General features: G+C 52.1%; 32 protein-coding genes, 1 pseudogene and 2 riboswitches (1 of these 35 running past the window's edge). Of the genes and pseudogenes, 31 read left to right on the top strand and 2 right to left on the bottom strand.

Annotated elements, in window-relative coordinates; genetic code table 11:
* Positions 1 to 614: 614 nt before the first annotated feature.
* The 7 genes and pseudogenes from E1757_RS28710 to E1757_RS28740 form a co-directional block, all read left to right on the top strand.
* Positions 615 to 2915: a helix-turn-helix domain-containing protein gene (locus tag E1757_RS28710; protein WP_133234718.1), complete on the top strand. Its 2301-nt coding sequence runs from the start codon at positions 615 to 617 to the stop codon at positions 2913 to 2915.
* Between the two features lie 361 nt (positions 2916 to 3276).
* Positions 3277 to 3972, top strand: a complete 696-nt coding sequence (locus tag E1757_RS28715) for an ABC transporter permease (protein ID WP_342774608.1) — start codon at positions 3277 to 3279, stop codon at positions 3970 to 3972.
* A 15-nt stretch (positions 3973 to 3987) separates the two neighbouring features.
* On the top strand, positions 3988 to 4884 hold the full coding sequence (locus E1757_RS28720) for a carbohydrate ABC transporter permease (RefSeq protein WP_133234722.1): 897 nt from the start codon (positions 3988 to 3990) through the stop codon (positions 4882 to 4884).
* A 17-nt stretch (positions 4885 to 4901) separates the two neighbouring features.
* Positions 4902 to 6563, top strand: a complete 1662-nt coding sequence (locus tag E1757_RS28725) for an ABC transporter substrate-binding protein (RefSeq protein ID WP_133234724.1) — start codon at positions 4902 to 4904, stop codon at positions 6561 to 6563.
* Between the two features lie 65 nt (positions 6564 to 6628).
* Positions 6629 to 8074: a sulfatase family protein gene (locus E1757_RS28730; RefSeq protein ID WP_246079617.1), complete on the top strand. Its 1446-nt coding sequence runs from the start codon at positions 6629 to 6631 to the stop codon at positions 8072 to 8074.
* A gap of 180 nt (positions 8075 to 8254) precedes the next feature.
* On the top strand, positions 8255 to 8632 hold the full coding sequence (locus E1757_RS28735) for a MerR family transcriptional regulator (RefSeq protein ID WP_133234726.1): 378 nt from the start codon (positions 8255 to 8257) through the stop codon (positions 8630 to 8632).
* Positions 8590 to 8946: pseudogene (locus E1757_RS28740) on the top strand (thioredoxin family protein); the annotation flags it as partial. The gene E1757_RS28735 and the pseudogene E1757_RS28740, both read left to right, overlap by 43 nt.
* 130 nt (positions 8947 to 9076) lie before the next feature.
* On the opposite strand, the gene E1757_RS28745 reads toward E1757_RS28740, so the two are convergent.
* Positions 9077 to 10267, bottom strand: coding sequence for an MFS transporter (locus E1757_RS28745; protein ID WP_133234730.1), 1191 nt, complete (start codon positions 10265 to 10267; stop codon positions 9077 to 9079).
* Positions 10268 to 10376: 109 nt separating this feature from the next.
* Here E1757_RS28745 and E1757_RS28750 point away from each other — a divergent pair, with 109 nt between their 5' ends.
* From E1757_RS28750 to E1757_RS28855, 22 genes are all read left to right on the top strand, one after another.
* On the top strand, positions 10377 to 11321 hold the full coding sequence (locus E1757_RS28750) for a helix-turn-helix transcriptional regulator (protein WP_133234732.1): 945 nt from the start codon (positions 10377 to 10379) through the stop codon (positions 11319 to 11321).
* An 81-nt stretch (positions 11322 to 11402) separates the two neighbouring features.
* Positions 11403 to 11720, top strand: coding sequence for a cupin domain-containing protein (locus E1757_RS28755; RefSeq protein ID WP_133234734.1), 318 nt, complete (start codon positions 11403 to 11405; stop codon positions 11718 to 11720).
* A gap of 115 nt (positions 11721 to 11835) precedes the next feature.
* Complete coding sequence (locus E1757_RS28760; RefSeq protein ID WP_246079618.1) at positions 11836 to 12363, top strand: RNA polymerase subunit sigma; 528 nt, start codon at positions 11836 to 11838, stop codon at positions 12361 to 12363.
* A 39-nt stretch (positions 12364 to 12402) separates the two neighbouring features.
* Positions 12403 to 12933: an SET domain-containing protein gene (locus tag E1757_RS28765; protein ID WP_133234736.1), complete on the top strand. Its 531-nt coding sequence runs from the start codon at positions 12403 to 12405 to the stop codon at positions 12931 to 12933.
* A 599-nt stretch (positions 12934 to 13532) separates the two neighbouring features.
* A riboswitch (cyclic di-GMP riboswitch) is annotated at positions 13533 to 13620 on the top strand.
* A 72-nt stretch (positions 13621 to 13692) separates the two neighbouring features.
* Positions 13693 to 24612: a non-ribosomal peptide synthetase gene (locus E1757_RS28770; protein ID WP_133234738.1), complete on the top strand. Its 10920-nt coding sequence runs from the start codon at positions 13693 to 13695 to the stop codon at positions 24610 to 24612.
* 31 nt (positions 24613 to 24643) lie between these two features.
* On the top strand, positions 24644 to 35500 hold the full coding sequence (locus E1757_RS28775) for a non-ribosomal peptide synthetase (RefSeq protein WP_133234740.1): 10857 nt from the start codon (positions 24644 to 24646) through the stop codon (positions 35498 to 35500).
* Between the two features lie 63 nt (positions 35501 to 35563).
* On the top strand, positions 35564 to 39427 hold the full coding sequence (locus E1757_RS28780; protein ID WP_133234742.1) for a non-ribosomal peptide synthetase: 3864 nt from the start codon (positions 35564 to 35566) through the stop codon (positions 39425 to 39427).
* Positions 39424 to 40167: a thioesterase II family protein gene (locus E1757_RS28785; protein WP_133234744.1), complete on the top strand. Its 744-nt coding sequence runs from the start codon at positions 39424 to 39426 to the stop codon at positions 40165 to 40167. The genes E1757_RS28780 and E1757_RS28785 overlap by 4 nt, the downstream gene beginning before the upstream one ends.
* Positions 40164 to 40862 (top strand): 4'-phosphopantetheinyl transferase family protein, encoded by a 699-nt coding sequence (locus E1757_RS28790; RefSeq protein ID WP_425464868.1) that lies wholly within the window; start codon positions 40164 to 40166, stop codon positions 40860 to 40862. Before E1757_RS28785 ends, E1757_RS28790 begins: the two co-directional genes overlap by 4 nt.
* Positions 40863 to 40989: 127 nt before the next feature.
* Positions 40990 to 41826, top strand: coding sequence for a helix-turn-helix domain-containing protein (locus E1757_RS28795; RefSeq protein ID WP_133234746.1), 837 nt, complete (start codon positions 40990 to 40992; stop codon positions 41824 to 41826).
* A 94-nt stretch (positions 41827 to 41920) separates the two neighbouring features.
* On the top strand, positions 41921 to 42496 hold the full coding sequence (locus E1757_RS28800) for a dihydrofolate reductase family protein (protein ID WP_133234748.1): 576 nt from the start codon (positions 41921 to 41923) through the stop codon (positions 42494 to 42496).
* Between the two features lie 172 nt (positions 42497 to 42668).
* On the top strand, positions 42669 to 43559 hold the full coding sequence (locus E1757_RS28805; protein WP_133234750.1) for a MurR/RpiR family transcriptional regulator: 891 nt from the start codon (positions 42669 to 42671) through the stop codon (positions 43557 to 43559).
* A gap of 23 nt (positions 43560 to 43582) precedes the next feature.
* Entirely contained in the window at positions 43583 to 45211 is a 1629-nt protein-coding gene (locus tag E1757_RS28810) for an ABC transporter substrate-binding protein (RefSeq protein ID WP_133234752.1), read from the top strand.
* Between the two features lie 98 nt (positions 45212 to 45309).
* A complete protein-coding gene (locus E1757_RS28815) occupies positions 45310 to 46230 on the top strand; it encodes an ABC transporter permease (protein WP_133234755.1) in 921 nt (306 codons plus the stop codon).
* A 14-nt stretch (positions 46231 to 46244) separates the two neighbouring features.
* Positions 46245 to 47111 carry an ABC transporter permease gene (locus tag E1757_RS28820; protein WP_133234757.1) on the top strand — a complete coding sequence of 289 codons (867 nt, stop codon included), beginning with the start codon at positions 46245 to 46247 and terminating at the stop codon, positions 47109 to 47111.
* Between the two features lie 31 nt (positions 47112 to 47142).
* A complete protein-coding gene (locus E1757_RS28825; protein ID WP_133234759.1) occupies positions 47143 to 48183 on the top strand; it encodes a glutamate cyclase domain-containing protein in 1041 nt (346 codons plus the stop codon).
* Positions 48184 to 48200: 17 nt separating this feature from the next.
* Positions 48201 to 49307: an aminotransferase class V-fold PLP-dependent enzyme gene (locus E1757_RS28830; protein WP_165972331.1), complete on the top strand. Its 1107-nt coding sequence runs from the start codon at positions 48201 to 48203 to the stop codon at positions 49305 to 49307.
* Between the two features lie 30 nt (positions 49308 to 49337).
* The gene (locus E1757_RS28835) at positions 49338 to 50087 is read left to right on the top strand and encodes a KDGP aldolase (protein WP_133234765.1); all 750 of its coding nucleotides are present in this window, start codon (positions 49338 to 49340) and stop codon (positions 50085 to 50087) included.
* Positions 50088 to 50091: 4 nt separating this feature from the next.
* The gene (locus E1757_RS28840) at positions 50092 to 51435 is read left to right on the top strand and encodes a xylulokinase (RefSeq protein ID WP_133234767.1); all 1344 of its coding nucleotides are present in this window, start codon (positions 50092 to 50094) and stop codon (positions 51433 to 51435) included.
* Positions 51436 to 51463: 28 nt separating this feature from the next.
* Positions 51464 to 52486, top strand: coding sequence for an ABC transporter ATP-binding protein (locus E1757_RS28845; RefSeq protein ID WP_133234769.1), 1023 nt, complete (start codon positions 51464 to 51466; stop codon positions 52484 to 52486).
* A gap of 29 nt (positions 52487 to 52515) precedes the next feature.
* Positions 52516 to 53490 carry an ABC transporter ATP-binding protein gene (locus tag E1757_RS28850; protein ID WP_133234772.1) on the top strand — a complete coding sequence of 325 codons (975 nt, stop codon included), beginning with the start codon at positions 52516 to 52518 and terminating at the stop codon, positions 53488 to 53490.
* Positions 53491 to 53831: 341 nt separating this feature from the next.
* Positions 53832 to 53972: riboswitch (cyclic di-AMP (ydaO/yuaA leader) on the top strand.
* Positions 53973 to 53977: 5 nt separating this feature from the next.
* Positions 53978 to 54853 carry a CAP domain-containing protein gene (locus tag E1757_RS28855; protein ID WP_246079620.1) on the top strand — a complete coding sequence of 292 codons (876 nt, stop codon included), beginning with the start codon at positions 53978 to 53980 and terminating at the stop codon, positions 54851 to 54853.
* A 190-nt stretch (positions 54854 to 55043) separates the two neighbouring features.
* Here the strand turns inward: E1757_RS28855 and E1757_RS28860 are convergent, their stop codons facing one another.
* A complete protein-coding gene (locus tag E1757_RS28860) occupies positions 55044 to 55682 on the bottom strand; it encodes a TetR/AcrR family transcriptional regulator (RefSeq protein WP_220446549.1) in 639 nt (212 codons plus the stop codon).
* A 151-nt stretch (positions 55683 to 55833) separates the two neighbouring features.
* Here E1757_RS28860 and E1757_RS28865 point away from each other — a divergent pair, with 151 nt between their 5' ends.
* A complete protein-coding gene (locus E1757_RS28865) occupies positions 55834 to 56853 on the top strand; it encodes a medium chain dehydrogenase/reductase family protein (protein ID WP_165972332.1) in 1020 nt (339 codons plus the stop codon).
* Positions 56854 to 57156: 303 nt separating this feature from the next.
* On the top strand, positions 57157 to 57671 hold the beginning of the coding sequence (locus E1757_RS28870) for an Lsa family ABC-F type ribosomal protection protein (RefSeq protein WP_133234776.1). 964 nt of this gene lie beyond the right edge of the window; only the first 515 of its 1479 coding nucleotides appear in the window; it begins with the start codon at positions 57157 to 57159; its stop codon lies beyond the right edge, outside the window.

A 57671-nucleotide genomic window follows, 5' to 3' on the forward strand; every position in this document is an offset into this window, starting at 1 on the left:
GTCTTTTCTTTGCGCTAAAGTGCGAGCACGGAACGCGCGCTACCAAGTTCGTTGGAGACTCCTCAGACGGAGAGATAAAATGTGTGTAACCAACCCACGTATATCAGAATGCTCAACGTCGAAAAGATTTTTGCCTTCACGCTCAGCCTTTAAGCGGAACTTTGTAATGCTTGACATGGAGCCTCTGCGGGTATGACATCCTGGCGAGAGAGCGATTACGTTGTTCACTTCATCGCCATAGGCCAATGAGCCTATCATACCCGCCCCTCCATGTAAAGCATCACAAAGAGTTACTTTTTGCTCAAAATTCAAAAAAACGGGGAGCTTCAAGAGACGCTCTTGACAGACCTCGTTCATATCAGAAAACCTACCTTTAAATCGCGGTCGCTCATCTTGGATAGGCCTCGATAGAGGTTTTCTTATTTCATTCTTATTTTGATTGCATCCCGACAAGTGGTGCTGCTCTGACAGTATGCAGGAAGCAATAGCATTTCCATTTATTCAAGTTTTAAATATAATATATGAATAGAATATTGCAAAATCACAATGTGATTGACCGATTTATATAAAAAGACCAATGTGAAAGCGTTTTTAAAAAAGGGGCGAAACTTTCAATGAACCGTGGGACGAACACCACAACGAATCGTTACATACTGGCCACATATGCTCTGCCATTTTTTGTCATCTTAATCATGTCACTTGTGGTCGGAATTGTGATCTACGATCGGACGTCCTCCGTATTGGAAGAGGAGGTTAAATACTCGAACCAGGTTTTGCTGAAGCAGGGTATGAGCGTGCTCGATAAACGATGGGAGTCGGTTGATGCATTCATACGGCGGATCACTAACGATTCTAAAGTGACCCTGCTGCAGCTTATCTCCAACCCCTACAACAGTGCCGATTTATACAGACTCATCGAAGCCCAGAATCGACTGAAGGAGTACTATACCGATAATGGATTGATGATGGATTATTACATCTTTTTCAAGAACAGCGGACTCGTACTCAACAATGAATTTAATTCGCCAATCGAAGATTTTTCCGATTATGTTCGCTATATATATGAGAAGGGAGATTATATTCAATCGTTGCTCGGATCGTATTATTATCGACAAGTGCTTCCTGCCAATCATATTTTGTTAAAAGGAAACAGTCATCCGGTCATCACTTATTTGCATTCCTTTGGTTACTCCAACTATTCGAATGCGACAGTTATGGTGTTAATCGACAATCGGGAAATTATAAAACTGTTTGACGGCTTAAATATTTCCGGCGGTTGGGCTTATATCGCGGATAGGCAGGGCAACATCATTACGAGCGTTACTGGACAAGATGCGAAGCTGGCGCTGCACCATGTCGATCTGCCGGATAAAAACGGGGTGGTCAAACAAAAGATTGGCGAAGAGGAACTAATCATTACCTATGTAACTTCGGAATATAACGGATGGACGTATGTTGCCGCGCAGCCGTCCAATTTCGTGCTGAACAAGATTCATTATATTAAGAAGACGACCTTTTTTATTTTCTTTGTCTTTTTATTCGTAGGTGCCGTTATAGCCAGTTATGCAGCATACCGCAACAGCAAGCCGGTACAAGCTATCGTACAGACGCTTTCCAAATTACCTGCCGAGCCGTTTCATACGGGCAGCAACATGTTCCGCACAATGAACAGCACAATTTTATCGATTATCGAAACGAACCAGGAGTTAAAAATGAAAATGGAGCATCAACTTCCCTTTTTGCGAGCCTCGTTTTTCGAACGGCTGCTTAGAGGGCAGTTCCGTTCCGGCAGCGAGATTGAGGCGGTTATGCAGCATGTCAGACTGGAATTAAAAGGCGGCTCCTACCTGGTTGCCGTTCTGACTTTTCCGGCGAGTATTCAGGAGTTCCTTCCAAGTGAAATCGAGCATGTAACCCAGAAAAAGTTCCTGATCCACGAAACCGTGTCCGCTCTTATGCCGAAGGATGTTTTTCTGCATGATGTGGAGGAAGATAAGATCGCCCTGTTATATGTCTTCAACTCTACCGGTGCAGCGGACATCTATGCGGAAAGCAGCATCAAACTGAATGATATTCAGCAGCATATTTATCGTCAACTCGGCATGGTGACTCTCATATCTGCCGGTAATCCATATACGCAATGGATGGATATCTCGAGATCGTTTATGGAAGCGCAGCAAGCGCTTATTAAAGGCCGCCATAACCGGATTATATGGTTCAAGGATATACAGAAAAGCAATAACAGCTATTATTATCCGGAAAACATGGAGCTTCGGCTCATTAATATGGTCCGGGCGGGCAATGAAGGAGATCTGGCCGGGCTGCTTGATGACCTGCATCAACAAAATTTTATCGACAGGGATTTGCCTGTGATGGTTTTAAAAGTGTTTTTGTTTGATTTTTTGGGTACTGTACTAAAAGTTTATGAGGATACCGGTAATCAAGGCGGTTTCGAAAATGCAGCGGAGCTATACGCTTTTACCGATACCATCGAAAACATAGAGAAACACTATGTCAGCTTGAAACATTCATTATTGACGATGTGCAAAAACGTATTCTCACAAAGAAGCGCCAAGCAGCAGCAATGGTTTCAGGACATTCTCGGCTTCATCGATTCCCGGTATTCCGATATGGGTCTCTGCCTGGCCATGCTCGCAGAACGGTTCAGCGTGTCCGAGACTTATTTGTCCAAATATTTCAAAGAAAGCACCGGAATTAATTTTTCCGATTACTTGGAGAGCCGGAGAATTGAGCAATCGAAAGCGCTTCTTCTCGAAACGCACATGCCGGTAGGGGAGATCGCCGCACGCGTCGGGTACGGCTCGGCGAATACATTCGGACGAGCCTTTAAACGGGTGATAGGGGTCAGTGCTATGGCTTTCCGCGAAGCTGAGAAGGGAAAACTCAAGAATTGAAGAGTCTGCAAAAATTGCACAGAGGCCGATCGTAAGAATTGCACCATCAGCAGGTTCTTCCTGTTTACGCGATCTTAAGACCTGCCGTATAATCCGAATTGACCGCGGCCGGGTACATTCCATTTAGGAGGAGGTTCACACGTACAATTCCAGCTTCTTAAGACGTGCGCTTCGAGGATGGCAGCTTTACGTCCTGCTTATTGTTCCGCTTGTATATCTGATCGTGTTCCGGTACACCCCTATGTATGGGGCTCAAATTGCATTTAAGGATTTTTCAGTCAGTAAAGGCATATGGGGGAGCTCTTGGGTAGGTTTCAAGCACTTTATTCGGTTTTTTCAATCGTATGATTTCTGGCGGATCATGCAAAACACGCTGCTGCTCAGCTTGTATCATCTCATTGCCACATTCCCGTTTCCTATTATTTTGGCACTTGGCTTGAATCACATGAAGCATATCCGGTTTAAAAAAGCAGTCCAAATGGTGACTTACGCGCCGCACTTTATTTCCGTCGTCGTTATGGTCGGTTTGATTCTGCAATTTTTATCGCCGCGCTCCGGCCCTTTATCCGCCCTGGCGCAAGGGCTCGGATTAGAGCCGGTCAATATTATGGGAAATCCCGCTTTGTTCAAAAGCGTGTACGTTTGGTCGGATGTGTGGCAGCATACCGGGTTTGCTTGTATTATTTATCTCGCTGCTCTGTCCGGCATTGATCCTGCGCTCCATGAAGCAGCCAAAATGGACGGCGCGTCCAAGCTGCGAAGAGTATGGCATATCGATTTGCCGGGCATTATGCCCATGGCGACGATTTTGCTCATTCTGAATTTTGGACGCATCTTTGATCTCGGTTTTGAAAAGGTGCTGCTGCTGCAAAACCCGTTGAATGTGCGGACGTCGGAAATCATCGATACGTATGTATACAATATCGGACTCAAATCCATGGTTCCTAATTTCTCTTATGCTTCCGCCATCGGGCTGTTTAAAAATGTTATCGCTTTCGCACTCGTGATGACAGTGAACCAAATCTCTAAAAAATTAGGCCAGTCCAGTCTTTGGTAACCGGGAGGAATAGCAATGGAATCGGCTGCTTTGAAGGAGTCAAGCGGAGACAGGCTCTTTAATTATATAAATTATGCAATGATGACCCTTGTTTTTATAGTCGTGCTGTATCCGATCGTTTTTATTGTCAGCTCTTCCTTCAGTTCCAAGGAAGCGGTTTCAGCGGGGCAAGTTCTGCTTTGGCCGGTAAATTTCAGCCTGGAAGGATATGAGGCAGTGTTTCGTGACCGCTCCGTGCTGCATTCGTTCGGAATGTCCGTATTTTACACTGTTGCAGGTACCACCATCAATGTTTTGGTGACGGTCCTGGCGGCGTATCCTCTTTCACGAAAAGATTTGGCGGGGCGTAACGGGGTCATGGCTTTGTTTGCGTTCACGATGTTTTTTGGCGGCGGGCTGATCCCGAATTATTTGCTTGTCAAAAGCCTGGGATTACTGAATACGCCATGGGCGCTCCTATTGCCCAGTGCGCTTAGCATCTGGAACATGATTATTACCCGGACTTATTTTAACGCGACGATACCGGATGAACTGCTGGAAGCGGCGCAAATGGACGGCTGCAACGACTTCAAATTTTTGTGGAAAGTGGTGCTCCCGCTCTCCGGACCGATTGTGGCTGTCATCTCGTTATTGTACGGGGTAGAGCATTGGAATCAATATTTTAATGCACTCCTTTATTTGAAAGATCCCGGGCTCTACCCGCTGCAGCTGGTGCTCCGGGAAATTTTGATCCGCAGTCAAGCCAGCATGGATATGATTGCAGACTCCAAGCAGGCGGCTGAGCTCGCCGGGCTTTCCGAATTGTTGAAATATTCGCTGATTGTCGTAGCAACGATTCCGCTTATGGCGGTCTATCCATTCGTCCAACGTTATTTTGTAAAAGGCGTTATGATCGGTGCATTGAAAGGATAATATCGAGGAGGGTCCATATGAAACAGATGAAAAAAGGGATGTCGGTCACATTTGCCGCCTTATTACTCGCGACCGGCTGTCAGAACGGTACTGACGGAGGCGCTCAAGCAGGTAAAAGCGGCCAGGCCGCCAGCGGAGATAACGGCAATGCAGCTGTTCAAGATGCAGGCACGTTCCCGATTACGAAGGAAAAGACGACATTGAAAGTACTTGCGGTGAAAAGCCCCTATGTGGAAGATTATACAACCAATGAGTTCACCAAATGGTACGAAGAAAAAACAAATATTAAAGTGGAATGGCAATTTGCGACACCGCAGGATAAGCAGGAGAAGCTGAATGTGATTTTGTCGAGCGGCGATCTGCCGGACGTCATTGTCGGCTTCGGCGTATCTCCCGCGCAGCAAATGGTTTACGGACAGCAGGGCGTTTTTCTGCCGCTTAACAAGCTGATTGACAGCTATGGAATAGAAACGAAGAAATTGTATGAAATGTACCCGGAAATCAAAAAAGCGACAACCGCTCCCGACGGCAATATTTATTCCCTAAGCGGCGTTGACCGCAACCCGCACGCCATGCTGCCGCAAAAAATGTGGATTTATACGCCTTGGCTGAAAAAGCTGAATTTAGAAATGCCCAAAACGACAGATGATTTGGAAAAGGTTTTAAAGGCGTTTAAGGAGATGGACCCGAACGGCAACGGAAAAGCGGATGAAATTCCGATGGCCGGGGGGATTCAGGACCCATTGACCGGCGTGGACAGTTTTATTATGAACTCATTTATTTTAAATGAGCTCCCCGACCAGCTAATTTTTGACGACAAGGGAAATATCGACGTTATTATCAATAAACCGGGATACAAGCAAGGCCTTCAATATTTGAACAAACTTTACGCTCAGGGATTGATTGCGTCCGAATCGTTCACACAAAATAACGAGCAGCTGAAAGCAATGGTTGAGAAGGGCGAACCGAAAGTCGGCGTTATTTCTTCGATTATTCCGCAAGTGTTCTCCAATATCGCGGGCACCAGATGGCTGGATTACAAGACGGTACCGCCTCTAAAAGGGCCGGATGGTCTTCAGCAATCGCCTTATCGTTACTATGCGTTTAACGGCGGCGGGTTCCTCATCACCAACAAAGCGAAAAATCCGGAAGCCGCGTTTCGTTGGGCGGATGCACTGTACAATCAGGAGATCGGAATGCGCGGAAATATAGGAAGCGAAGGAATCGGTTGGAAGAAACCGGAGAAAGGAGAGCTCGGGTTAAACGGCCAGCCGGCCAAATGGATCCGTTCCCTGCCTTTCGGGACCGTGCAAAATAATAACTGGATGCAAACGACGTTCTATCATTTCACCCGGGAAATGTTCGAAGGGCTGGCCGCGGGTCCGACCGAGGTGCCGCGGGTGCTGTACGAGGAAACTACGAAAAACTATGAGCCTTATAAAACAAAGCAAAACCAGTCCGTACCTCCGATTTTCTTCAATGAAGCGCAATCAACCGAATTAAGCGACTTGCAGAAAACGATTAAAGATTATGTGAAGGAAATGTCCACCCGCTTTATTATCGGAGACGCCTCCATCGACAAAGACTGGGAGAAATATATCAAAACGTTGGACAGTATGAACTTGAAACGGTATTTGGAAATATACAATGAGGCTTACAAAGCGCAGTACAAGAAATAAGAAATTCACCTCAAGCCCGTGCTAACTGGCATGGGCTTTAATATAAGAAGCGGAGGTTGGAAAAAATGATGGAAAAACCGAATATACTTTGGATTTGTACGGACCAACAGCGGTTCGATACGATGGGCTGCTACGGAAATTCATTCGTTAAAACCCCTAATATCGATAAACTGGCGAAAAACGGCGTCTTGTTCGAAAACGCTTTCTGTCAGGCGACCGTTTGTACACCCAGTCGCGCGAGCTTCTTGACCGGGCGTTACCCTCGTACAACCCGCTGCCGGCAAAACGGGCAGAATATACCCAAGGATGAATTATTGGTAACCCGTCTGCTGTCGGATGCCGGATACACAGGCGGATTATCAGGCAAGCTGCATCTTTCCGCTTGCAATCCGAAGGTGACTACCGCGACAGAAAGACGCATCGAGGATGGATATTCCCAGTTCCATTGGTCTCACCATCCGGAAGATGATTGGCCAACAAATGAATATATCCAGTGGCTGCGTGCGAAAGGAAAAGCCTATCGTCCGCTTCCGATCGAAGGCAGTCGTTATGTACAGATCGGACCGGATGCAGAGGACCATCAGACGACCTGGTGCGCAGAGAAAGCGATTGGGTTCATTGAAGCTAATGAGCGTTATACCAGCCCATGGTTTTTTTCGGTTAATATGTTCGACCCGCACCATCCATTCAATCCCCCGCAGACTCATTTGCAGCGTTACCTGGACCGTCTGGATGATATTCCGCTTCCGAATTTCACGCCGGGTGAGCTGGATTCCAAATCTTACTTTCAACGCTATGACCATAATGGAGCTTACGGAGATTCCAGGCTGTATCCTTTCTCTACAATGACAGATCAGGATAACCGGATGGTGCGCGCGGCTTATTGGGCCATGATTGATTTAATTGATGAGCAGGTGGGCCGAATGATAGACGCATTGGAACGCACAGCCCAACTGGACAACACGATCATTATCTTTATGTCCGATCATGGAGAACTCTTGGGGGATCACGGCGTGTATTTGAAAGGGGCTTTCTTCTATGAGCCTTCCGTCCATGTACCGTTGATTATTTCCAATCCGGCCCGATTTTCCCCGAACCGGAGGAATCGGGAGCTGGTAGAGCTGGTCGATCTTGCTCCCACACTGATGGAAGCAGCCGGCTTGAACATTCATCCGGGCATGCAAGGGAAATCGCTCTGGCCGCTGCTCACAGGAGCGGAGAGGAGTGAAAAGCATCGGGAGGACGTCTATTGCGAGCACTATAATGCGAGTTCCAAACAAAACGGAATCGGCGGTTTTGCAACGATGGTGAGAACGGAACGCTATAAGCTGGTATCCTATCATAAGCGCAATGAAGGGGAGCTGTACGATTTGCAGCAGGATCCGGATGAGATTCACAACTTGTGGAACGATCCAAACTTGTCGGCAGTAAAACTGGAAATGTACGAACGCTTATGTGACCGTATGGCGGAAACGGTAGATCCTTTACCGGAGCGTCTGGCCGTTTGGTAAAGATTGCTACGACTATGATACTTGGTACTAAATTGCACAGATCAGGGGGCTCGCTCGAGAACGCATCCCGACAAGTGGTGCATGGCGAGTTCAGGCGCAACTATTTTGTTTCACTTGACACTAACATTAATGTCAGGGTATAAAATGGAATCATCTCGGGCAGAAAGGAGGGGATGTCGGTTGAAAATCGGGGAATTGGCGGAGCGGACGGGGGTCAGCATTCGCTCGCTTCGTTATTATGAACAACAGGGTCTGCTTGCACCGCTGCGGCAGGATAACGGATACCGGGAATATTCTCCGTTTGCTGAAGATCAGGTGCGGACGATCCGATTGTATTTGAATCTCGGGCTGTCGACGGAAGAAATTGCGGGAATCCTGCAATGTGTCCTCAAGAACAAGGAAGCCTTCTGCGAGGAAGTGCTGCCAATATACCAGGAGAAGCTTAAGGAGATCGACGAGCAAATTCATTTGCTCACCGGTATCCGACGGAACTTGATAGACCGCATCGACTCCATACTGCTCGAGAGAGCCCATTCCGGTCAGGAGGAACAAAAATGAGCGTAACAGCGGTGAACGATGTGAATTTTGCGACGCAAATTCGTAAAGAAGGAGCGACGCTGGTGGAATTCGGAGCTTCGTGGTGCCCTCCCTGCAAAGTCTTGCTGCCTATTCTGGACGAGCTGTCCGAACAGCACGGGGAAAAGCTTCGCATTCTCAAGGTGGATTGCGATGAATCACCTGCTACGGCAAGCCAATTCGGCGTCATGTCGATGCCTACCGTAATCGTATTCCATAACGGGGAACCGGTCGAAAAGCTGATCGGTTTGCGTCCTAAAAGCGTGTATGAAAACGTACTGGCCAAGTATTCTTAACGACGAACTGAAAAAGCGGAATCCATATTAAAACTGGATTCCGCTTTTTCAGTTCAATTGAAGTATAAGATTTTATACTTTTGCTTCGTACAACTTTGATAAACACGCTTGTCCCCTAAGGACGGTTGGCTTAAGAAGCGGATGCCGATTCTTGGTCTGTGCGCATCCCTTTCCTCTCAAAGACGCCGCCGAACAGGAACGTCCCGAGCGAAAGCGCCAGGCAGACCGTTGAGAAAATACCGATCGACGAATATCCGCCGAACTGGACATAGAGCAGGCCGGCTATCCATGCGCCGAGCGTGTTAGCGCCGTTCATCGTTGAGTTGGCCAAGCTGGAGATCGTTCCCCGGATGGAGGCGTTCAGCGAGGTGAGCGCCCCCATGACAATCGGGAAAATAATTCCGAGCGTCGCGAAAATAATCAGATAGACGATCGTCACGGCAGAGAGGCTCGACAGATTAGGCATAATCGCGTATAACGCCATGAGCAGAGCCATTCCTGCCGCGACCGCTCTCACATGGCCTAGTTTTCGAGCTGAATAAGCGCTAACCGTGCTTCCTAGCAAACTGCCGAATCCGAGGAACATCATCACCATGCCGATTTGTCCGATTGGAATGCCGAAGCGATCGAACATCCACTTGCCGGCAAAGGCGAATGCGGTACCGCTTCCCAGGTGAAGGAGCAGGTAGGCGATGAAGCCGCTCATTGCTTTGCCGCTCGTCACCAGCGGCACATACCGGAGAAGGATCGTCGTCCGCCCTCCCTTGTTCGCGCCAGGCTTCATGTGGGGCAGCGAGTGGAAGGCGACGGCGGCGAGCAGCAACGAAGCGGCCCCAATCGTCCAGAACGGTACGGACCAATGGGCGGTCGCGAGCCAGCTTCCGATTGGCACGCCGAGAGCTTGAGAAGCGGCCAGCCCCGAAAAGGCGATCCCCATCGTCTTCGGTACGCTGGTAGCAGGCATGACAGCCGGGATGGAAGCCCACACCTGGGGGGCCGTGAACGCCGCGCTGATGCCGGCAAGGAGGCGGAACAGGCACATCGTCCAGAAGCTGTCCGCAAAGCCGCACAGAATCGTTGAGACGGAGAATCCGAGCAAGCCGCTCAGCAGAACGGTTCTGCGGTTCCAGCCGTCGGATAAAGGCCCGGCGATCAAGGCGAATACGGCCGAGCCCAGCGTGTAGGCGCCAATCATCCACCCGGCGATCCCCGTCGAAACGCCGAATTGCGTCTGAAGCGTTGGGAGCAAGGGCGAGATGAGGAACGTATCGGTTCCGATCATAAACATGATAAAGAAAAACAAGGCGGTATATTTACGCATGGTCAATCACTCCTAATGACTTAATATTGCTTGCGTTTTCTATCTTAAGGTATAATGGTGACAAATTTAGTCATAAACTCATTTTTGTATAAAAAGGGGGCTGCTCGGGATGCCCAAGTCCAAAAGATTGATGGAGCTGATGATGACCGTCAACCGGAAGCGGCGTTTCAAGGTCCAGGAGCTTGCCGACGAATTCGGCGTCTCAACGCGCACGATTCTAAGGGATTTGCAGGAGCTGAGCGAGCTGGGGGTGCCGCTCTACTCGGAAGTAGGTCCGCATGGGGGCTATCAGGTGTTAAGAGAGAGGGTGCTGCCTCCAATCGCATTCACGGAGGAAGAGGCCGTGGCGATGTTTTTTGCCGTGCATGCCCTGCGCCATTACTCCTCGCTGCCGTTTGAAGCGGAATCCGCCTCGGCGCTGAGCAAGTTCTACCTTCATATGCCTGGAGACGTCCGGGACCGGATCGACGGTATGAAGGACCGGGTTGACTTCATTACGCCGACAAGGCGTGGCGATGCTCCCTGTTTAGCCATACTTCTCGATGCGGCCGTCCGCCGGAAAGTGCTCGTCGTCGAATACGAGTCGAAGGAGGAGGGGATGGACAGCCGCCGGATTCAACCGGTCTGCATTTACGCGAACAACGGTTTCTGGTATTGTACGGCCTATTGTTTCCTGCGTCAGGGGTTCCGCGTGTTTCGGTGCGACCGGATTCGGGAGGCGGCGTATGACGAGTCCGGCACTGAGCCGCTTGATCTGGGCGACGTTCGTCTCAGCAGGAGGGAGGCTGCAGAGCCGAGGGAGCCGGTTCGCCTTCGCGCGGAGCTGAGCCGATCCGGCGTCCAGCGTTGCGAAGCCGAGCTGTGGCTTGCTCCAATGATGCATGTGCGTGAAGACGGAAGCGGCGCGATCGATGCGGACGTGTCCCGCGGCGACATTCCTTTTTATACGGAGTTTTTCATCGGACTGGGAGACGAGGCTGTTCTGAAGGAACCGGCGGAATTGAAGGATGCGATTCGGAGAAGACTCTCCGAATTGCTGGCCCGATACCAATAGGTCCAAGCCGACGAATTCGGCGTTTCAAAGCGCACGATTGTAAGGGATTTGCAAGACTTTGGATGAAATAGGGAGATCGAAATGGTAAATAAATCGAAACCCGTAAGTGAGGATAATAAAGTCGAAATCGACACGATGCTTGTCCACCCGGATGGCAGTTCTGTCACTTTTTTGGAGAACGGACTGGACGGGCAGGAGGAATTTATTACTATTGAGCACCGGATAACAAGGAAAGGAGCGATTAACGGACCCCATTGGCATCCGGAACTGAAAGAAACCTTTAAGATAAAAGAGGGGCGGATGCGTTTTCTTGTGGATGGTCAGGAAATTATTCTCGAGACAGGGGAGGAAATAACGATCCAGCCCAGGCAGGTGCATCAGTTTTGGAATATTGGCTAAGCTGGCCAAAAGGCTCGGTTACCGGATCTGATTGGAAACTATCGAGTGAATCAATACATCAATAACTTAGAAGAGACAAGCGGGAAACTAGCGTGGTTGAAGGAGCGGTTATGGAATGCAAATGAAAGTCGCTTTATTGTTGGTTGTAATGTTTATGGCACTAACAGGTTGTTTTAACAAGGAAAAAAGGTCAGTAGAACCTGTACCAAGTCAAATATCAACTCCCAAGTCATTACACGAATTTAAGCTATCCGCCAAAGAACAAGAAGTGTATAATAACTTTCAAAAAGACTTAAAGAAACATCACCTAAGCGGGTTGGAACCAATTAGTATTGCCAAGCTATATGTTCAAGCAAGCTTAGACAGTAAAAATGATGTTGTTTATGCACTATTCACGGATAAAAAAGGGCATGTACAATGGACAAAAGAAGAGGATGAGAAAGTTCCTAATTCCGACAGGGGCACTAGCGAACAAATCCTCAAAACATTTAATAATATTGAAAAAGGAAAATTCATACAAACAAGCGATTTTGAAGGATATATTGAGTATCAGACAAGCGAGGACGAAAAACATAAGTCTGGCTTTAAAATGATTAGAGATGATGATGGTATTTGGAAAGTTTCTTTTCTGCCTATTCAATAACTAAAATTAGAAAATGAGGTTGAAGGAAGGGAGCAAAAAATGAAAAAGCGTACATATGATGAAACCACTTGGTACGATCCACGTTTGGCTATTTTGCAATCAACCATTCAAGGAAAAGGTATGTTTGCTTCTGAACCTATCCGGAAAGGGGAAATCATTTGCATTATTGGTGGAACAGTTTTCAACGACGATGAATTTCAGGCATATATCAAAACGGTTTCGAGATGGAATGCGGTTCAGATTGGCGAGGATACCCATCTTGTCGACCTGTCTGTACCACCGGAAGAAATGGACGGATCGATGAATCACTGCTGTAATTCTAATACCTGGATGCTTGATGAAGTTACTGTGGAAGCTAGACGAGACATTGCCGAGGGGGAAGAAGTAACGATCGATTATGCCCTTCAAACAGGTGGCTCGGATTGGTATATGGAATGTCATTGTGGCTCGCCGCTCTGCAGGAATATTGTGAGCGGGGATGATTGGAAAAAATCAGATGTGCAGGAACAATATATGGGACACTTTGCACCTTTCATAAATGGACGTATACGCAAGCTCAAAGGGGATTAACCGCATTATGGCGGTATGCTACAAGAAAACCTTCGGGGTAACACCCTGAGATCACAGAACCAGTAAATCCGACCCGGATTTAACCCAACGTAGTTAAGTAAAATCTGTTGCAAAAGAATCCTTGTGTTTCAAGGATTTTTTTGTTTTTTCAGGTAAAAAACTTCCCGGAAACGACCGAACCGACTCTTAGGACTTATGCATTAATTGCCTATAAATCGCCTTATATCCGCTGCCGCGCAACAAAGCTCGGCATTGCTTTCAGACCGACGGACTATTTCTCAACTGTTTTTTTTGTATTATAATTAACAAAATCGAATGGAAAAATTTATCATATAAGGTATTATACAGAAAGGAGGGTGTTTCTGACGTCTTTTGACCGACGGTATATTTAATTAATAATTATTGCACTGTAAATGCGTGCCTGGTCCTAAATGTGCCCTTGATTTTGTTGAATCATTGGCCAGCGAGGCGAAAGTCACAGACTGGGACGAATTCCCTATCATACAAATATTTACAAAAAAATTACAGCACTTTTTATCCCATACTGTCATAATGGTGTCGTAAGAAGTAAAGTTGCGCCTGATGAAAATTGAATACTTGCTTGTTAAACGCAAACCTATGGAAACGTTGGGACGCAAAGCCATGGCCTAAGGCATCGAAGGATGCTACGGACGTCAGGTTACCGAGTAAATAAGAGAGTCCATCTCCTTATTCGGGTGGACTTTTTTGTTTCTACCGAACAGCTAGGGAGGGATCATCATGCAGGGCGTTTATTATCCGCTGACCCATGCGCAAAAACGAATCTGGTATACGGAACAATTTTATCCGGGGACAAGCATTTCGAATCTTGGCGGTTTTGCCAAATTAAAATCAAAGGAGGGAATTGATAGCTTATTGCTGATGGATGCCATACGGCATTTCATACGGTTGAACGATTCGGTACGGCTGAGGCTTATGCCGGATAGCGGGGAAGAGCCCCGTCAGTATGTAGCGGAATATCGGCACGTTGATATCGATTGGCTGGACTACAGCACGATCGGCGATACGGACGCCGCTATGGACTGGGGACAAGCGCAAGCGCGCACACCGATGCCGCTCTATGATCATGATTTGTTCTACTTTGCCGTAGTGAAGATCAGCAATACCGAAAGCTGGTTTTTCGCCAAGGTTCACCATGTCATATGCGACGGTATTTCTATGGTTTTGCTGACAAATCAAATTATCGATTTATACCTGGAGCTGCGGAGTGGGGACTGCGAACCGGACACCAAGCCCGCTTCATTCCTGGAGCATATTCAAAGCGAGCTGGCGTATGAGCAGTCTGAGCGTTTCAGCAAGGACAAGCGGTACTGGACGGCCCAGTTTGCCTCGATTCCGGAGCTGGCGTCGTTAAAACGAAGCGATTCCATGCGTATCCGTACAGGCGCCGAGCGTGTGTCCAAAGTAATTCCCGGGCCGCTGCAGAGTACTATCCAGCTATTTTGCAAAGAGCACAACACAAGTCCGCTCGCGTTGTTTCTTTCGATTTTGAATATTTATATGCACCGGGTGACGGGACAGGACGACGTGGTCGTGGGGACGTTCATGGCCAACCGTACGAACGCGAAGGAAAAGTCTATGATAGGCATGTTCGTGTCCACCCTTCCGGTACGTTCCTATGTGGACGAGAACATGGAATTTATATCCTTTGTCAGCCAAAGGATGAAGGATCAGTTAACCCTGATCCGGCACCAAAAGTACCCGTACAATGTGCTTGTCAACGATTTGCGCCGCCGGCAGAACGACTTGAACAAGCTGTTTGGCGTATCTTTGGAATTTCAGGTGATGCAGTGGAATCAAAAAGAGCATATTTCATATCTCACCGAACCGTTATTCAGCGGTCACGAAATTAACGACATCTCGTTCCATGTCAAAGAACGGTGGGACACCGGCGCTCTGGCGATAGATATGGATTACCGAACCGAATTATTCAGCGCCGATGAAATCGAAAATCTATTTGGCTGTTTGGTCGCTCTGCTTGAGGACGCACTGGCTCATCCGGCTAAAAAGCTGCACGAACTGGATATTTGTTCGCAGGAAGATCGGCAGCGGCTGTTGGGGCTGCAAAGCCCTTACGAGATCGCTTATCCCAAGGGAGCAACGCTTCACGCTTCGTTCGAGCGTCAAGCTGCAGCAGCGCCGGAGCAGACGGCGGTGCTCTATGACCGTGAACCGGGCATCACCTACAAGGAGTTAAACGAGCAGGCCAATCGTCTCGCCCATATTTTACAAGCAATGGGGGTGGGCCCGGATGTCCCGATAGCGATTTTGATGGAGCGTTCGGGTCGGATTCCTGCGGTCATTCTGGGAATATTGAAAGCCGGAGGGGCGTACGTTCCGATCGATCCCGATGTTCCCGAGGATCGCATCCGCTTTATACTTGACGATTCGGGTGCGAAGGTGCTTCTTACAGAATCTCATCTGCTTAAACGTTACCAATTGTTGCCCATAGTGGAAACGCTGGTGATTGACGATGCGCTGCTTCGAGTTGGAGTAAGCGCAAACGTGCGTTCAACCTCCGGGCCGCATCATTTGGCGTACATTATCTACACATCGGGTACGACGGGGAAGCCGAAAGGGGTCATGATCGAGCATCGGCAGGTTCAACACCTGGTCGAGGCATTGCGCTGTCAAGTGTACGCGTCCTACGATCAAGCGCTGAACGTAGCACTGGTTGCTCCGTTCCACTTCGACGCGTCGGTACAGCAAATTTTTGCATCGCTCCTCTTGGGCCATACGCTGTGCATCGTACCGAGATCGGCGGTCTCCGACGGGCGGGCATTAGCCGACTATTACCGTTCCGGACGAATCGACCTAACGGACGGTACGCCGGCCCATGTGCAGCTTTTGCTTACTGCAGGCAAGCTCGACGGCATGAGTTTGCGGCATATGCTGATCGGCGGGGAAGCATTGCCCCAACGACATGTAAAGCAGCTGCTGGATTCGTTCGCGCAGACCGGAAAAGCGCCGGTCATAACGAATGTATACGGCCCGACAGAATGCTGCGTCGACGCATCGGCATTTGAGATCGTGCCCGCGCATCTGGTCTCCGACGGTGGAGATGCTTATGTATCGATCGGCAAGCCGCTGGGCGGCAACCGCTTTTACATTCTCGATAAGCACGGCCGACTGCAGCCATGGGGTGTGCCGGGCGAGTTGTATATTGCCGGGGAAGGCGTCGGGCGCGGTTACTTGAATTTACCTCAGTTAACCGCCGAGAAGTTTCAGGCCGATCCGTTCGTGCCCGGGGAAAGGATGTACCGAACGGGAGATTTGGCCCGCCGGCAGCCTGACGGCAGCGTACAGTTTATCGGAAGGCTGGACGATCAGGTGAAAATTCGCGGGTACCGGATCGAGCCTGGCGAGATCGAAGCGGTTATGCAAAAGCATGCGCAGGTCCGTAAAGCAGTGGTGCTGGCCCGTCCGGATCAACGCACGGGACTGGAGCTGTGCGCGTATGTAGTGCCGCATAATGCGGATCATTCGTTCTCTGCCGCCGAATTCAGGGAGCATTTGTCCAGGGAACTCCCGCAATATATGGTGCCATCGTATTTCGTTGAACTGGAGGAGCTCCCGCTGACTTCCAGCGGGAAGATAGACCGCAAGGCTCTGCTGCGGTATGAGGTGACTGCGGCGACGGCGGGACAATATGAGCCTCCCGCCACCGAGCTGGAAGCCGGACTGGCGGTAATCTGGCAGGACGTACTCGGTATCGAGCGTGTCGGCATGCACGATCATTTCTTCGAGCTGGGCGGGCATTCACTGAAAGCCATGGTGCTGCTGGCGCGCGTACATAAAGAGTACGGCGCCGACGTTCCGCTGCAGTTGTTATTCGAGTCGCCTACCGTTCGTGCTGTCGCCCGTTATATAGCCGAGGCGGAACGAAATTCATTCGTATCCATCGAGCCCGCGCAGGAGGCACATGCTTATCCGCTGTCCTTTGCACAGCAGCGCGTGTACATCGTCAGCCAGCTGGGGGCGGGAGCAGTCGGCTATAATATGCCGGCTGCGGTCATGCTGGAGGGCCAGTTGGATATTCCCGGCCTTGAGCGGGCGTTCCGCATGCTCATTCAGCGGCACGAGGCGCTGCGCACATCGTTCGTCGCCATAGACGGCATACCGATGCAGCGAATTCAGGATGAAGCGGCGTTTGAAATTACAGTTACGGAATCGGAGCGGGCCAGCATGGAATCGGCAATGGCGTCCTTCGTTGTTCCGTTTGATCTTACCCGGGCGCCGCTGCTGAGAGCGGAGCTTGTGCGATTGGATGAAGACAAGCATATGATGCTGGTCGACATGCATCATTTGATTTCCGACGGTGTGTCCATCGGCATTATACTAAACGATTTAGCCCGCTTGTACGCCGGAGATCGATTGCCGGCGCTGCGGCTGCAGTATAAAGATTATGCGGTGTGGCAATCCGGACAGTTTGTCCAGGGCTGCGGCAAAGATGAGCAATATTGGCTCGGCGAGCTGGGAGGGGAACTGCCCGTGCTGCAGCTGTTGACCGATTATCCGAGGCCGACAGTGCAAAGTTTTAGCGGGGACAGGGTGACAATTACGCTTGACAACGGCTTAATGGAGCGGTTGAACCGGCTTGCCGAGGCGCAGGGAGCAACATTGTACATGGTGCTGCTTGCCGCGTACGGAATGCTGCTGTCCCGATATACGGGGCAGCAGGATATCCTTGTGGGGACGCCGACAGCGGGAAGAAATCATGCGGACCTGGAGGGCATTGTCGGGATGTTCGTCAATACGTTGCCCATTCGCACGAGGATCGATCGGGAGGCGGAATTTACCGAGCTGCTGCAGGACGTCCGCAGCAATGTGCTAGGCGCATTTCAGCATCAGAATTATCCGTTTGAGCGGCTTGTGGAGAAGCTGGCCTTGTCCCGGGATTTAAGCCGCAACCCGCTCTTCGATACGATGTTCATTTTGCAAAATGCAGCGGAACGCCTTCCGCAAATCGGCGACATGCGACTGACCATTCACGATACGAATTTCCATATAGCGAAATTCGATCTCACGCTGCAGGCAGCGGAGGAGCCGGACGGCATTACGCTGGATTTGGATTACAGCACCGTGTTGTTCCGCAGGGACACCGCCGGGCGGATGCTGAGTCATTACAGGAACCTGCTTGAATCGATCGCCGCAAACCCCGGATTGATGCTGGGAGAATACGATCTGTTGACGCAGAAGGAGAAACGGCAGCTGTTGATCGGGTTCAATCCTTTGGCAACGGAGTATCCGAAGCACCGGACCATAGTGCAATTGTTTGAGGAACAGGCGGAAGCAGGGCCAAACCGGGAGGCGCTGTCGTTCGAAGGGACGTCGTTCAGCTACGGGCAGCTGAATGAAAGGGCTAATCAGCTCGCAAGGAAGCTTCGCGCCGGGGGATTACAGAACGGCGCGGTTGTCGCACTGCTCATGAACCGGTCTGTGGAGATGGTCGTCGCCGTTCTGGCCGTATTGAAGGCGGGAGGCGCTTATGTGCCTGTCGATCCCGAGCATCCCGTACAGCGTATCCGATACTTTATCGACGACAGCTGGGCTGCGCTGCTGTTAACACAGCGGTCTTTGACGCATATCGCAGATGAAATTGAATATGCCGGACATCGCTTATTTGCGGACGATCCGGGCCTGTACTTCGGAGATGCCGCTAATTTGGGGCTTGCAATCGAGCCCGTACAGCTTGCCAACCTGACATACACATCCGGTACGTCGGGGAATCCGAAAGGCAACATGGTGACGCATGCGAATATTGTACGAACCGTAAAAAATACGAATTATATGGAAGTGACGGCGGATGATGTGCTGATATCGCTTTCCAACTATGTGTTCGATGCGTTTATGTTCGATGTGTTCGGCGCTCTGCTGAATGGAGCCAAACTTGTGGTAGCCTCGCAGGATACGATTTTGAACATTTCCAGGCTGCCGCAGATGATCGAACGGGAAAGGATCACCGTCATGATGATCACGACGGCTTTGTTCAACCTGCTCGTCGACATTCATCCGGGCTGCCTCTCCGGCATACGCAAAGTGCTGTTCGGCGGGGAGCGGGCCTCTGTCGATCATGTGCGCAAAGCGCTGCATGCGGCGGGCGAAGGCAAGCTGCTGCATATGTACGGGCCGTCGGAAAGCACGGTATTCGCCACGTACTATCCCGTAGATGAAATCGCGGAGGACATGACAGCCATCCCGATCGGCAAGCCTGTAAGCAACACGACGGTTTATATATTGGACCCTTCCGGACAACCGCAGCCGATAGGCGTGGCCGGCGAGCTGTGTGTAGGCGGAGATGGGCTGGTTGTTGGGTACGCGAACCGTCCCGAGCTTACCGGCGAGAAGTTCGTTGCTCATCCGTTTGCGGAGAACGGCTCCATTTACCGCACGGGCGATTTGGCCCGCTGGCTGCCGGACGGGAACGTCGAATTTATCGGACGAATCGATCATCAGGTTAAAATTCGCGGGCAGCGGATTGAACTGGGCGAAATCGAGCATCAGCTGCTGCGGCACGAAGCGATCCGCGAAGCCGTCGTCCTCGCCGTGGAAGCGGGAACGGGAGAAAAGCAGCTTTGCGCTTATATTGTGACGGAAGAAGCCCCGCTTTCAAACAGTCAGCTGCGCGAGCATGCAGCTCAAGAACTGCCCGCTTACATGATTCCTTCCGCTTTCATTCGGATGGAGAAGCTGCCGCTTACCGGCAACGGAAAAGTAGACCGCAGAGCTCTGCCGTTGCCGGATCTTGGCTCGGCTTCAGCTTCCGGTGCGGAGTACACAGCGCCTCGCACCGCAACGGAGGCTGAGCTTGCGGCGGTTTGGCAGGAAGTTCTCGGTGTCGGTCAGGTCGGCGTGCATGATAACTTCTTCGAGCTCGGCGGTCATTCGCTCAAGGCGATGACGCTGCTGGCGCGAATTCATCAGTCGATGCGGGCGGAGGTGCCGCTGAGACAATTTTTCCGGTCGCCGACTGTGGCCGGGCTGGCTGAGCTGATATCTGCAGCGGGAGCGGAAAGCAATCCTTATGCCGCTATCGCACCGGTAGAGCCCAGACATGCGTACCCGGTGTCATCGCAGCAGAAACGGCTCTATGCGCTGCATCAGATGGCAGGGGCCGAGCTGAGCTACAACATGCCGTCGGTACTGAGCATCGACGGCCCGTTACAGCGCGAACGGTTCGAAGCGGCGATGAAGCGGCTCGTTGGACGGCATGAAGCGCTGCGCACGTCGTTCGATACCGCAGGTGACGAACCGGTGCAGCGGATTCATGATGAAGCGGATTTTGCCGTATCGTATATGGAAGTGGCGGAGAAGCAGGCGCACGCGATCATTGCCGAATTCATCCGGCCATTTAACCTGCACGAAGCGCCGCTTCTGCGCACACAGCTTGTGCGGCTGAGCGAAGAGCGCCACCTGCTTTTGTTCGATATGCATCATATTATATCCGACGGAACGTCGGTCAGCGTGCTCTTTGACGAGCTTGCCAAGCTATATGCGGGCGAATCGCTGCAGTCGCCGCGGATTCAATACAAGGATTACGCCGTATGGCAGCAGTCGTTCCGGCAAACGGAGGTTTACCGGATGCAGGAGGCGTACTGGCTGGAGCAATTCGCCGGAGAGCTGCCTGTCCTTGACTTGCCTGGAGACTATACTCGTCCGGCGGTTCAAACGTTTGCAGGGGAGCGGATACCGTTTTCCATAGATGCCGGGCTGCCGCAAGCGCTGAACGAACTGGCTCTCGCCACGGGAACTACCTTGTACATGGTACTGCTGGCGGCGTTCAGCGCGTTTCTGGCGAAGCTGAGCGGGCAAAATGATGTTGTGGTAGGCTCTCCGGTCGCAGGCCGGCCGGTTGCGGAGCTGGAGCGCGCCGTCGGCATGTTTGTCAATACGCTGGCCATGCGCACCCATCCCGATGGCGAGAAGACATTTGCGTCATATTTGCTGGAAGTGAAGCGTACGGCGGTGGAAGCATACGAATGTCAGAGCTATCCGTTCGAAGAGCTTGTAGGGAAGGTCGGAAGCAGGCGCGACATGAGCCGCAATCCTTTGTTTGACGCATTGTTTGTTATGCAGAACATGGATATGCGCGCATTGACGATGGATGGTGCGCATCTGGAGCCGTACAGGTTCGAAGACAACATTGCGAAATTCGACCTGTCGCTCTCCGTAACGGAGCAGCACGGTGCGCTGGCGTGCAGCATGGAATACAATAAGTCGTTGTTCAAGCGCAGTACGATCGAGCGTTGGATTGGAATGTTCACTCATATGCTGCGTCACATCGCCGCACAACCGCAGGTCAAGCTTGCTGAAGCCAACTTGCTGACCAAAGAGGAAAAACAATGCATCCTGATTGAGTTTAACGATACAAAGCGGGAATACCCGCAGCACAAGACGATCCAGGAGCTGTTCGAGGAACAGGCGGAGCGCATTCCCGGCAAAGCGGCTGTCGTAATGGGCGATGAGGCCATCACGTACGGCGAGCTCAACGCCAGGGCGAATCGTCTGGCGCGAATGCTGCGAGCGCGAGGGCTGCAGCCGGATAGCGTGGCGGGCCTTGTGGCGGAGCAATCGATTGACATGGTTGTAGGCATCATCGCGATTTTGAAAGCGGGCGGCGCGTATTTGCCGATCGACCCGAATTATCCGGAAGACCGCCTGCATTATTTAATTGCCGACAGCGGCGCGCAGCTTGTGCTGACCCAGCGGCATTTTACCGGGCGTTTGCCCGGGGCGGAAGTGCAGTACATCGATATGGCGCCGGAGACGGCAGACTCAACTAATCTTGCGCCCGTGAATCGCCCTGAGCATTTGGCTTACGTGATCTACACTTCCGGTTCCACAGGGCAGCCCAAAGGAGTTATGGTAGAGCATCGCAATGTGGTACGGCTTGTGAAAAACGCAGGCTACATCCCGCTGGACGATAACTGTCGCATGGCGCAAACGGGAGCGATCAGCTTCGATGCCAGCACATTCGAGCTTTTTGGAGCGCTGCTGAACGGGGGGACGCTGTATCCTGTCCCGAAAAGGATGCTGCTGGATGTGCATGAATTCGCCGGCTTTTTACAGAAGCAGCGGATTACGACGATGTGGCTTACCGCGCCGCTGTTTAATCAGCTTGTCCAGGAAAACTCGGCAATGTTCGCCGGTGTGCGGGATTTGATCATTGGGGGCGACGCTCTGACCCCGAGGTATGTCAATCAGGTTCGAGCCGCTTGTCCGGAGCTTGCGCTGTGGAACGGATACGGGCCGACGGAAAATACGACGTTCTCCGCTTGCTTCCGGATCGATAAAGACTATAGCGGGGCTATTCCCATCGGCAAACCGATCGGAAACTCCACAGCTTATATCGTCAATACCGGAAATCAGCCTCAGCCGATCGGTATACCCGGAGAATTGTGCGTAGGCGGCGATGGCGTGGCGCGCGGTTATCTGAATCGCGCGGACTTGACGAGCGAAAAGTTCGTAGACAATCCATTCGTATCCGGTGAGCGGATGTACCGTACGGGGGATCTGGCGAGATGGCTGGCGGATGGCAATATCGAATTTCTGGGACGGATCGACAATCAGGTAAAGGTTCGGGGATTCCGGATCGAGCTCGGAGAAATCGAGTCCCAATTATTGCGGGTGGCCGGTGTCAATGAAGCGGTGGTCATCGCACGTCAGGACGAAACGGGGCAAAACAGTCTGTGCGCATACATTACAACTGAGCGCGGACTGTCAACGGAACAACTGCGCATGGCATTGTCCCGCTCGCTGCCCGGTTATATGGTCCCGTCGTATTTCGTCAATATGGACAGCATACCGCTCACAGCCAACGGCAAAGTGGATCGCAAGTCGCTGCCGGAGCCGGATATTGGGGCAGGGACTGAAGACTATCAGGAACCGGGAAATGAGAAAGAGCTGCTGCTCGCTGAAATTTGGCAGGAAGTGCTTGGTGCGGCCCGGGTAGGGATCAACGATAACTTTTTCTCGCTTGGCGGCGATTCGATCAAAGCGATTCAAATGGCTGCACGGCTGCGCAAGACCGGGTGGAAGCTGGACATGAAGGATTTGTTCCAAAACCCGACAATCGCGCAGGTTAGCGTGTATTTGCAATGGGTCAAAGGCGAACGGATAGACCAAGCGCATGTGGAAGGGGAGGTGCCGCTGACCCCGATTCAACATTGGTTCTTTGAGCAGCAGTTTACGGATTCGCATCATTGGAACCAATCCGTCATGCTGCACGCTCCGTCGGGTATTAAACCGGAGACGGCAGCGCGGGCGCTGCGCAAGCTGGCCGAGCACCACGATGCGCTGCGGATGGTTTACCGGATGGAAGACGGACGGGTTGTGCAGTACAACCGAAGTCCGGAGGAGGTCGTGCCGGAGCTGGAGGTGTTGCGGCTAGGTGCGCAGGCGCATCGGCAGGAAGTGCCGTCCGGTTCAGTGATACAAACTATGGCGGTCGGCGTTGAGAGGGATCAGGCAATACCGGCGGCGATTGTTCGGGAGCAAGCCAGCACTGTCGGCATAATGCTGGAACAAGCGATACTGGCTGAGGCCGAACGCATCCAGGCCGGAATCGACTTGTCCCATGGCCCCCTCCTGAAGGCAGCGTTGTTTCAAACCGGCCAGGGAGACCATCTGCTGCTTGTTATTCACCATCTGGCCGTAGACGGGGTATCGTGGCGAATTTTAATGGAGGACTTCGCCAATGCGTATAACCAGGCGGATAAGGGACAAGTGATCATACTGCCTGACAAAACCCATTCATACCGGGAGTGGGCGATGCAGCTCCGCCAGTATGCCGATTCCAAGACTTTGCTCAAAGAAATCGACTACTGGAGCAACCTGGACAATGTCGGTGCCGCTAAGCTGCCCAAGAACCATGAAACTGCCGACCGGCGGATGCGTCATGCCCGTACGGTGCAATTTTCGCTGTCCGCAAGCGAGACGCAGCAGTTGACCACCCTTGTCCATTTGGCGTATCGGACCGAGATGAACGATATTTTGCTGACCTCACTGGGATTCGCGATGAAGGAATGGACCGGGTACGACCGGGTTCTGGTCAACCTCGAAGGACATGGAAGGGAAGATATGCTCGGGAACGTCAATATATCCCGCACAGTCGGTTGGTTTACGACTCAATTCCCGGTGCTGCTCGATATGCGTTATTCCGACGATCCGGCCTATCAGATCAAGCGGGTCAAAGAGGATTTGCGGCATATTCCGAACAAGGGGATAGGCTTCGGTATACTCCGTTACTTGACGGATGACGAGCACAAACCAAATATTTCTTTTTCGTCCGTGCCGGAAATCAGCTTCAATTATCTCGGACAATTTGCCGAAACGGCTGGAGCAGGCTTCAAACGGTCGCCTTTGCCTACAGGCAGCCCGCTCAGTCCGGAAACGGAGAAAATGCACCCGATCGACATTGTCGGCGTGATTGAAGGCAGTATTCTGCAGATGACGATTTCGTACAATGCACTGCAATATGAGGAACGAACGATGCTTCATTTGAGCGCGAGGTTTAAAGCACATCTGCTTCGCATCATGGAGCATTGCCTGAATCAAGATGGAAGTGAATTAACGCCGAGCGATCTGGGAGACGATGAGCTCACTCTGGAAGAGTTCGATAAATTGCTGAAATTGCTTTGAGTGCACACTATAACTTTGAACGAGGTGAATTATGAGTCAAGCAACGATTCAAAAAGTGTATCCTTTGACGCCCATGCAGGAAGGTATGATGTATCATGCCATGCTCGATCCGGAATCTTCAGCTTATTTCACACAATTGGAGCTAGCCATTTCAGGGCAGTTGGATATCGACATCCTGCAAAAAAGCTTGGATCAATTAATCCGTTCTTACGATATTCTTCGTACAGTGTTCGTGCATCAGCAGCTGCAGCGTCCCCGGCAGGTCGTGTTTGCCGAACGTCAGGCCAACGTACATTTTGACAATATTACGAATATGCCGCCAGTACAGCAGCAGCTTCGCCTGGAAAATTATAAGCGGGAAAACAGGACGAAAGGGTTTCATTTGGGCAAAGAATTGTTGTTCCGGGTCGCCGTGTTCCAGCTTGCCGACGGTACGTTTCATCTGATTTGGAGTAACCACCATATTTTGATTGACGGTTGGAGCTTGGGTATTTTGATGAAAAAGCTGTTTCAATACTATGAGGCGCTGCGTGGCGGCGAGACGCTGACCGTCGAGCCGGCAAGACCGTACGGAGACTATATAAAGTGGCTGGAAAAACAGGATAAGGAAGAGGCGCTTGCTTATTGGGAGAAACGGTTGACGCAGTTCGAGCAGCCGACATCGCTGCCGCAGCGGAAGCGGCCATCTGCCGGGGAGGGGTATCGTAACGCCGAGTTCACTTTCGTGTGGGACGACCAGCTGGTTGCGTCGATCAGGCAGACCGCCAACCGCTACCAGGTGACGGCATCGAACTTGTTTCAGGCCGTATGGGGCGCACTGCTCGCAAGATATAACAATACGGAAGATGCAGTGTTCGGCACGGTCGTGTCGGGGCGTCCTTCGGCAATTGAAGGGATTGAAAACATGGTGGGATTGTTCATTAATACGATCCCGACCCGCCTGCAGATGGGGCAGGGGACGACTTTTGCCGAGCTTTTCGCCGTTATGCAGCAGAGAGCATTGGAAGCGGAACGGTATGATTATGTGCCGTTGTATGAGATACAGAATCGCTCTTCGTTAAACCAGCAGCTGATCGACCATCTGCTTGCATTTGAAAATTTTCCGTTGGACCGCGAGCTTGAGAACGGGCAGCTGGAGCAGCGGTTAGGCTTTTCCGTGCAGGTAGCGGGGGCATTGGAGCAGACGAATTACGATTTTAATCTGATCGCCTTTCCCGGGGACCGATGGACGGTCAAAATGATGTACAACGCATCGGTATACGAGCGCCAGTGGATCGAAAAAGTCGCGGGTCATTTGACCCGTATGATGCATGCTGCGGTTCGCAAGCCCGAGACCGAAATAAGCCGGGCAAACTTCATATCGGAAGAGGAGCAAGCACAGCTGCTGGACACGTTTAACGATACAGAGGCCGACTACCCGCAGGAAAAGACGATCCATCAGCTGTTCGAGGAACAAGCGGAACGTTTACCGGACCGTACGGCGGTTGTGTTCGATGACCGGCAAATTACGTACCGCGAGTTAAATGCGAAGGCCAACCGGTTGGCCGCCGTATTGCGCGCAAAAGGGGTCGGATCGGATGATATCGTGGGCATCATGGCCGAGCGCTCCATAGAGATGGTTATCGGTATGCTGGCAATTATTAAATCGGGAGGGGCGTACCTTCCGATCGACCCCGCTTACCCGACCGACCGCATTCGCTTTATGCTGGAGGACAGCGGTACCGATTTCCTGCTGACTCACAAACAGCTGATGGGACTTGTCGAGTTCTCTGGCGAGACGCTGGATCTTGATCTTGATCCGAGAGAAGCCGGAAATGCCGGACAGGAAGCAGCGAACCTGGAACCGGTCTGTTCGCCGGATAACCTGGCGTACATCATCTACACCTCAGGTACGACAGGCAAGCCCAAGGGCGTAATGATCTCCCATAGGAACGTGGTGCGGCTGTTGTACAACGACAAGCTGCAGTTTACATTCAGCGAAAATGACGTGTGGACGATGTTCCATTCCTTCTGCTTCGATTTTTCCGTGTGGGAAATGTACGGAGCGTTGTTGTACGGGGGCAAGCTGGTCGTCGTGCCGAAGCATATTGCGCAGTCGCCGCACGAGTTCAGGGATCTTTTGATCAGAGAGCAGGTGACGGTGCTGAGCCAGACGCCGACCGCATTCGCTCAGCTTATACAGCGGGAACTGACTGAACCAGGGAAGCAGCTTGGCATCCGTTACGCCGTATTCGGCGGGGAAGCGTTGAAGCCGGTGATGCTCAAGGAATGGCATGCGAAATATCCCGAGACGCGGCTGATCAATATGTACGGCATTACGGAAACGACCGTACATGTAACGTTCAAGGAAATCGGCGAGCAAGAAATCGACAGCAACGTATCGAACATAGGCGTACCGATTCCGACCTTGGGCTGCTATATTATGGATAAGCATCTCAATCTCATGCCGGCAGGCGTCGTAGGCGAGCTGTGCGTGAGCGGTCTGGGCGTGGCGCGCGGTTACTTGCACCGCCCCGAGCTGACGGCGGAGCGTTTCTTCGTCAACCCGTATAAGCCGGAAGAGCGTCTGTACCGCTCCGGCGATTTGGCGCGTTTGCTGCCAAACGGCGAAATGGAGTATTTCGGCAGAATGGACCATCAAGTGAAAATTCGCGGATTCCGCATCGAGTTGGGCGAGATCGAATCCCGGCTGCTGCAGCTGAAACACGTCAGCGAAGCGGCTGTGCTCGCCCGTAATGATAAGCACGGGCATCCGATGCTGTGCGCGTATTTCGTCGCGCGGGAAGCGCTGAGCGTGAGCGAGCTGCGCAAGTCGCTCTCCGCCAGCCTGCCGGATTATATGGTGCCGGCTCATCTCATGCAGCTGAAGGAGATGCCGGTTACGTCCAACGGCAAATTGGACCTTAAGCTGCTGCCTGAGCCGGAGGCCCGGACGGACACAGAATCATTTCGGGAGCCGGAAGGCGAAATGGAACGACGGCTGGCTGCAATTTGGCAGGATGTGCTGGGCGTAACCCGGATAGGCGCCGAAGACGATTTCTTTTCGCTCGGCGGCCATTCGCTCAAAGCTATGATGCTTACATCGAAGATTCATCAGCAATTGGAACGCTACGTCCCGATTAAAATATTGTTCGAGTGTCCGACAATCAGGCAGCTTGCCGGGTATATGCAGTATGCGGAGGAGGACACGGCGGCAGCCATAGTGCCGGTTCCTGCTCGGCCGCATTACCCGGTTTCATCCGCACAAAGGCGGATGTACGTTTTAAGTCAATTGGAAGGTGCCGGGAGCAGCTACAATATGCCAGCCGTGCTGCTGCTCGAAGGCGAACTGGACATGCCCCGGCTGGAAGCTGCGTTTCGATCGCTGGTCGACCGGCACGAAACGCTGCGGACATCGTTTGACATGGTCGAAGGAGAGCTTGTGCAGACGATCGATGAGGACGTGCGCTTTCAGCTTCAACGCAGCGCCAGGTCGGAGCGCGAGGCCGAAACGCTGATCCGCAAATTTGTCCGTCCGTTTGACCTGCGGCAGGCGCCATTGCTGCGGGCCGAACTGATCCGCTTTAGCGAGCGCCGTCATCTTCTCCTTATCGATATGCATCACATTATTTCGGACGGCGTTTCCAGCGGAATCCTGGTACACGATCTGTCGCAGCTGTATCGTGGAGAGAGCCTGCCCGAACCGAAGCTGCACTATAAGGATTACGCGGTATGGCAAAACAGCCGGGAGCAGCAGGAACATACGAACCGGCTTGAAGCGTTTTGGCTGGACACATTTGCCGGGGAGCTGCCGGTGCTGGAGCTGCCGGGGGACCATCCTCGTCCGGCGGAACGCAGCTTTGCGGGAGAAAGGTTATCTTTCGGCCTCAGTGCAGAATTGTCACAGCAAATGTACCGGCTCATGGAAGAGACGGGTGTGACAATGTATATGGTATTGCTGACCGTATTTAACGTCTTCCTTTCCAAGTGCTCCGCACAGGAAGACATCATAGTCGGTTCTCCTGTTGCCGGCAGGACGCACGCTGCAATCAGAGACATTCCGGGCATGTTCGTCAATACGCTTGCCCTGCGCAGCGCTCCTAAGGGCGATAAAACGTTCAAACAGCTGCTGCTTGAGGTGAAAGACGTATGCCTGCAGGCTTTTGCCCATCAGGATTACCCGTTCGAGGAGCTGGTGGAGAAGCTGCCTCTGAACCGGGACACAAACCGCAGCCCGCTGTTTAACGTTATGTTTAATTTGCAAAATATGGACATTCCGCAGCTGCAGCTCGGTGATCTGAGTGTCTCGCCTTATCCGCTGCTTCCTCCGCCGGCGGCGAAATTCGATCTGACGCTGGAAGCCGTCGAGCGCAACGGAGCCATCGATCTGAGCTTCGATTATGCCACGGCGCTGTTTACGCCGGAGACGATCGGACGCTGGAGCGGGCATTTGCTGCAAATCGCGGAAACCGCCATATATAATCCGGAAATCCGGCTGGCTGAGCTGGAGATGATCACTCCTGAGGAGCGCAAGCATCTGCTCGAACCGTTCGGAGAAACAAGAGTAAGCTATCCGATAGACCGGACGATTCAAAGCTGCTTTGAAGAACAAGCGTCGAAGATGCCCGATCGCGTTGCGGTCGTCGCGGAACAGGAGAGCCTCACGTACAGAGAACTGGACGAAAAGGCCAATAGATTGGCTGGCGAACTGAGATCGCGCGGTATAGGGCGCGAAGATGCAGTGGCGCTGCTGCTCGACCGTTCAATCGATACGATCGTTGCGATGCTGGCGGTATTGAAGGCAGGCGGCGCTTACTTGCCGATCGACCCGGAAAATCCGGATCAGCGGCTTCAATTTATTTTTCAGGATAGCGGTGCCCGCTGCCTGATCGCGCATGAACGGCATGCCGCCCGCGCTTCCGCACTGTACAGCGGTGAAATAATTAACATTGACTTAACGCCGCCCACGGGCAGTCCGGATCGGCAGGCGCCTGTTAACGAGTCCGGCGATTTGGCTTACATGATGTATACCTCCGGCACGACGGGCAAGCCGAAGGGGGTTATGATCGAGCACCGCCAGGTTCTCCATCTAATAGAAGCATTACGCGGACAAGTGTACTCGCTTTATGATTATACTGTCTTGAATGTAGCACTGCTCGCGCCGTTTCACTTTGACGCGTCGGTACAGCAAATTTTTGCTTCGCTGCTGTTGGGGCATACGCTGTTTATCGTACCCGGATCATCCACTGTGGACGGACACGCTTTGGCGGCATATTACAGGTCCCGCCGCATTGATGTCACCGACGGTACGCCGGCACATCTGCAGATGCTGCTTGCTGCCGGAAGCTTGCAGGGCGTTGACATCCGCCATATGCTGATCGGCGGCGAAGCGCTGCCGTATGAGACGGTGCGGCAGCTGCTCGATTTGTTCACGCGCAGCGCGACGGCGCCTGCGATCACCAATGTATACGGTCCGACGGAATGCTGCGTCGACGCCTCCGCCTATGATATCGTGCCTCCGCTGTCAGCTGGCGATCGAAGCGGTTCTTTTGTGCCGATTGGAAGGCCGCTCGGCAACAATCGTTTGTATATTCTGGATGCTTACGGGAAGCTGCAGCCGACAGGTATCCCGGGCGAATTGTGTATCGCCGGCGACGGTGTGGGGCGCGGGTACTTGAATTTGCCGGAATTAACGGCGGAGAGGTTTGCGGCCGACCCGTTCGTACCGGGAGAGTCGATGTACAGAACGGGCGATCTGGTCTGCAGGCGGGCGGATGGCGTGATCGAATTTGTAGGGCGGATGGACAATCAGGTCAAAATCCGCGGTTACCGCATTGAGCTCGGCGAGATTGAATCAGCGCTGTTGAATCATAAGCAGGTGACGCAGGCGGCGGTGATCGGGAAGTCGGAGAAAGGAACGATGGAGCAGCTATGCGCTTATTTTGTGGCGAATGCCGTGCTTGACGCCGCGGAGCTTCGGGTATGGCTGTCCGGGCAGCTGCCGAAGTATATGGTGCCGTCTTCCATTGTTCAGCTTGAGTCGATCCTGCTCGCCTCTAACGGTAAAATCGACCGGCGGGCGCTTCCTGAGACGGAGCCGGACATGACAATGGCGGGACGCGAATACGCCGCGCCGACAAGCGAGATCGAGCAGCAGCTGTGTGCCTTATGGCAGGAAACGCTGGGCATAGAGCGAGTCGGCGTCGATGATAACTTCTTTGAGCTGGGCGGTCATTCGCTAAAAGCTATGACACTGATCGGCAGTATGCAAACAAAGCTGAAGCGGGATATTCCGCTGAAAATTTTATTCGAGCAGCCGACCGTCCGTCAGCTCGCGCTGTATTTGCAGCTGCCCGGCGGCACGGATTTGCCGCTTGCCGGGGCTATCAAGCCCGCTGCGAAGCGGGAATATTATCCGCTGTCCCCTGCACAAAAAAGGATGTACATTGTGCATCAACTCGATGGGACGGGGATCAGCTGCAATATGCCTTCGGCACTGGTCATGGAAGGAGAGCCGGACATTGCGCATCTGCAGCTGGCCTTTAAGCAGCTGGTTGAGCGGCATGAGAGTCTGCGGACCACTTTTACGGAAGTGAACGATGTTCCCGTGCAAATGGTGCATGAGCATGTGGATTTCCAATGTAAGGTGACGGCAGGTGAAAAGGATGAGGCGGCGCAGCTGATCAGACGGTTTGTCCGGCCGTTTGACTTGAGCACAGGCCCGCTGATTCGGGCAGAGATCGTCCGGATGGCCGAAAACAGATATCTGCTGTTGATCGATATGCACCATATCATTGCGGATGGGGTATCGACCGGCATTCTGATCAAGCAGCTGGCCGACTTGTACGAAGCACGCGACCTGCCCGCTCCGAAACTGCATTTCAAGGATTTTACGGTGTGGCTCAGCGAGCCGGAGCAGCAAGAGAGCATCCGCGGGCAGGAGCTGTTCTGGCTGGAGCAATTCGCGGGTGACATCCCGGCGCTTCAATTGCCCTGCGATTTTCCGCGTCCGGCGCTGCAAAGCTTTGCAGGCGGTCGGATTCGATTCGACGCAGACCTGGAAACTGCGCTGAAAATCCGCTCGCTCGCTACGGAAACGGGTGTAACGCTGCATATGCTGCTGCTAGCGGTGTTTAACGTTTTCCTTGCCAGGATGTCCGGACAGCACGATATCGTGGTCGGTACCGCGGTGGCGGGGAGAAGGCATGCGGATTTGCAGGACGTGCCGGGCATGTTCGTCAATACGTTGGCATTGCGCAGTTCGCCGGAGCCGGACAAAACGTTCAGACAATTTTTACAGGAGGTCAAGGAAACCGGCCTTCTGGCTCTGGAGCATCAGGATTATCCGTTTGAAGAGCTGGTGGGAAGGCTCGACCTGCCGCGAGACATAAGCCGCAATCCGCTTTTCAACGTTATGCTGACGCTGGAAAACCCTGACAGCGAGCCGCTCCGGCTGGATGGTCTGAGCTTGTCGCCGTATGAGCTTCCGGACACTGTTTCGAAGTTCGATCTTACGCTGGCCGCGTTCGAAAATGAAGGTGCAATCGGGCTGCAATTGGAATACTGCTGCGAGCTGTTTGCCAAGCAAACGATCGTTCGATGGAGCGGCTACATTTTGAACATCATGCGTTATATTGCGGATCGTCCGGACAGCCGCCTTGCCGAAATCGAGCTGATGTCTGCGGAGGAGAAGCAGCGGATCGTGGCAGATTGGAATCAAACTGCGTTGAGCGTGCCGCACGATCGTACGATGCATGAACTGTTCGAGGATCAGGTGCGACGTACGCCGGATCGTCCTGCGGTAGCTTACAAGGGGCGGCACTGGACGTACCGCGAGCTGAACGCAAGAGCCAACCGGCTGGCACACCTGCTAATGGGCAAAGGAATCGGGCCGGAGCAGCGGGTAGGAATCATGGTCCGGCCGTCCCTGGAGATGGCTGCCGGGGTGCTTGCAATTCTTAAAGCAGGGGGAGCGTTCGTCCCGTTTGATCCCGACTATCCGGAGCAGCGCATCGCCTATATGCTGTCGGATAGCGGAGCGCCGATCCTGCTGACGCAGTCCGATCTGCCGGTGCCGGAGTCATTCGGCGGAGAAGTGATCCTGCTGGACGGAGAGCATGCAATGCAGGCCGATCGGCCGGGCTTCGATGATGAGACCAATCCGATCGCGGCGATCGGCCCGCGGCATCTGGCTTATATCATCTATACGTCGGGCACGACCGGCCAGCCTAAAGGCGTGATGATCGAGCACCATTCCCTGGTCAACCTGAGCTATTGGCATAACGAAGCGTTTGCGGTGACCGATCAGGACAGCAGCGCCAAATACGCCGGCTTCGGGTTCGACGCTTCCGTATGGGAAATGTTCCCGTATTGGATCGCCGGCGCGGAGGTGCACATCATCGACGAGGCGATTCGTATGGACATTGCTCGGCTTAACGAATATTTCGAGCATAACCGGATCACGGTCACGTTTCTTCCGACACAGCTGTGCGAGCAGTTCCTGGAGCTGGACAACCGGTCTCTGCGCATTTTGCTGACCGGGGGCGATAAGCTGAAACGGACGGCTGAGCGCCGATACACGCTCGTCAACAATTACGGACCGACCGAAAGCACGGTCGTCGCTTCGAGCACGCCGATCCTCCCGGGCGCAGGAACGCTGTCGATCGGCCGGCCAATTGCCAATACGCGCCTGTATATCGTCGCAGGAGCGGGCGCGGATACCCGGCTGCAGCCGGTAGGAGCAGCAGGCGAACTGTGTATCGGCGGGCGGGGGCTGGCCCGCGGTTATAACAATCGGCCTCGGGAAACGGCCGAGAAGTTCGTGGCCGATCCGTTCATGCCGGGCGAGCGAATGTACCGCACCGGGGATTTGGCCAGATGGCTCGACGACGGAACGATTGAGTACATCGGTCGAATCGACCAGCAGGTCAAGGTTCGCGGCTTCCGAATCGAACTGTCGGAAATCGAGATGCAGCTGGCACGGATTATGCCGGTTAAAGCTGCGGCTGTGAAGGATATTGAGGAAAATGACGGCAGCACCGCGCTCTGCGCTTATATAGTAGCTGAGAAAGCTTTGAACGCCGGACAGCTGCAGCAGGAACTGTCGCGCAAGCTGCCGGATTATATGATGCCCCGCTATTGGGTGATGCTGGATGAACTGCCGCTCACGCCGAACGGAAAGGTGGATAAAAAGGCGTTGCCCGAGCCGGATATCGCTGCGTCAGCAGCAGAATATAAGGCGCCGGAAAGCGAAACGCAGCAGCAGCTGGTAGATATATGGCAGGATGTGCTTGGCATCCCGCAGATCGGCATCCGCGACAATTTCTTTGCGCGCGGAGGCGATTCGATCAAGGGGATTCAGATGGCGAGCCGGCTGCGGAAGCTGGGCTGGAAGCTGGATATGAAGGATTTGTTCCAGCACCCGACGATCGAACAGGTCAGTCCATATTTGCAGTATGTACAAGGCAAGCAGACGGATCAGGGGCCAATAGAGGGGGAAGTGAAGCTGACGCCGATACAGCGGCGGTTCTTCGAGCAGCGGTTTACGGATATGCACCACTGGAACCAATCGATAATGCTGCACGCTCCGGCCGGATTCGATCCGCAGACGGTTGCGCACACGATAATCAAAATGATGGAACATCATGACGCGCTTCGGATGGTTTATGCCGCCAATGGGGAAGGTTACGCTCAGTACAACCGCGGTCCTGCTTTTGTCCAGTCGGTCGGGGACGGTATCGAAATTATAGATTTCCGCGGCGTTTCCGATGTGGAGCGCCGCATCGCCGATCATGCCAATCACATGCAGAAGACCATTGACCTCGACAAGGGGCCATTGTTGAAAACGGCATTGTTTCAAACCGGCCAAGGCGATCACCTGCTCATAATTATTCACCATTTGGTGGTGGATGGGGTGAGCTGGCGCATTTTGCTTGAGGACTTTGCTTCAGGATATGAACAAGCCGCCCAAGGCCGGTCGATTGTATTCCAGGACAAAACCGACTCTTTTAAACAGTGGGCGGAGCAGTTGGAGTCGTATGCGAATAGCCAATTGTTCTTGAAGCAGTCGGAATATTGGCGCCAGCTCGAAGCCGAGCCCGTCATGCCGCTGCCTAAAGATAATGCAGTCGATTTGACGAAGATGAAAGATAATGCTGTTCTTTCATTCGACTTAACGCCGGAAGCGACGCGCCTGCTGCTCACTGACGTTCATCGGGCTTACGGGACGGAAATTAACGATATATTGCTCTGCGCACTTGGCCTTGCCGTAGGCAAGTGGACCGGCCATTCGAAATTATGCCTCAATCTGGAAGGCCACGGCCGGGAAGAGATCATACCCGGGATGAACGTTTCCCGGACGGTGGGGTGGTTCACTGCCCAGTATCCAGTCGTTTTGGAAATAAAGCCGGATGCGCCGCTGCCGAACCTCATTAAAACGACCAAGGAAAGCTTGCGCGGCATACCGCATAAAGGGATCGGCTACGGGATCCTGCGCTACTTAACGGCGTCAGAGCACACAGATGGGCTTGCTTTCCCGCTGCAGCCGGAAATCAGCTTTAATTATCTCGGGCAATTTGACCGTGAAGTGAGTACGGATTTGTTTGGCGCGTCTCCTTACGGCATGGGGCATCAAATCAGTCCGGAAGCGGAATCGCTGTATCCGTTAAATTTTACTGGCATTGTCCATAACGGTCGTCTGGTCGTATCCTGCTCCTTCAATAAACTGCAGTATTTGCGAGGTACGATAAACAGATTGATGGATCGGTTTCAGCACCAATTGCTGCAAATCATAGATCATTGTGCGTCCAAGGAAGACCGTGAAGTTACGCCAAGCGATTTTAGCGCCGGCAGCCTGCGAATGGATGAGATGGAAGATCTTTTTGATGTGCTTGCCAACAAGTTAGGTTAAGCTGCCGTAAGTAGTTCAAGCATTTGAGGATGAATGTAACCAGACGAGGCGGAGGCGGTATAGATGAATCAATTTCAAAAAGATCAGGTGGCGGACATTTATTATTTGTCGCCTATGCAGGAGGGCATGCTGTTTCATACGCTGCTGCATCCGGGACAGAGCATGTACATCGAACAAATGTCAATGCAGGTAAAAGGCGCCTTTCGAAGCGATTTGCTCGAGCGAAGCATGAACGCGATTGTGGACCGGTACGATATTTTTCGCACTGTGTTCGTCTATGAAAAAATGAAGCGTCCGGTGCAGGTGGTTATGAAGCAGCGCAAATTCAAAGTTCGGGAGATCGATCTTTCGGGTCTCTCGAATGCCGAGCAGAACGACCGTATTGAATCGTATAAGCGGTTGGATAAAGAGATGGGCTTCGATCTGTCCAAGGACATTCCGATGCGGAACGTTGTCTTCAAAAAGGGGCCGGACGACTATGAGTGGATTTGGAGCTACCATCATATTTTGCTTGACGGCTGGTGCTTTGGTATTGTTGTGCGGGAGCTTTTTGAAGTGTATCACGCATTGCTCAACAAGCGCGGTTACAGCCTGCCGCCTGTCAAGCCGTATAAGGAGTATATTCAATGGCTGGAATCACAGGACAACCAACAATCGCTGCTATATTGGGATCGCTATTTGTCCGGCTTCGACGGCCAAACCACGTTTGCCGAACAGCGCAGCAGAAAACAGGGAGCGGTGCGTGAACCGGAAGAAGCGCTGTTTTCCCTATCCGAGGAGCAGACAAGGACTTTGACAGAGCTGGCGGAAGGGCAGGGCGTTACGCTGAGCACCGCCCTTCAGGCGGCTTGGGCCGTTCTGCTCAGCCGTTATCAGCAGTCCGACGATGTTATTTTCGGTACGGTCGTCTCGGGCCGCCCCGCGGAAATACCAGGCGTGGAAAACATGGTCGGCCTGTTTATCAATGTCGTTCCGAAACGGGTCAATGCGGATCATGAGCGGTCCTTTGCCCGACTGCTATCCGATATCCAAAGGCAATCGCTGGAATCGGAAGCCCATCAGTACGTGCCGCTGTACGATATTCAAAGCAGGGCGGTGCAGCCGGATTTGATCGACCACCTTATCGTGTTTGAAAATTATCCTGTGCAGGATACAGACAAGCTGCAGGAGGAGCAGCGGCTAGGTTTCACGATCGGAAAGACAACGATTTTTGAGAAATCGAATTACGACTTGAATTTGCTCGTCTCTCCCGGCAAACAGCTGCTGCTCAAATTCGCTTACAACGCCAATATGTACGACAGGGCGTTCATCCTGCGTTTGAAGGATCAATTATGCGAGATCGTTCGCCAAGTATGCCGTAATCCTCAGCTTCAGCTTGGAGCCATACGAGTGGTGACCGAAGAGGAAGAGCGGCTGCTGCTCGAGCAGTTTAGCTTCGCACAACGAGGTCAGCCGGCGGATTGCCGGTCGCTGTCCGAGTTGTTCGAGCATTACGCATATGAGACACCCGGACAAATTGCGGTCGCTTGCGGCGGCACATCGCTGACTTACGCTGAACTGAACACGCGCGCCAACCGGCTCGCAAGGCAGCTCCGCGCGAAAGGCGCCACCCGCGGGACAATAGCAGCCTTGCTGGTACGACGTTCAGCGGAAATGATTGTCGCCATCGTAGCGATTCTTAAAACAGGCGGCGCCTATATGCCGATCGACCCGGAATATCCGGAACAGCGTATCCGCTACATGCTGGAGGACAGCGGCGCAACGCTGCTGCTGACGCAGCGCGAGCTGGCGAATCAGGCGGCAGCAGCCGCTTTTACAGGCGAACGGCTGCTGCTCGGCGATCCTGCGCTGTATCGCGGAGACGGCACAAACCTTGCAGTCGCGGGAGAACCGGACGACTTGGCTTATATCATCTACACGTCCGGCACGACGGGTAAGCCGAAAGGCATCATGACCACCCATGCGAATGTATCGCGGGTAGTGAAACATACGAATTATATCGACATCTCCGCGACGGACAAGCTGTTATCGCTGTCGAACTACGCGTTCGACGGCTTCACTTTCGATATGTTCGGCGCACTGGTGAACGGAGCCACGCTTGTAATTGCGCCGAATGAAACGATCCTGCACATGGGGAAGCTCATGCGGCTAATTGAAGATGAGCGCATTACCGTCATGTTCACGACCACGGCGCTGTTTAATCTGCTCGTGGATGCCGGAGACGCATGGATGCGAGGCTTCCGCAAGCTGCTGTTCGGCGGGGAACGGTGTTCCGTCGGCCATGTCCGCAAGGCGCTGCACAGCATGGGGCCCGATAAAATCATTCACGTCTACGGACCGACGGAGACGACGGTGTTCGCCACATTTTATCCGGTGAATCAAATTGCGGAAGACGCCATGACGATTCCGATCGGCAAGCCGCTTAACTTGACCACGGCTTACATATTAGGTCCGGCTAATCAGCTGCAGCCTGTGGAGGCAGCCGGGGAATTGTGCCTGGGCGGGACGGGTGTGGCCCGCGGATACCTGAACCGGACTGAATTGACGGAAGCCAGGTTTGTTCCCCATCCGTTCTTGCCTGGGGAAAAGCTATACCGCAGCGGCGACCTCGCTCGCTGGCTGCCCGACGGCAATATCGAATTTCTCGGGCGGATTGACGATCAGATCAAAATCCGCGGCCACCGGATTGAGCTGGGCGAAATCGAAGAGCAGCTGCTTCGATGTGACGGCGTGAAGGAGGCAATTGTCCTTGCCGTTAGCAGCGATACAGGCGAAACGTCGCTTTGCGCCTACGTTGTAGGCGTCGCGGGCAACAGCCTGTCGCCGCATAAGCTTAGCCATCATCTGTCGCAGGCGCTGCCGGGATATATGGTTCCGCCGGTATGCGCGGTGCTTGACAGACTGCCGCTAACCGCTAACGGCAAGGTTAATCGCCGGCTGCTGCCTAAGGCACAGGCCCTATTGGGACAAGGTGCGGAAATGATCCCGCCGCGCAACGAGACGGAGACCAAGCTGGCAGCTTTATGGTCTGAAGTGCTTGACATTCGACATATCGGCATTCATGACAACTTCTTCGCATTGGGCGGTCATTCCCTCAAGGCGATGGCGATTTGCGCCGGAATTCTCAAGTCGTTGCAAACGGAAGTGCCGGTAGGGGCCTTGTTCGAGTTTCCAACGATAGCCGGGCTTGCCGGTTATATGCATCGCCGCGGGGAACACAGCCAAGCGGCGGAGCGGATGCAGCCGGAAATCATCGTGCTCAATCCGGCAGCCGATGATAACGTCTTTGTCTTCCCGCCGGTTCTCGGGTACGGTATGATGTTCGGCGACTTGGCGAAACAGCTGCCGCAATACCGGCTGCAAGCCTTTGACTTCATCGAGCGAGATGATCGTATACAGCGGTATACGGAGATCATACATGACATCCAGCCTGTCGGGCCGTTGGTTTTGCTTGGCTATTCCGCAGGCTGCGGTCTGGCATTTGAAGTAGCCAAAGCGTTGGAGCAGCAAGGACGGTTTGTGGATATGCTCATCATGATCGATTCCTATAAAAAAACCGGAATCAGCAATCTGCAGGGACGTTCGGTCGAGCAGGATGTCGATTCGCTGATGGAAGCAAATAAAGATAACGCATATCTGCAAATTGAATCCGTCCGGTATGGTATCGCACGCAAAATGAGCGCTTCTTACACTTTTTTCGTCAACCTCATCAATACCGGCCAGGTTCGCGCGCAAATACACTTGATCCGCTCGGACGGCGGTGCGCCGATTCCGCATTGGATGTGTTCATGGCAGACGGCGACGACCGGGTCTTACCGGGAGCACCAGGGTTTCGGCCAGCACGATGAGATGCTGCAGGGCGGCTTTGCCGAGTCGAACGCACAATTAATGCGCCGGATTTTACAGGAAAGGCTGGTCAACCAATGAGCCGATTGATTCATCAATTAAGTGGATCTCCGGCCGACATTAAGCTGGTATGCTTTCCATTTGCAGGCGGTTATTCGGCTGCATTCCGGCCTTTGAAGCCGCTGCTGCAAAATGACTGCGATATATTTGCGGCCGAACCTCCCGGACATGGAAGCAATCGCATGCCTTTAGTGGAAAGCCTGGAAACACTGGCGGACATATATTTGGAAGATTTGATTCCGCAGCTTGACAAGCCGCTTGTCTTATTCGGACATAGTATGGGCGGATTAGTGGCGTACCGGTTAGCTCAGAAGCTTGAACAGCGGGGGATTTCCCCCGAGGCGGTCATCATCTCTGCCGTTCAGCCTCCCCATACCCGGCGAAAACCTTTGACTCATTTGGACGACGGGGCATTTCTCGATTATGTGATCGGTATCGGCGGCATTCCGGCCGAGCTTGTACAGGCGAGAGAGGTGCTGGAATTTTTCCTTCCGGCGATGAGGGCGGATTTTAAGGCATTGGAAACATTCGAGCACACGGACCACAGCTTGCTGCAGGCACCGGTCCATATTTTAAACGGGGAAAAGGATGGTCCATGCATGCAGGATGCCGAGGGATGGCGGCGCTGGACGCAGCGAATCCGGTTCCATACGTTCCAGGGCGGACATATGTTTCTTCTTTCGGAGATGGAACGAGTGGCAAAAACGATTCAATCCATTTTGGCGCTGGAAACCGCTCGGAAAGAACTGATACCGTTGTGACGGAGCTTTATGGCGTACATCTGAGTCGCCTGCTGCGAATCGATGAGTTTGAACAAATGATGCACAGCGTATCTGAGGAAAGGCGTGGTAAAGTCCAAAGCTTTTTGAAGCCGGAGGACGCCAATCGGGGGCTGCTCGGGGAGATATTGATCAGGAGCATCATTAGCGTCAAATTAAATATGGCAAACAAGGAGATACATTTTACTGCCGAACCGTATGGAAAGCCTTCTGTTGCCGGGCTTCCGTCGTTTCATTTCAACATCGCCCACTCGGGTCGCTGGATTGTGTGTGCGGTGGATTCCGACCCGGTAGGTATAGATATCGAGGAGATCAAGCCGATCAATCTGGACGTCGCCAGCTATTTTTTCTCAATGCAGGAATACCGCTGGCTCATGGGTCAGAATGAAACGTCGCGCCTCCCATGCTTTTACGAATTATGGACGTTAAAGGAGAGCTTTGTGAAATGGCTGGGGAAGGGGCTTTCCTTCCCGTTACAATCATTCTCAATTGTGCCGGGAGCCGATCATAGCCTTTCTTGGCCAGCGGCGGCCCAAACTTGTTTTTTTAATCAGCCGGATGCGGATCCCGACTATAAAATGGCGGTGTGTTCGACAACCGTGGCTTGTCCGAAGCCGATGATTGTGAAAAGTATTGACGATCTGTTCTTTTATTCGTTACAAGGCAGTCAGGTATAGAACAAAATGGCCGGCTTATCCGATTGCGGTTCAATGCAGTCAATGCTGCGTTTCTTAGTATAGCCGCAGTCTTTATTCCCGGACAGACGACTTCCACGTTACCAGTCATTCCTATATAATGATGTATATGAAAACTATCCATTTTACCGTATTACCGCCTCCCGCGCCGTTAAGCCGGGATGTCGAATGCATGCGAATCGCGTCCCATTCAGGTGATCAGCCGCTCGAGGTTAAGGTGTGCCCGAGCGGTTACCCCGGAATTGTCTATCAGCTTGCGGCGGATCGGGCACCCGCAATCGAGAATATTGCTATCCGTTCGGCACAATCGTCCGATATACCTGTATTGTTTCTTCACGGACAAGGGGCGGAACCGAGCGTTATGCGCTTCAGAGGAACGCCATATACAACGATTCAGCTGGTATTTAAGCCGCATGCGTTGTACAGCTTGTTCGGTTGGGACGCCTCTGTTCATAATCAGGGATTTTTGTTTCCGGATCAGTTTGGGGCAAAGGAGCTTGAGAAACAGCTCCTGGCTTCGACTTCGAATGAAGAGCGAATCGCCTTGCTCACTCATTTCCTTATGACGATAAAGGAACATAACGGTAAGCGTGATGAGCTCATCGAGCTGACTCTTGAATATATTCATAAACATATCGCATCGGTCTCCGTGAAGGAACTGGTAGCCGCTTTTTCTATTTCCGAACGTCAATTTCAGAAGCGCTTTACACGTGTCGTCGGTATACCGCCGCACTTATTTATAAGGGTAAGGCGGGTCAATGAAGCGCTGCGGATGATGCACTCAGGGAAGTATGAGCGGCTGTCCGATATTGCATATGCACTGAATTATTATGATCAGTCTCATTTCATACGCGATATGAAGTCGTTTTCCTGGGTTAGTCCGAAACATATTACAATGAAGGTTAATGAATTTCATAGCGACTTGGCAGGATCGTCTTACTTGTAAAATGGACGGTTTTGTCCAATTTTTTTGCCGTCGCAAGGTCTAAGATTATCTTATTCCAATAGGAATATAGATAACTTACCAAGGAGCGATGGGTATGCGCAAAATTAAAATGTTAAACAGAGTATCGATCGATGGTTATTTTTCCAGCAACAATGAAGCGACCTTTGGGATGGATTGGTTTATCCATGATCCGGAGGTTGACAAAACAGCGCATGTTATTGGCGGTAAGATGGATATACTGCTTTTGGGAGGCACGACATACCGTGGATTTGAACGGTCATGGGTACCTTTTCTGAATGATCCCAATGCACCGGAGCAATTGAAAAAGGTCGCGGAAGAGTTAACCGACATGACCAAGGTTGTTTTCTCCAAAACCATCACCCAATCAAATTGGTCAAACACCCAAATATATGATGGCGATCTGATTGAAGTCGTAATGCAATTGAAACATAACTCCAGCTCAGACATACTAGTGTTGGGAAGCGGTTCAATCGTTGAGCAGCTTGCCAATGAAAGACTGATTGACGAGTTTATTTTTATTGTTTCTCCGATTGTCGCCGGCGAAGGCAAATCTTTGTTCCCGCATGTTAAACAGCTGGATCTCACGCTGGTCGAGGCGAAAACATTTGAATCCGGAAACGTCATTCTTCATTACGTGTTAAAGAAGTAAATGCATCATAACAAAGCCGTCATTTCCGCAAATAAGCGGGTATGGCGCTTTTTCTATTTTAATATCTGAAAAAATAAATCATAAAATATAAAATAATGTTGAAGAAAATTTTCACCTATAATATAATGTGATCATAGAAAATAAATTTCTTGTAAATTAGCGGGGTGAGAAATTGGAAGAAGCACAGCATAATGTCGGTATATTTTTAAAGTTGAGGGAAATTGCTAATGATCTGACGTCCGCGGAAAAAAAAGTAGCTGATTGTATTATTCATTCCGGCGATAAAATTATACGGATGTCGATTACGGATTTAGCTCAAAAATGTGACAGCAGCGAATCGACGATTGTCCGATTATGCAAGAAGCTTCATTTAAAGGGGTATCAGGAACTAAGGGTAGCGTTGGCGCAGGATCTGGTTTCGCCGGTCAAGCAGATTCATGAGAAAGTCGATCTGAACGATACACCCGAGCAGACGATGCGAAAAGTGTTTCAGGCGGCGGCGCAGGCATTGAGCGATACCGAATCCGTACTGTCCGTAGACAATCTGGTGAAAGCGGTTGACTATATCAAGAATGCTTCAAGTATATCGTTTTTCGGAATCGGCGCTTCGGGAGTTATCGCATTGGACGCGTACTACCGCTTCTCCAAGCTTGGCATCAGCTGCCATTACGCGACGGACGGTCACAGTCAGACGAATAAAGCGGTTTTTTTGGGAGCTGGCGACGTTGTTATCGGCATATCCCATTCCGGTCGTACCCGCGATGTTATTCGCACATTGGATATTGCCAGAAGCAAGGGGGCCAATACAATCGCTGTAACCCAATTCGGTCATTCTCCGATTACCGAGGTGGCCGATACCGTATTATTTACTTCGTCCCGTGAAACCGCTTTTCGAACGGAAGCGATGGCGTCGCGCATTGCGCAAAGCGCGATTCTGGATTCGCTGTTTGTAAGCGCAGCCTTGACGAGGTATGAACAGGTGATCAAAAACTACGAGGAAGTCAGACAAGTGACAGCGGCAATGCGGATTGACCAGGCAAAGGACCTTCACAAAAAGGGTTGATTATAATCAGGAGGGTATTATTTATGAAAAGATCTTTCAAAATGTTCTCAATGATTGTTGCCGTTGCATTAGCGGCAGGCTGTACGAACGCACCGGCACCCTTGCCGGCGCCAGGCAATACCGGAGCCCCGGGAGCGACCGGTCCGAAGAAGGATTCGATCATCTATGCGCAGAGCGTAGCCGTCACTTCTCTGGATACGGCGGGAATGCAGCCGCAGGGTTACCCGTCCGGCTATGAGGCGGCGTTCGCTATTTACAACGGCTTGGTTAAATTTGACGACAAGCTGGAGTTTAAACCGGATCTGGCCGAGAAGTGGTCGACTTCCGCCGACGGGAAAACCTGGACGTTCAATCTGCGCCAGGGCGTCAAGTTTCAGGACGGCACTTCCTTCAATGCCGATGCCGTAGTCGGCATATATACGAAGATGCTGGACAAAACGTATAATACCGGAGCCTACACGCTGTGGGCGCCGATTGACAAAATTATCAAGGTTGACGACAATACCGTCCAGATCATCACTAAGGAGCCTTATGGAGGCTTGCTCAATACGCTTGCCCACGGATCGGCACTTATTCCAAGCACCGCCGCATTAGAAAAGTACGGCAAGGATATCGGTCTGCATCCGGTAGGCACGGGACCCTATGTATTGGATAAAATTGAACCGGGCACACAGGTGACAGTTAAAGCGAACGAAGCTTATTTTGGCGGCAAACCTGCATATAAGCAGATTACATTTAAATATGTAGGAGACGCCTCCTCGCGTATCGCTGCATTGAAGAGCGGCCAAGCCGATGTGATTGACGCTGTGCCGGTAGAACAGGCCGACGAGCTGAAATCAAGCCCGAGCATTGATCTGATCAACATTCCCGGGCTGCAAGTATTCGGTGTAGGCCTCAACCAGAATAATGCGATTCTTCAGGACAAAACCGTCCGTCAGGCATTAAATTCCGCGATTCAAAAAGAAGCTATTGTGAAGACGCTGTTTAAAGGATACGGAACCGTGCTGACTAGTCCGCTCGCTCCGAATACGACCGGATACGTGAAGGCCGGCGATTACGGCTACGATGTGGAGAAGACGAAGAAGATGTTGGCCGATGCAGGCTGGAAGGCCGGTGCTGACGGGATTCTTGAAAAGGGCGGTAAAAAGATGTCCTTCAAGCTGCGAACTCCGGACGGAATGTATCCGAATGATGTGATGGTGGCGGAAACCGTGAAAAGCCAGTTAAAAGCAATCGGAGTCGATGTGACAATCAACAAGGTGGAAAAATCGACCTTCTGGGACAGCATTAAAGTACCGCAGGCCAAGGTTGACTTTGATATGGTTCTGTTCGGCTACAATCCTTCGCATGGCAACGGAGGCATTCAGCTTGACGCATTGTTTGCAACAAATCCCGATCCCGCCAAAAATCCGCCGCAATGGAATTTTAACTGGTACAGCAACAAGCAGGCGGATGATCTTGTAGCGAAAGCGAATAAAGAGGTTGACCAGCAAAAACGGACCGATCTGCTCGGACAGGCGGAGAAAATCATTTGGGATGACGCGCCTTACATCTGGTTGTATGCGAAAAACAATATTTCCGCCAAGGCGAAAAATGTCGACGGCGTCAGCGTGCTTCCAGTCGTGTTCACATTGGTGCATCAAACGAAATAAGCGGCTCCTTGCCGAACATTGATTAACATGCCAATGGAGGGGTACCTGGTTGCTCAGGTACTCTCCGTATTTATGCGCCATGAAAGGAGGGGGAGGCATTGGCAGGCTACATTGTCCGCAGGTTCCTCTATTTGATAGTGCAAGTATTTGTTCTTTTAACTTTGATGTTTGTTCTGTTTCGGTTAGTGCCGGGCGATCCCGCCTCGCTTATATTGGGCGGAAATGCTTCGCAAGAGGAAATTGACCGGTTGCGGCACGCTATGGGCTTGGATAAAACGATTCTGCTCCAATATGTCGATTATTTATCGAACCTGATTCGGGGAAATCTGGGCGTTTCCGTCTCATACAACCTTCCGGTGATTCAAGTGATTGCCGGCCGCATTTGGCCGACTGTTCAGCTGATGCTGGTTAGCGTGGCTATTGCTGTAACCGTCGGCATTCCGGCCGGCATTATTTCGGGCCTTCGCCCGCGCGCAATCAGCAGCAGGTCGCTTTTGCTTATTTGGATCGGGTTTCTGGCGGTGCCGAATTTTTGGCTGGGCCTGCTGATGGTGCAGCTGTTCTCGGTAAAGCTGAACTGGCTGCCCGCGATCGGCTACGGCAGCTCGCTAGCGATGATTATGCCGGCTATAGCGATCTCAGCCCGACTGATCGCGCTAATCGCCCGGATGACAAGGACGGCCATGATGGAAGTGCTGCACGAAGATTTCATCCGCACAGCGGAGGCGAAGGGGATACCCGGCTGGAAGATTGTAGTCAAACACGCGCTCCGGCCTGCGCTTCCTCCGGTTATTACGATGATCGGTCTGCAGGCCGGCTACTTACTGGGCGGATCGGTTGTCGTGGAAAATTTGTTTTCTTATCCTGGCATGGGCCAATTGCTTCTATCCGCGCAAAACTTGCGCGACTACGCGCTGATGCAGGGGATTACCGTGTTTTTTGTAGGAAGCTTCCTGGCTATTAATTTAATCGTCGACTTGCTCTACGGCCGGATCGATCCGCGGATTCGCTATGATTAGGAGGTGACCGGAAGATGGCTTCCGAAGCGATAATACAGAAGAAGAGCAATTTTGCCGTCCGGCTCCTCAAGCCTTTGCTCAAAGAGTCGACTTTGGCGGTCGGGGGCGTTTTGCTGCTCATGTTCGTGCTGCTTAGTCTGTTTGCGCCTTGGATTACGCATTACGGTCCGGAGGATCAGGACCTGATGTCGGCCTTGCAGACGCCTTCGGCCGGGCATTGGTTCGGAACGGATGAGCTTGGGCGCGATATATTTTCAAGAGTAATTTACGCCGGCAGAATTGATTTGACGATCGCTATCGGCGGCGTGCTGCTGGCGTTTCTGCTGGCGCTGCCGTTCGGCTTGTCGGCCGGTTATTACGGGGGACGAATCGACCGGTGGATTTCAACCGTGTCCGAATCGATCCTGACCTTTCCCTCGCTGGTGCTGGCTATCATTATTGTGTCCATGATCGGCACCGGCAAGACGGGGCTGATCATCACGGTTATGATTACGCAGGCGCCGCAGCTTGTCCGTTATTTACGGGGCTTTGTATTCCAAATCCGCGAGATGGAATATATTACGGCGGCCAAAGCGGCGGGAAGCCGCACGCCGTTTATTATGATTCATCATGTGCTCCGCAATATTTTGGGGTCAAGCATGGTTATTTTAAGCCTGATGGCCAGTGAAGCGGTACTGGTTGCGGCGGCGCTCGGGTTTCTGGGGCTCGGCGTACAGCCGCCGGATCCTGAATGGGGGACGATGCTGAGCCGCAGCCGTTCCTATTTTACGCAGACGCCGCATTTGATGATATTCCCCGGTATGGCTATCGCTATGCTTATTCTTAGTTTTAATTTGCTGGGCGACGGATTGCGCGATTATTTGGATTCGAAAAAAAGATAGGATCTACAACACAACAGGGAGTGGAGATACGATGTTGAATGAAATGAAGACGAAGCTTCAGCTGGAAACGAAATACGCGCGTTTGGGAGAAGTGATCGATGCGCTTGTCTCCAAAGATTTTACGGCCAGAGGAATTTCCCATGAGCTTTATGAGGCGGCGAGAGCGCAAACGGGCTTGCCGCTGACGATGGCGGCGGCGGCGCATTTGCGCGCGCACGCCGGGATTGGCGACCGGGTGCTTATTTTTACCGGGTGGCCTTCCCGCTCATGGTTGATTAAAGGCTTGACCGAAACGGACGGCCCGGTCGGAGCGGCCGTGCTGGCAAGAGCGTTGGAGCAGACGCTCGGCGTAGTGCCGATCTTGGTCATGGAGAAATCGTTGATTCCGTTCGGCGAAGTTGCGCTTAGGGCAGCAGGATTAATCGTAAGCGACCTGGAAACGGCGTTGAAATCCAAGCCGGGACCTCCTTCCGCCTCCGTGGCGGCGGTCATTGACTATCCGGTAGAATGGGAGGAAGGCGTTCAAGCGGCAGCTCCGCTGCTGCAGCGTATTCAGCCTAAAGCGCTAATTTCGGTAGAGCTTCCCGGAGCCAACGCGAATCGCAAATATCACAACGTAACGGCGCGCGAAGTACCTTCCGAGCTGGTCGTTAAAGCGGATCTGCTGTTCCGCGAAGCCCGCAGCCGGGGCATTGCCACCATTGGAATCGGCGACGGCGGCAACGAGCTCGGGATGGGAAATGTCCGCGAAGCTATCGCAGCCCATTTGCCCAAGGGCGAAGTCATAGCGCCGGCTACCGAAGTCGATCTGCTCATTGCCTCCTGCATCTCCAACTGGGGAGCATGCGGTTTGGCAGCGGCTATTGCGGCGCTTACCGGCAAGCCGGAGGTGATCCGCGAAATCGATGTGGTCAGGATTACGGACCGGCTCGTGGACGCGGGAGCCATAGACGGGCTAACGGCTTACGTTGATCCGAAAAACGACGGCACCCGTCATGAGATCAACCGGGCGTTGATGAAATTTCTGCATATGTCGGTCATGATGCATCTTGACGGATGGATCAAAGGCTAGAGGGGGGGCGAAGCAAGATGAATCCGTTTGAGGCTGTTCAACTGCCGAGGGTTATTAATGCCGCAGGCAAAATGACTTATTTGGGAAGCTCGGCCGTTCTGCCGGAGGTAGCGGCGGCGATGTCCGCAGCGGCGCAGAGCTATGTCGATATGGCCGGGTTGAAGCAGACGGTACAGCGGCGTGTGGCGGAGCTGACGGGAGCGGAAGGCGCATGTATTACGTCCTGCGCGGCCGCCGGTATTGTCGTATCGGTTGCGGCGGTTTTGACGGGCACGGATATGGATAAAGTGGAAGCCTTGCCTGAAATAAAAGGAACCAGGCGCGAGGTTATTTTGCAGAAGGGCCATGCGGTAAGCTTCGGGGCGAACCTGACCCAAATGATCCGGATGACCGGAGCGGCGGTGAAGGAAATCGGAACGGTCAACGGAGTGAAGCCGTATCATCTCGAAGGCGCGATTACAGAAGCTACGGCGGCAATCGTTTATGTCGTTTCGCATCATGCCGTTTCCAATGAAATGCTCACCTTGGCCGAGGTGGTCGAAACAGCCGGAACGTATGGAATCCCGGTAATTGTAGATGCAGCGGCCGAGGTTGATTTGCGGCAGTATTTGGCGCAAGGCGCGGATCTCGCTGTGTACAGCGGCCACAAGGCTATCGGGGGACCTACGTCGGGCCTTGTGATCGGCCGTAAGGAGTTGATTGACGCCTGTATGCTGCAGGAAAAAGGATACGCCCGGGCCATGAAGATCGGCAAGGAAAATATTATGGGCTTCTACGCGGCATTGCAATGCTATTTGAAGGAAGACCCGGAGGAAACCGCAGGCCGGTTAACGGAAATTGTGGAGACGCTGCAAAAGGATATAGAGCACTGCGGCTTAACGGGGATCAGCACTAAAATTGTGAAGGATGCGACACGTCCGATACCGCGGTTGCAATTGATTGTCGGGGAGACGGCGCCTCTGGAAGCGAAGCAGCTGATTGCTGGAATGGAGCGGAACAATCCGTCGATTCGTACGAGAAACCATTCGGCGGATGCCGGAATGATCCAATTTGATCCGCGCGAGTTAAAAATAGAGGAAACAGCCGTTGTTGCCCAAGTGCTAAAGCAATTACTGGAAGGGTAAACTGAATTCATCAAGGAGTTGAAGCAGCTTATGAAATCATTTATAGAACGGGCCATAGGCGGAAAAGTATTGCTTAACATCCAGACGCGGTCTGTCGAGGCGTCCGTACAAGCGGCCGAGCTGCTGGGCAAGGCGGTTTTTACCGGCGTTATGGCCAAAGATTTTCCGGTATTGGAGGAAGGCGTACGATACATTCAGGCGCTGCAGGAACGGAAGGTACAGGTTTCGGCAGGACTCGGTGACGGCAGCGCGGATCAATGGGAGAAGGCGCTGCAGCTTGCTTTGCATACAGCGCCGCTGCATCTGAATCAAATATTTCCGGCCGCAGGGTTATCGCAGTACGCATTGCGGATGCAGGAGGCGCCAACACTGGTCAATGCAATGGTGAGACCTGCCGGACAACCCGGCATCGTTGATATCGGAACGGGTCCGCTCAGTCAACAAACCGGCAGTGCGCGTGTACCGGTTGAGGCGGCTTTGGCGATGATGAAGGAAGCGGGCGTTCAGTCCGTTAAATTTTTCCCTATTGAAGGCAGCAAGCGGCTGGAAGAGGTTCGTGCCGTTGCCCGGGCCGCTGCCAAGGAAGGCATGATGATTGAACCGACAGGGGGCATTACGCCGGACAACGCGGCGGAAATTGTGCAGGTATGCCTGGATGCCGGCGTTCCTTGCATTATGCCCCATCTTTACGGATCGCTGAAAAACCCGGAGACGGGCGACCTCGATAAGCGGAAGCTGGAAGCGACATATCGCAGCATTATGTCGCTGTTCGGGGAATAATGGGATGAGCCTGGCAGAAGGCCCGGTGCTTGCCGTCGATGTCGGCTCCTCTTCCATCAAAGCGGCGGTCATCGGTACTAACGGCAGAGCGGCGGTGACCAGCAAAGTTCCGCTGGCGGCGGCTGCAATCGGGGAACGCGTTGAGATCGGCACGGATGCGCTATGGGACGCTTTCGTCCGGTCGGTGCGATTGCTCAGTCGGGACGGTCAGGATCTGAAAGGATTGATCGGAATCGGCATCACGTCGCAAATGGCCGGATTGGTGATGCTGGATAAGGAAGGACGCCCGGTGCGCGATTGTATTCCCGGAGTTGACCGCAGGGGGACCTCCTACGTTGCAGAGCTTTCTCTCCGGGTTAAGGGCGTTGATATTGTTTCGCGCACCGGCTGCCCCTTATCCGGCATATACCCTGCGTCCAAGCTGCTCTGTTTGCAGGCAGAGGAGCCGGATGTGCTGAAGCGGACCGCTTATATAGGCGGAGTCAAGGAATATTTGCTCCAGAGATTGACAGGCGCGTGGGTAACGGATCCGGCTTCGGCCTCGGCAACCCAATTGTACGATCAGCAGTGCCGGGATTGGTGGCCGGAAATGTTGGAGGCGGCAGGTATCGATCCCGGACTTCTGCCGCAAATTTGCGATCCCGACCGTCTGGCCGGAACGCTTCTGCCGGAGGCGGGCAACAGGCTGGGTTTGCCGCCGGGTCTGCCTGTTGCCGTAGGGACAGGAGATGGGCCTGCGGCCAATCTTTCCAGCGGCTGCGTTGCGGAAGGGCAGCTCTGCATATCGTTAGGCACAACCGCGGTTGCCCGCTTTTGGTCGGAAGACGCAGGAGCGTTAACGGAAAAAGGCGGCTATTTCAGGCAGCATTTCGGCTGGAATATGTATTTGCAGGGCTTTCGGATGGAGGGAGCGGGGAGCCGGATTTCGGAGCTCCTGGCGCTCAGTGACACGGATAAGCATGCACAGAACGGCAAACTGCAATCGGTGCTTGATGATATATTGTTTAGGCTGTATGAATATATGGAGCCGTTTGTTGTTCGGGGGCGATTCCAGGAAATACGCCCGATCGGCGGAGGGATGCTCAGAGAAAGCTGGATGCAGGATATCGCGGATTTGTTCCGGCTTCCCGTCGTATTGACGGAAGGGGGGGACAGTACGTCGGGCGCCGCCATGCTGGTGATGAAGCATCTGAACAGCGGGACGGCCTGGAAAAATATATCGGATAAGATAGTTCGCATTCAAAAGGTGATAAGACCCGGCGTACAGGGGAGCGAAGCGATCCGGCGGCGGTACGAGCTATCCATTTCCAATATGAAAGGAGGCAGGCGCGGCCTATTCCGGTCTTAACGGCCGGGGGGTCGTATGCCGCAATGCGATGAAGGGGAAACTGCTTGAAGTGAAGGAGCTGGTTACCGATTTTACGACGGACCGGGGTACGTTTCACGTTGTGGATCGGATTTCGTTCGATGTAGAATACGGGGAGACGGTAGGACTCGTCGGCGAGTCCGGAAGCGGTAAAAGCATCACTTCCCTGTCTATCCTCGGTTTAATTAAGCCGCCTGGCCGAATTGCCGGAGGATCGGTTCTGTTCGAAGGCGATGAATTGACCGGCAAGTCGCCCAAGGAAATGGGCCGCATTCGAGGACGGGAAATGTCGATGATCTTCCAGGAGCCGATGACATCGCTTAATCCGGTGTTGACTGTCGGGGAGCAGATTGCCGAAACGGTCCGGTTGCATCAAGGGCTTTCGTCAAAGGAAGCGATGCAGCGGGCGGTAGAGATGCTGAAGAAAGTCGGCATACCGATGGCGGAGACGCGGGTAAGGCAGTATCCGCATCAGCTGTCCGGCGGAATGCGGCAGCGCGTAATGATTGCAATCGCTTTGTCGTGCAGCCCGAAGCTGCTCATTGCCGATGAGCCAACGACTGCGCTTGATGTAACGATTCAAGCGCAAATCCTGGAGCTGATGAAGTCGCTGAATCAGAATGACGGCACCGGCATTTTATTGGTTACGCATGATTTAGGAGTCGTAGCCGAAATGTGCAAGAAAGTCATTGTGATGTATGCGGGTCAAATTGTCGAGCAGGGACCGGCGTACGACATATTTCGCAATCCTTTGCATCCGTACACGGAAGCTTTGTTAAAATCGATTCCGAGAATCGGCGGCGCCCGGGAGAAGCTGTATTCGATTCCGGGTAATGTTCCTTCTCCCCATTCGATGCCTAAGGGGTGCAGATTCCATGCGCGCTGCCCCTATGCGTTCGAACGCTGTTCGAAAGAAGAGCCGGCGCTTATTGACGAAGGCAACGGCCGGCGCGTCCGCTGCTTGAAATACGACCCGGCGGCATCGGTGCGCGATGCAGGACTTAACGGCGGGGAAACGGCAAATTCGAGGTGAGCGGCACCTCTTTAAGGACGGTGAACAGCATGGAAACGTTGCTTCGCGTAGAAAATCTTACCAAATTTTTTCCGGTGAAACGAAAATTGTTCCAGAAGCCGGCGAATCCGGTAAAGGCCGTGAACGGACTGACCTTTGATATTTATGACGGAGAGACGCTTGCTCTCGTCGGCGAGTCCGGATGCGGAAAAAGCACGACGGGGCGCACGCTGCTCAGGCTTTTGGAGCCGACGTCAGGCAAAGTGACATTTCAAGGCCGCGACATCTTCACGCTCTCCAAGGAACAAATGAGGCAGGTTCGCAAGCATATGCAAATTATTTTTCAGGATCCTTTCGGCTCGCTCAATCCCCGTCTTAAAATAAAGGATATTATTGCCGAACCGCTAACGGCTCATAAAACCGGCAGCCACGAACAGAATAAGCAGCGGGTAAAGGAGCTGATGGAGGTAGTCGGTCTGAACGAGGAACAAATGGATCGCTACCCGCACGAGTTTTCCGGCGGCCAGCGGCAGCGGATCAGCATTGCCCGCGCTCTCGCGTTGAATCCTAAGCTGATCGTGTGCGATGAGGCCGTATCTGCACTCGATGTATCGATCCAATCCCAGGTGCTGAATTTGCTGCAGGAACTGCAGCGGCGGTTTGGCCTGACTTATTTGTTCATTTCGCATAATCTGAGTGTCGTGCATCACATCGCCGACCGGGTAGGCGTCATGTATCTTGGCAAGCTGGTTGAACTGGGCCGGGTGGACACGATCTACAATAAACCGGCTCATCCATATACGCAGTCGCTATTATCGGCAATTCCGGAGGTTAATCCCGAGCGGCAGCGGGAACGCATCATTCTGCAGGGGGATGTACCCAGTCCGGCAAATCCGCCGTCAGGCTGCCATTTTCATACCCGTTGTCCGTATGTGCAGCCGACTTGCAGCTCAAAGGTGCCCGAATTCCGGGAAATCGAGCCGGGTCATTGGACAGCCTGCCATTTTCCGTTGCAGAATGATTGAACAAAGCCAGCGGTCTCCGGCATATATATGTTATCCATTATAAAGATATAAATTACTATTAGTATCGTTCAATCTATAGAAAGTCAGGTTACAATGAAAACCGGATCTTGGCCCATCTTTATTTTTTACTGAAAAGCGGGGAAATAGCGCTATCGCTGCGGTGGGCAAGAACATATATTGTTTCGTTTCCGCGCGCTGCGCGGCTTTTTTCTTTTTGCCCCTAATTCAACCTCTGAATTGCTCCGTAATCAGAATTGAATGTGCTGTGAACCTATTATTCGGTAATTGGCAGACTTTGTAGCATGAATTCTTTTGATCCTCATGATAGAATGTCAGGGTACCAAAAAAACAGGCCGAAGCTAATCAATCGATTAAGCGCGGGGGAACCATCCTAATTGGGGTGAAGTCACATTTGGTGACCGGGTGATTGCTCTTTGACCCGAATCCGTCAGCTAACCTCGCAGGCCAAAAAAAGGAGAGGATAGTTTTGAATCGTTTTCACAAGATTGTTGTAACAGGCGCACTTATTTTAGCTCCGATCGTCAGTGCAGCTTCAGTTTCCGCTGCTCCTAATATGAATACCGCTCAGGATCCGATGGCGGTTGTTTCAAAAAATTATGGAGTAGATCTGAATTCCATGCTTCAAGGGAAAGATCTAAACTCTTTGTTGCAAGGGAAGGATCTAAACTCTTTGTTGCAAGGGAAGGATCTAAACTCTTTGCTGCAAGGGAAGGATCTAAACTCTTTGTTGCAAGGTAAGGATTTAAACTCTTTGTTGCAAGGTAAATTCGGGGGCGGAAATGGCAGCAGCGCTGGAAATAACAACTGCGCACCAGGAGCCGGAGATACAACCGGCGGCAGCCAGGTTCCTTCAGAAACACCTAATAAAGGTACAACCAACGATAGCCCGGCAAATGGAGCAGATTCCAACAGCAATACCAATAGTAATACAAACAGCGGCAACGGTTCTCTTGAAGGAACAAATAAAGACTCGTCTTCCTTCGCCGTGCAAGTGGTGGACCTTGTAAATCAAGAGCGTACCAAAGCAGGTCTCAAGCCGCTTACGAGCGATAAAGCGCTAACCGGAATGGCCCTTGATAAAGCTAAGGACATGTACAATAACAATTACTTTGACCATAATTCTCCAACCTTCGGTTCTCCGTTCGATATGATGAAAACCTATGGTATAACCTACAGTTATGCAGGAGAAAATATCGCTAAAGGGCAGCGTACGCCGCAAGAAGTAATGAATTCTTGGATGAACAGTGCGGGTCACCGTCAGAACATCTTAAGCCCTAACTTTACCCAGATCGGTGTAGCTTACTATAACGGGGAATGGGTGCAAGAATTTATTGCGAAATAATATAAGCTGGATATCAAGATAAGCTGACTTGTGACCCGCAAGATGGACACTTTGTAAAAGTGACCGTTTTGCGGGTCATTAATGTTTATAAAGCTAATATTACATTTTCAAATAGTTTACATAATGAGACTGTCGATCAATTGCGGGAACAGGCAACGACTTCTTTTGCCGCCGGATCGCCGGAGATTCGTCAATCGGGCCTGGCACGAAGTCCGTCGCAAATCACGGATACGATGACGACCGACCTATCCGCTTGGCCGGCACTTTGCTCCATGGCTAACAGGGTACCGACGATGAGGGCTTTCACCTGCTCGGCGCCGATGTCCGCCCGTACGGAACCGCTTTGTTGAGCACACTCGAGAAGCTTGCTTAACACGTCCAGTAACTGGTCGGAGATGCCGGTAGCAACGGCTTTCATGTCGATTTCGGTACCGGACACTGCCGCCGTCAATGCTTTGTTCGCCGCTCCTTCTTCAATCACACGCGAAATATATTGAAAAAAAGCTTCTCCGGGATCATCGAAATCGAGCAGAGACTCTGCCTCCTCGACAAGCTTTTGCTGGTACCGGTGAATGACCGCTTCGAAAAGCAACTCTTTGGTGGGGAAATTGCGATAAACCGTACCGATCCCCACACCGGCATGCCGGGCGATTTCTTCGATCCGGACGGAAAGCCCTTCCGCGGCAAAGACGGCGTGGGCCGCATCCAGAATTCGCGCTCGGTTTCGCTGGGCATCGACGCGAAGCGATTTGGGGCGGTCTGCATTGACGAGGGAGTCGGGTTGTGCAACACTGCCGTCCTGATGCGAGTTCATAGGATTAATTTTCATATTTGATATGCACCTCTCATCTTCATCATACCCGATCGCTTGCAGCTTTGACAAACGGAACTTATATTCCGTATAATGAAAAAGTGGAATATATATTCCGTTTGTGAAATGGATGGATGAAGCTAATCAAGCAAACGAGGGGGAGTACGTGATGCGCACGAGCAAATATGCCGTTATTGCCCGGTACGGCGGGCCGGAAGTATTGGAGATTGTCGAAAGAACCGTACCCGAACCGCAGCCGGGCGAGGTGCTGATTCGCAATTTGGCATCTACCGTTTCAATCGGGGACGTATGGATTCGAAACGGGCAACTGGCCTTTCCTTTCCGCAAAAAAGCGCCAAAATCGCCGGTTACGCCAGGCTCCGAAGTGGTCGGCATTGTCGAAAAGACGGGTGCCGGCGTTTCCGCTTTTCATCACGGCCAACTGGTCGCCGCGTTGACTGTATCCGGCGGAGGGTATTCCGAGCATGTATGTCTGGATCAGAACGAAATCATGGCGGTACCGGACGGCATCGAACCGGAGGATGCAGCCTGTCTGACGCTGAATTACGTATTGGCATATAGGATGCTCCATCAAGCGGCCAATGTCCGGGAAGGGGGATCCATCGTCGTCCTTGGCGCTTCGGGTGCGATCGGAACGGCTCTGCTTCAATTGGGGCGAATATCCGGTCTGGACATGGTCGGGACCGCTTCCGGGACGAAACATAATTTCGTTTCGAGCTTAGGCGCTATTCCGATCGACTACAGGCACGCGGATTACGTTCGTGAAATCAAAAACATCCGCCCAGACGGAGTGGATGCGGTATTCGACGGTGCAGCCGCCGACATCGGCCAATCTTACAGCCTTTTGAAAAGCAAAGGCCGTCTGATTGTCTACGGATTCTCATCCCCTAAGCTGATGCAGATGTTCCCGAGCCTGATACGGCTGCTGGCGCTTCGTCTTGTGCCGGACGGTAAGAAGGCTGCCTTTTTCAGCTTGCTGTTTGCACACACGAAAAATCCACAGTTATGGAAGGAGGACATGAATCGTTTGTTCCAATTGCTTCTCGACCGATCTATTCAACCGGCTATCGCGCATCGCTTTTCTCTCGAAGATATACGATCTGCGCATGAAGCTTTGGAACAGGGGAGTATTCCCGGAAGAATCATCTTGGCGATGAACCGCTCCTGAACGATCCAATGCTGCATCATTCTTTGTTGAAATCAATAAATGGGTATGATAAAATATTTTTAATTTAATGATTGGAGTTGAAAAGTATAATGTAATTTTTCTTGCTGATATAAAAATAATAAAACAATAAAGCGATATTTTTCGCATGTTTTATATTTTATATGCAAGAAAGTTACTTAATCTTTTCACTCAAACAATATATCCTCATCTAACTCCATGGCGGGTTGGATTTGCTGTATTTATTTGAGCTACAAGAAAGTAACTTTCTTGTAGCTTTTATATTTATTACAGGAGGATAACTTCATGTCATTAATAAATGTTACAAACCTGACGTTTGCCTATGATGGCAGTTACGATAATATTTTTGAAAACGTAAGCTTTCAAATCGACACCGATTGGAAATTAGGATTTACCGGCAGAAACGGTAGAGGGAAGACAACATTTCTCAACTTGCTGCTTGGCAAATATGAATACAGCGGAAATATTTCCGCGCATGTCAGCTTTGAATATTTCCCTTTTCAAGTCGAAAACAAGGAAAATAATACACTTGATGTAATCAACGATATTTTTCCTGACTATATTCACTGGAAATTAATGCGTGAGCTTTCATTGCTTAAGGTTTCTGAGGATGTTTTATATCGGCCCTTCGATTCATTGTCCAACGGAGAGCAAACGAAAGTGCTGCTGGCTACCTTATTTATTAAGGAAAACAGTTTTCTGTTGATTGATGAGCCAACCAATCATCTTGACATGAATGCAAGAAAACTGGTCGGTGATTATCTCAATACGAAAAGCGGATTTATTCTGGTGTCTCACGA

It is taken from the genome of Paenibacillus piri (assembly GCF_004354045.1).
Classification (GTDB): Bacteria; Bacillota; Bacilli; order Paenibacillales; family NBRC-103111; genus Paenibacillus_S; species Paenibacillus_S piri.

Bases quoted from the DNA above. Each gene is read 5' to 3' on its own strand.
- E1757_RS28765 (WP_133234736.1), top strand. From the start codon at position 12,403: ATGAAAAAGCGTACATATGATGAAACCACTTGGTACGATCCACGTTTG.
- E1757_RS28775 (WP_133234740.1), top strand. From the start codon at position 24,644: ATGAGTCAAGCAACGATTCAAAAAGTGTATCCTTTGACGCCCATGCAG.
- E1757_RS28835 (WP_133234765.1), top strand. From the start codon at position 49,338: ATGAAATCATTTATAGAACGGGCCATAGGCGGAAAAGTATTGCTTAAC.
- E1757_RS28760 (WP_246079618.1), top strand. From the start codon at position 11,836: ATGCAAATGAAAGTCGCTTTATTGTTGGTTGTAATGTTTATGGCACTA.
- E1757_RS28715 (WP_342774608.1), top strand. From the start codon at position 3,277: ATGCAAAACACGCTGCTGCTCAGCTTGTATCATCTCATTGCCACATTC.
- E1757_RS28785 (WP_133234744.1), top strand. From the start codon at position 39,424: ATGAGCCGATTGATTCATCAATTAAGTGGATCTCCGGCCGACATTAAG.
- E1757_RS28720 (WP_133234722.1), top strand. From the start codon at position 3,988: ATGGAATCGGCTGCTTTGAAGGAGTCAAGCGGAGACAGGCTCTTTAAT.
- E1757_RS28710 (WP_133234718.1), top strand. From the start codon at position 615: ATGAACCGTGGGACGAACACCACAACGAATCGTTACATACTGGCCACA.
- E1757_RS28840 (WP_133234767.1), top strand. From the start codon at position 50,092: ATGAGCCTGGCAGAAGGCCCGGTGCTTGCCGTCGATGTCGGCTCCTCT.
- E1757_RS28780 (WP_133234742.1), top strand. From the start codon at position 35,564: ATGAATCAATTTCAAAAAGATCAGGTGGCGGACATTTATTATTTGTCG.
- E1757_RS28860 (WP_220446549.1), bottom strand. From the start codon at position 55,682: ATGAAAATTAATCCTATGAACTCGCATCAGGACGGCAGTGTTGCACAA.
- E1757_RS28820 (WP_133234757.1), top strand. From the start codon at position 46,245: ATGGCTTCCGAAGCGATAATACAGAAGAAGAGCAATTTTGCCGTCCGG.
- E1757_RS28750 (WP_133234732.1), top strand. From the start codon at position 10,377: ATGCCCAAGTCCAAAAGATTGATGGAGCTGATGATGACCGTCAACCGG.
- E1757_RS28745 (WP_133234730.1), bottom strand. From the start codon at position 10,267: ATGCGTAAATATACCGCCTTGTTTTTCTTTATCATGTTTATGATCGGA.
- E1757_RS28770 (WP_133234738.1), top strand. From the start codon at position 13,693: ATGCAGGGCGTTTATTATCCGCTGACCCATGCGCAAAAACGAATCTGG.
- E1757_RS28865 (WP_165972332.1), top strand. From the start codon at position 55,834: ATGCGCACGAGCAAATATGCCGTTATTGCCCGGTACGGCGGGCCGGAA.
- E1757_RS28755 (WP_133234734.1), top strand. From the start codon at position 11,403: ATGGTAAATAAATCGAAACCCGTAAGTGAGGATAATAAAGTCGAAATC.
- E1757_RS28830 (WP_165972331.1), top strand. From the start codon at position 48,201: ATGAATCCGTTTGAGGCTGTTCAACTGCCGAGGGTTATTAATGCCGCA.
- E1757_RS28845 (WP_133234769.1), top strand. From the start codon at position 51,464: ATGAAGGGGAAACTGCTTGAAGTGAAGGAGCTGGTTACCGATTTTACG.
- E1757_RS28730 (WP_246079617.1), top strand. From the start codon at position 6,629: ATGATGGAAAAACCGAATATACTTTGGATTTGTACGGACCAACAGCGG.
- E1757_RS28795 (WP_133234746.1), top strand. From the start codon at position 40,990: ATGAAAACTATCCATTTTACCGTATTACCGCCTCCCGCGCCGTTAAGC.
- E1757_RS28800 (WP_133234748.1), top strand. From the start codon at position 41,921: ATGCGCAAAATTAAAATGTTAAACAGAGTATCGATCGATGGTTATTTT.
- E1757_RS28810 (WP_133234752.1), top strand. From the start codon at position 43,583: ATGAAAAGATCTTTCAAAATGTTCTCAATGATTGTTGCCGTTGCATTA.
- E1757_RS28825 (WP_133234759.1), top strand. From the start codon at position 47,143: ATGTTGAATGAAATGAAGACGAAGCTTCAGCTGGAAACGAAATACGCG.
- E1757_RS28725 (WP_133234724.1), top strand. From the start codon at position 4,902: ATGAAACAGATGAAAAAAGGGATGTCGGTCACATTTGCCGCCTTATTA.
- E1757_RS28850 (WP_133234772.1), top strand. From the start codon at position 52,516: ATGGAAACGTTGCTTCGCGTAGAAAATCTTACCAAATTTTTTCCGGTG.